General features: G+C 69.4%; 59 protein-coding genes and 1 pseudogene (2 of these 60 cut by a window edge). 31 read left to right on the top strand and 29 right to left on the bottom strand.

Annotated elements, in window-relative coordinates:
* From AC5Y6X_RS07685 to AC5Y6X_RS07710, 6 genes are all read left to right on the top strand, one after another.
* Positions 1-330 carry the 3' end of a class III extradiol ring-cleavage dioxygenase family protein gene (locus AC5Y6X_RS07685; protein ID WP_499985681.1) on the top strand. The gene continues 360 nt to the left of window position 1, outside the view, so only the last 330 of its 690 coding nucleotides appear in the window; its start codon lies beyond the left edge, outside the window; its stop codon occupies positions 328-330.
* Positions 331-336: 6 nt separating this feature from the next.
* Positions 337-1,257 (top strand): tRNA (adenosine(37)-N6)-dimethylallyltransferase MiaA, encoded by a 921-nt coding sequence (miaA, locus tag AC5Y6X_RS07690; RefSeq protein ID WP_499985682.1) that lies wholly within the window; start codon positions 337-339, stop codon positions 1,255-1,257.
* Between the two features lie 60 nt (positions 1,258-1,317).
* Positions 1,318-2,202, top strand: a complete 885-nt coding sequence (gene dapF / locus AC5Y6X_RS07695; protein ID WP_499985684.1) for a diaminopimelate epimerase — start codon at positions 1,318-1,320, stop codon at positions 2,200-2,202.
* 46 nt (positions 2,203-2,248) lie between these two features.
* Entirely contained in the window at positions 2,249-3,703 is a 1,455-nt protein-coding gene (gene hflX, locus AC5Y6X_RS07700) for a GTPase HflX (protein ID WP_499985685.1), read from the top strand.
* A gap of 79 nt (positions 3,704-3,782) precedes the next feature.
* Positions 3,783-4,943 carry an acyl-CoA dehydrogenase family protein gene (locus tag AC5Y6X_RS07705; RefSeq protein WP_324680497.1) on the top strand — a complete coding sequence of 387 codons (1,161 nt, stop codon included), beginning with the start codon at positions 3,783-3,785 and terminating at the stop codon, positions 4,941-4,943.
* Between the two features lie 486 nt (positions 4,944-5,429).
* On the top strand, positions 5,430-7,595 hold the full coding sequence (locus AC5Y6X_RS07710; protein ID WP_499986468.1) for a sunset domain-containing protein: 2,166 nt from the start codon (positions 5,430-5,432) through the stop codon (positions 7,593-7,595).
* 44 nt (positions 7,596-7,639) lie between these two features.
* On the opposite strand, the gene lexA is transcribed toward AC5Y6X_RS07710, so the two are convergent.
* On the bottom strand, positions 7,640-8,344 hold the full coding sequence (lexA, locus tag AC5Y6X_RS07715; RefSeq protein ID WP_324680493.1) for a transcriptional repressor LexA: 705 nt from the start codon (positions 8,342-8,344) through the stop codon (positions 7,640-7,642).
* Between the two features lie 326 nt (positions 8,345-8,670).
* On the opposite strand from lexA, the gene AC5Y6X_RS07720 reads away from it, so the two are divergent.
* The 3 genes from AC5Y6X_RS07720 (at position 8,671) to AC5Y6X_RS07730 (ending at position 10,321) form a co-directional block, all read left to right on the top strand.
* Complete coding sequence (locus tag AC5Y6X_RS07720) at positions 8,671-9,165, top strand: LysM peptidoglycan-binding domain-containing protein (protein ID WP_324680491.1); 495 nt, start codon at positions 8,671-8,673, stop codon at positions 9,163-9,165.
* Positions 9,166-9,322: 157 nt separating this feature from the next.
* Positions 9,323-9,787, top strand: a complete 465-nt coding sequence (nrdR, locus tag AC5Y6X_RS07725) for a transcriptional regulator NrdR (protein WP_324680489.1) — start codon at positions 9,323-9,325, stop codon at positions 9,785-9,787.
* A gap of 48 nt (positions 9,788-9,835) precedes the next feature.
* Complete coding sequence (locus AC5Y6X_RS07730; protein ID WP_324680486.1) at positions 9,836-10,321, top strand: peroxynitrite isomerase; 486 nt, start codon at positions 9,836-9,838, stop codon at positions 10,319-10,321.
* An 11-nt stretch (positions 10,322-10,332) separates the two neighbouring features.
* On the opposite strand, the gene AC5Y6X_RS07735 is transcribed toward AC5Y6X_RS07730, so the two are convergent.
* The 3 genes from AC5Y6X_RS07735 to AC5Y6X_RS07745 are packed head-to-tail and all read right to left on the bottom strand — an operon-like array spanning position 10,333 to position 13,094.
* The gene (locus AC5Y6X_RS07735; protein ID WP_499985689.1) at positions 10,333-11,019 is read right to left on the bottom strand and encodes a PhzF family phenazine biosynthesis protein; all 687 of its coding nucleotides are present in this window, start codon (positions 11,017-11,019) and stop codon (positions 10,333-10,335) included.
* A 33-nt stretch (positions 11,020-11,052) separates the two neighbouring features.
* Positions 11,053-12,084: an alpha/beta fold hydrolase gene (locus tag AC5Y6X_RS07740; protein WP_324680482.1), complete on the bottom strand. Its 1,032-nt coding sequence runs from the start codon at positions 12,082-12,084 to the stop codon at positions 11,053-11,055.
* A gap of 35 nt (positions 12,085-12,119) precedes the next feature.
* On the bottom strand, positions 12,120-13,094 hold the full coding sequence (locus AC5Y6X_RS07745; RefSeq protein ID WP_499985690.1) for a proteasome assembly chaperone family protein: 975 nt from the start codon (positions 13,092-13,094) through the stop codon (positions 12,120-12,122).
* Between the two features lie 209 nt (positions 13,095-13,303).
* Here AC5Y6X_RS07745 and AC5Y6X_RS07750 point away from each other — a divergent pair, with 209 nt between their 5' ends.
* Complete coding sequence (locus tag AC5Y6X_RS07750) at positions 13,304-14,125, top strand: trypsin-like serine peptidase (RefSeq protein WP_499985691.1); 822 nt, start codon at positions 13,304-13,306, stop codon at positions 14,123-14,125.
* On the opposite strand, the gene sthA is transcribed toward AC5Y6X_RS07750, so the two are convergent.
* Entirely contained in the window at positions 14,126-15,532 is a 1,407-nt protein-coding gene (sthA, locus tag AC5Y6X_RS07755) for a Si-specific NAD(P)(+) transhydrogenase (protein WP_324680660.1), read from the bottom strand. It abuts the gene before it with no gap.
* A 112-nt stretch (positions 15,533-15,644) separates the two neighbouring features.
* Between sthA and AC5Y6X_RS07760 the strand changes: the two genes are divergently transcribed.
* Positions 15,645-16,709, top strand: a complete 1,065-nt coding sequence (locus AC5Y6X_RS07760) for a DUF4192 domain-containing protein (protein WP_499985693.1) — start codon at positions 15,645-15,647, stop codon at positions 16,707-16,709.
* A gap of 24 nt (positions 16,710-16,733) precedes the next feature.
* Here the strand turns inward: AC5Y6X_RS07760 and AC5Y6X_RS07765 are convergent, their stop codons facing one another.
* The 3 genes from AC5Y6X_RS07765 to AC5Y6X_RS07775 all read right to left on the bottom strand — a co-directional run bounded on the left by AC5Y6X_RS07765 (position 16,734) and on the right by AC5Y6X_RS07775 (position 19,141).
* Positions 16,734-17,423, bottom strand: coding sequence for an iron-dependent transcriptional repressor DtxR (locus AC5Y6X_RS07765; protein WP_324680474.1), 690 nt, complete (start codon positions 17,421-17,423; stop codon positions 16,734-16,736).
* Between the two features lie 132 nt (positions 17,424-17,555).
* Positions 17,556-18,551, bottom strand: a complete 996-nt coding sequence (gene sigB / locus AC5Y6X_RS07770; RefSeq protein ID WP_324680472.1) for a sigma-70 family RNA polymerase sigma factor SigB — start codon at positions 18,549-18,551, stop codon at positions 17,556-17,558.
* Between the two features lie 119 nt (positions 18,552-18,670).
* Positions 18,671-19,141, bottom strand: coding sequence for a DUF3099 domain-containing protein (locus tag AC5Y6X_RS07775; protein ID WP_499985695.1), 471 nt, complete (start codon positions 19,139-19,141; stop codon positions 18,671-18,673).
* 63 nt (positions 19,142-19,204) lie between these two features.
* Here AC5Y6X_RS07775 and AC5Y6X_RS07780 point away from each other — a divergent pair, with 63 nt between their 5' ends.
* Complete coding sequence (locus tag AC5Y6X_RS07780; protein ID WP_324680468.1) at positions 19,205-19,444, top strand: DUF3039 domain-containing protein; 240 nt, start codon at positions 19,205-19,207, stop codon at positions 19,442-19,444.
* Here the strand turns inward: AC5Y6X_RS07780 and AC5Y6X_RS07785 are convergent, their stop codons facing one another.
* Together AC5Y6X_RS07785 and AC5Y6X_RS07790 are read right to left on the bottom strand one after the other, a co-directional pair.
* Positions 19,445-20,377 carry a YihY/virulence factor BrkB family protein gene (locus AC5Y6X_RS07785; RefSeq protein ID WP_499985697.1) on the bottom strand — a complete coding sequence of 311 codons (933 nt, stop codon included), beginning with the start codon at positions 20,375-20,377 and terminating at the stop codon, positions 19,445-19,447.
* Positions 20,378-20,441: 64 nt separating this feature from the next.
* Positions 20,442-20,627 carry a DUF7455 domain-containing protein gene (locus AC5Y6X_RS07790; RefSeq protein WP_076063742.1) on the bottom strand — a complete coding sequence of 62 codons (186 nt, stop codon included), beginning with the start codon at positions 20,625-20,627 and terminating at the stop codon, positions 20,442-20,444.
* A gap of 93 nt (positions 20,628-20,720) precedes the next feature.
* Here AC5Y6X_RS07790 and AC5Y6X_RS07795 point away from each other — a divergent pair, with 93 nt between their 5' ends.
* Positions 20,721-21,140 carry a DUF952 domain-containing protein gene (locus AC5Y6X_RS07795; protein ID WP_499985699.1) on the top strand — a complete coding sequence of 140 codons (420 nt, stop codon included), beginning with the start codon at positions 20,721-20,723 and terminating at the stop codon, positions 21,138-21,140.
* Here the strand turns inward: AC5Y6X_RS07795 and AC5Y6X_RS07800 are convergent.
* Entirely contained in the window at positions 21,116-21,502 is a 387-nt protein-coding gene (locus AC5Y6X_RS07800; protein WP_499985701.1) for a RidA family protein, read from the bottom strand. The two genes, AC5Y6X_RS07795 and AC5Y6X_RS07800, sit on opposite strands and share 25 nt — an antisense overlap.
* 86 nt (positions 21,503-21,588) lie before the next feature.
* On the opposite strand from AC5Y6X_RS07800, the gene AC5Y6X_RS07805 reads away from it, so the two are divergent.
* Complete coding sequence (locus AC5Y6X_RS07805) at positions 21,589-22,002, top strand: nuclear transport factor 2 family protein (protein WP_499985703.1); 414 nt, start codon at positions 21,589-21,591, stop codon at positions 22,000-22,002.
* An 18-nt stretch (positions 22,003-22,020) separates the two neighbouring features.
* On the opposite strand, the gene AC5Y6X_RS07810 is transcribed toward AC5Y6X_RS07805, so the two are convergent.
* Both AC5Y6X_RS07810 and AC5Y6X_RS07815 read right to left on the bottom strand, forming a co-directional pair.
* Positions 22,021-22,308: a hypothetical protein gene (locus AC5Y6X_RS07810; RefSeq protein ID WP_499985705.1), complete on the bottom strand. Its 288-nt coding sequence runs from the start codon at positions 22,306-22,308 to the stop codon at positions 22,021-22,023.
* 12 nt (positions 22,309-22,320) lie between these two features.
* The gene (locus AC5Y6X_RS07815) at positions 22,321-23,196 is read right to left on the bottom strand and encodes an SAM-dependent methyltransferase (RefSeq protein WP_324680457.1); all 876 of its coding nucleotides are present in this window, start codon (positions 23,194-23,196) and stop codon (positions 22,321-22,323) included.
* Between the two features lie 139 nt (positions 23,197-23,335).
* On the opposite strand from AC5Y6X_RS07815, the gene AC5Y6X_RS07820 reads away from it, so the two are divergent.
* On the top strand, positions 23,336-23,950 hold the full coding sequence (locus AC5Y6X_RS07820; protein ID WP_324680455.1) for a TetR/AcrR family transcriptional regulator: 615 nt from the start codon (positions 23,336-23,338) through the stop codon (positions 23,948-23,950).
* Between the two features lie 52 nt (positions 23,951-24,002).
* On the opposite strand, the gene AC5Y6X_RS07825 is transcribed toward AC5Y6X_RS07820, so the two are convergent.
* Positions 24,003-25,604 (bottom strand): RNA polymerase sigma factor, encoded by a 1,602-nt coding sequence (locus AC5Y6X_RS07825; RefSeq protein WP_499985707.1) that lies wholly within the window; start codon positions 25,602-25,604, stop codon positions 24,003-24,005.
* Positions 25,605-25,781: 177 nt separating this feature from the next.
* A complete protein-coding gene (ppgK, locus tag AC5Y6X_RS07830; RefSeq protein WP_499985708.1) occupies positions 25,782-26,591 on the bottom strand; it encodes a polyphosphate--glucose phosphotransferase in 810 nt (269 codons plus the stop codon).
* Between the two features lie 101 nt (positions 26,592-26,692).
* Here ppgK and AC5Y6X_RS07835 point away from each other — a divergent pair, with 101 nt between their 5' ends.
* Positions 26,693-27,568: an inositol monophosphatase family protein gene (locus AC5Y6X_RS07835; protein WP_499985710.1), complete on the top strand. Its 876-nt coding sequence runs from the start codon at positions 26,693-26,695 to the stop codon at positions 27,566-27,568.
* Positions 27,569-27,577: 9 nt separating this feature from the next.
* On the opposite strand, the gene cei is transcribed toward AC5Y6X_RS07835, so the two are convergent.
* Positions 27,578-28,228 (bottom strand): envelope integrity protein Cei, encoded by a 651-nt coding sequence (gene cei / locus AC5Y6X_RS07840; protein WP_324680447.1) that lies wholly within the window; start codon positions 28,226-28,228, stop codon positions 27,578-27,580.
* A 190-nt stretch (positions 28,229-28,418) separates the two neighbouring features.
* On the opposite strand from cei, the gene AC5Y6X_RS07845 reads away from it, so the two are divergent.
* Entirely contained in the window at positions 28,419-28,721 is a 303-nt protein-coding gene (locus tag AC5Y6X_RS07845) for a DUF4193 domain-containing protein (protein WP_003919098.1), read from the top strand.
* Positions 28,722-28,727: 6 nt separating this feature from the next.
* Here the strand turns inward: AC5Y6X_RS07845 and AC5Y6X_RS07850 are convergent, their stop codons facing one another.
* The gene (locus AC5Y6X_RS07850; protein ID WP_324680439.1) at positions 28,728-29,207 is read right to left on the bottom strand and encodes a DUF3093 domain-containing protein; all 480 of its coding nucleotides are present in this window, start codon (positions 29,205-29,207) and stop codon (positions 28,728-28,730) included.
* 25 nt (positions 29,208-29,232) lie between these two features.
* On the opposite strand from AC5Y6X_RS07850, the gene dut reads away from it, so the two are divergent.
* Both dut and AC5Y6X_RS07860 read left to right on the top strand, forming a co-directional pair.
* Positions 29,233-29,697, top strand: coding sequence for a dUTP diphosphatase (gene dut / locus AC5Y6X_RS07855; protein WP_324680438.1), 465 nt, complete (start codon positions 29,233-29,235; stop codon positions 29,695-29,697).
* Positions 29,697-30,416, top strand: coding sequence for a DUF3710 domain-containing protein (locus AC5Y6X_RS07860; protein ID WP_324680436.1), 720 nt, complete (start codon positions 29,697-29,699; stop codon positions 30,414-30,416). Before dut ends, AC5Y6X_RS07860 begins: the two co-directional genes overlap by 1 nt.
* 13 nt (positions 30,417-30,429) lie before the next feature.
* Here the strand turns inward: AC5Y6X_RS07860 and AC5Y6X_RS07865 are convergent, their stop codons facing one another.
* Positions 30,430-31,128, bottom strand: coding sequence for an alpha/beta hydrolase (locus AC5Y6X_RS07865; protein WP_324680434.1), 699 nt, complete (start codon positions 31,126-31,128; stop codon positions 30,430-30,432).
* Between the two features lie 134 nt (positions 31,129-31,262).
* Between AC5Y6X_RS07865 and AC5Y6X_RS07870 the strand changes: the two genes are divergently transcribed.
* A complete protein-coding gene (locus AC5Y6X_RS07870; RefSeq protein ID WP_324680432.1) occupies positions 31,263-31,631 on the top strand; it encodes an OB-fold nucleic acid binding domain-containing protein in 369 nt (122 codons plus the stop codon).
* Positions 31,628-32,299 (top strand): DUF3159 domain-containing protein, encoded by a 672-nt coding sequence (locus tag AC5Y6X_RS07875; protein WP_324680430.1) that lies wholly within the window; start codon positions 31,628-31,630, stop codon positions 32,297-32,299. Before AC5Y6X_RS07870 ends, AC5Y6X_RS07875 begins: the two co-directional genes overlap by 4 nt.
* Here the strand turns inward: AC5Y6X_RS07875 and AC5Y6X_RS07880 are convergent.
* The gene (locus AC5Y6X_RS07880) at positions 32,296-32,970 is read right to left on the bottom strand and encodes a potassium channel family protein (RefSeq protein ID WP_324680428.1); all 675 of its coding nucleotides are present in this window, start codon (positions 32,968-32,970) and stop codon (positions 32,296-32,298) included. The genes AC5Y6X_RS07875 and AC5Y6X_RS07880 overlap by 4 nt on opposite strands.
* 4 nt (positions 32,971-32,974) lie before the next feature.
* Positions 32,975-33,658, bottom strand: a complete 684-nt coding sequence (locus AC5Y6X_RS07885) for a potassium channel family protein (protein WP_324680427.1) — start codon at positions 33,656-33,658, stop codon at positions 32,975-32,977.
* An 83-nt stretch (positions 33,659-33,741) separates the two neighbouring features.
* On the opposite strand from AC5Y6X_RS07885, the gene AC5Y6X_RS07890 reads away from it, so the two are divergent.
* From AC5Y6X_RS07890 to AC5Y6X_RS07910, 5 genes are all read left to right on the top strand, one after another.
* Positions 33,742-35,736: an APC family permease gene (locus AC5Y6X_RS07890; RefSeq protein ID WP_324680425.1), complete on the top strand. Its 1,995-nt coding sequence runs from the start codon at positions 33,742-33,744 to the stop codon at positions 35,734-35,736.
* Positions 35,733-36,926, top strand: coding sequence for a class I SAM-dependent RNA methyltransferase (locus tag AC5Y6X_RS07895; protein ID WP_324680423.1), 1,194 nt, complete (start codon positions 35,733-35,735; stop codon positions 36,924-36,926). Before AC5Y6X_RS07890 ends, AC5Y6X_RS07895 begins: the two co-directional genes overlap by 4 nt.
* A gap of 116 nt (positions 36,927-37,042) precedes the next feature.
* Positions 37,043-37,948 (top strand): ABC transporter ATP-binding protein, encoded by a 906-nt coding sequence (locus AC5Y6X_RS07900; protein WP_324680421.1) that lies wholly within the window; start codon positions 37,043-37,045, stop codon positions 37,946-37,948.
* Complete coding sequence (locus AC5Y6X_RS07905) at positions 37,945-38,655, top strand: fluoroquinolone export ABC transporter permease subunit (protein WP_324680419.1); 711 nt, start codon at positions 37,945-37,947, stop codon at positions 38,653-38,655. The genes AC5Y6X_RS07900 and AC5Y6X_RS07905 overlap by 4 nt, the downstream gene beginning before the upstream one ends.
* Complete coding sequence (locus AC5Y6X_RS07910) at positions 38,655-39,431, top strand: Rv2686c family ABC transporter permease subunit (protein WP_324680658.1); 777 nt, start codon at positions 38,655-38,657, stop codon at positions 39,429-39,431. Before AC5Y6X_RS07905 ends, AC5Y6X_RS07910 begins: the two co-directional genes overlap by 1 nt.
* On the opposite strand, the gene AC5Y6X_RS07915 is transcribed toward AC5Y6X_RS07910, so the two are convergent.
* From AC5Y6X_RS07915 to AC5Y6X_RS07925, 3 genes are read right to left on the bottom strand one after another with little or no spacing between them, the layout of a single operon-like run.
* The gene (locus tag AC5Y6X_RS07915) at positions 39,398-40,687 is read right to left on the bottom strand and encodes an ArsB/NhaD family transporter (protein ID WP_324680417.1); all 1,290 of its coding nucleotides are present in this window, start codon (positions 40,685-40,687) and stop codon (positions 39,398-39,400) included. The two genes, AC5Y6X_RS07910 and AC5Y6X_RS07915, sit on opposite strands and share 34 nt — an antisense overlap.
* Positions 40,688-40,729: 42 nt before the next feature.
* Positions 40,730-42,019 carry an ArsB/NhaD family transporter gene (locus AC5Y6X_RS07920; protein WP_324680415.1) on the bottom strand — a complete coding sequence of 430 codons (1,290 nt, stop codon included), beginning with the start codon at positions 42,017-42,019 and terminating at the stop codon, positions 40,730-40,732.
* A gap of 33 nt (positions 42,020-42,052) precedes the next feature.
* Positions 42,053-42,496, bottom strand: coding sequence for a CBS domain-containing protein (locus AC5Y6X_RS07925; RefSeq protein WP_324680656.1), 444 nt, complete (start codon positions 42,494-42,496; stop codon positions 42,053-42,055).
* A 156-nt stretch (positions 42,497-42,652) separates the two neighbouring features.
* Between AC5Y6X_RS07925 and dxs the strand changes: the two genes are divergently transcribed.
* The gene (dxs, locus tag AC5Y6X_RS07930; RefSeq protein ID WP_324680413.1) at positions 42,653-44,578 is read left to right on the top strand and encodes a 1-deoxy-D-xylulose-5-phosphate synthase; all 1,926 of its coding nucleotides are present in this window, start codon (positions 42,653-42,655) and stop codon (positions 44,576-44,578) included.
* Positions 44,579-44,582: 4 nt separating this feature from the next.
* On the opposite strand, the gene AC5Y6X_RS07935 is transcribed toward dxs, so the two are convergent.
* From AC5Y6X_RS07935 to AC5Y6X_RS07945, 3 genes and pseudogenes are all read right to left on the bottom strand, one after another.
* Positions 44,583-45,860 (bottom strand): HRDC domain-containing protein, encoded by a 1,278-nt coding sequence (locus tag AC5Y6X_RS07935; RefSeq protein ID WP_324680411.1) that lies wholly within the window; start codon positions 45,858-45,860, stop codon positions 44,583-44,585.
* Between the two features lies 1 nt (position 45,861).
* A pseudogene (locus AC5Y6X_RS07940) lies at positions 45,862-46,497 on the bottom strand (DUF3000 domain-containing protein).
* A gap of 99 nt (positions 46,498-46,596) precedes the next feature.
* The gene (locus tag AC5Y6X_RS07945) at positions 46,597-47,409 is read right to left on the bottom strand and encodes an enoyl-CoA hydratase/isomerase family protein (protein WP_324680407.1); all 813 of its coding nucleotides are present in this window, start codon (positions 47,407-47,409) and stop codon (positions 46,597-46,599) included.
* Between the two features lie 54 nt (positions 47,410-47,463).
* On the opposite strand from AC5Y6X_RS07945, the gene hemE reads away from it, so the two are divergent.
* Genes hemE through AC5Y6X_RS07965 form a run of 4 tightly spaced genes read left to right on the top strand, consistent with a single transcriptional unit; the run spans position 47,464 to position 51,345 of the window.
* Entirely contained in the window at positions 47,464-48,525 is a 1,062-nt protein-coding gene (gene hemE, locus AC5Y6X_RS07950) for a uroporphyrinogen decarboxylase (protein ID WP_324680405.1), read from the top strand.
* Positions 48,522-49,889 carry a protoporphyrinogen oxidase gene (locus AC5Y6X_RS07955; RefSeq protein ID WP_324680403.1) on the top strand — a complete coding sequence of 456 codons (1,368 nt, stop codon included), beginning with the start codon at positions 48,522-48,524 and terminating at the stop codon, positions 49,887-49,889. Before hemE ends, AC5Y6X_RS07955 begins: the two co-directional genes overlap by 4 nt.
* A gap of 5 nt (positions 49,890-49,894) precedes the next feature.
* Positions 49,895-50,599: a hydrogen peroxide-dependent heme synthase gene (hemQ, locus tag AC5Y6X_RS07960; RefSeq protein ID WP_324680401.1), complete on the top strand. Its 705-nt coding sequence runs from the start codon at positions 49,895-49,897 to the stop codon at positions 50,597-50,599.
* Positions 50,596-51,345 carry a class I SAM-dependent methyltransferase gene (locus tag AC5Y6X_RS07965; protein ID WP_324680399.1) on the top strand — a complete coding sequence of 250 codons (750 nt, stop codon included), beginning with the start codon at positions 50,596-50,598 and terminating at the stop codon, positions 51,343-51,345. Before hemQ ends, AC5Y6X_RS07965 begins: the two co-directional genes overlap by 4 nt.
* Positions 51,346-51,419: 74 nt before the next feature.
* Here the strand turns inward: AC5Y6X_RS07965 and msrB are convergent, their stop codons facing one another.
* The 3 genes in view from msrB to AC5Y6X_RS07980 are tightly spaced (at most 20 nt apart) and all read right to left on the bottom strand, a layout consistent with a single transcriptional unit that may run on beyond the window.
* Positions 51,420-51,827 carry a peptide-methionine (R)-S-oxide reductase MsrB gene (msrB, locus tag AC5Y6X_RS07970; protein ID WP_499985717.1) on the bottom strand — a complete coding sequence of 136 codons (408 nt, stop codon included), beginning with the start codon at positions 51,825-51,827 and terminating at the stop codon, positions 51,420-51,422.
* Positions 51,824-53,164: an arabinofuranan 3-O-arabinosyltransferase gene (gene aftC / locus AC5Y6X_RS07975; protein ID WP_499985719.1), complete on the bottom strand. Its 1,341-nt coding sequence runs from the start codon at positions 53,162-53,164 to the stop codon at positions 51,824-51,826. Before aftC ends, msrB begins: the two co-directional genes overlap by 4 nt.
* Before the next feature lie 20 nt (positions 53,165-53,184).
* A protein-coding gene (locus AC5Y6X_RS07980) for an alpha/beta fold hydrolase (protein WP_499985720.1) crosses the window boundary here: on the bottom strand, positions 53,185-53,664 show its 3' end. The gene runs 1,080 nt beyond the window's last position; only the last 480 of its 1,560 coding nucleotides appear in the window; its start codon lies off the right edge, out of view; it ends in the stop codon at positions 53,185-53,187.

Raw genomic sequence — 53,664 nt, forward strand, 5'->3', positions numbered from 1 at the left:
GCGCTGGCCGAGGGCAGGCGACTGCGCGCCGAGATCGACCGCGCGCCCGATCCGGTCGGCGTGCTGATCGTCGCCGACGGCGCCAACACCCTGACGGCGAGCGCGCCCGGCGGGTACCACCCCGGCGACGCCGACGCCCAGCTGGCCCTCGACGACGCGCTGGCCAACGGCGACGCCGCCGCGCTGAGCGCGCTGCCCCCGCAGATCCTGGGGCGGGTCGCGTTCGGTGTGCTGGCCGGCCTGGCCGAGCCCGGGCCGCGGTCGGCCAAGGAGCTCTACCGGGGCGCGCCCTACGGGGTGGGCTACTTCGCCGGCGCCTGGCAGCTCTAGGCAGCGATGAGACCGCTCGCGATCATCGGCCCCACCGGCACCGGCAAGTCGCAGCTGGCGCTGGACCTCGCCGAACGGGTCGAGCGGCTCGGCATCCGGGCCGAGATCGTCAACGCCGACGCGATGCAGCTCTACCGCGGGATGGACATCGGGACCGCCAAGCTGCCCGTCGAGGCGCGCCGCGGCATCCCGCACCACCAGCTCGACGTGCTCGACGTCACCGAGACCGCGACCGTCGCCCGCTATCAGCGCTCCGCCGCCGCCGACATCGAGGCGATCGCGGCCCGCGGCGCGCTGCCGGTGATCGTGGGCGGTTCGATGCTCTACATCCAGTCGCTGCTCGACGACTGGGCGTTTCCCGCCACCGATCCCGCGGTGCGCGCGCGCTGGGAGCGGCGGCTCGCCGAGGTCGGGGCGGGGCCGCTGCACGCCGAGCTGGCCCGGCGCGACCCCGCGGCCGCCGCGGCGATCCTGCCCACCGACGGCCGGCGCACGGTGCGCGCGCTCGAGGTGGTCGAGCTCACCGGCCGGCCCTTCGCCGCGTCCGCGCCGCGCATCGGCGCCCCGCGCTGGGACACGGTCATCGTCGGATTGGACTGCGACACAACGCTTCTCGACGAGAGGCTGGCGCGCCGCACCGACACGATGTTCGACCGGGGCCTGGTCGACGAGGTGCGCGCGCTCCTGCAGCGTGGTCTGCGCGAGGGGGTCACCGCGTCGCGCGCCCTGGGCTACGCCCAGGTGATCGCCGACCTCGACGCGGGCGGAAACGGCGAGGCGCGTGAGCAGACCTTCGTGGGCACCCGTCGCTACGTGCGCCGGCAGCGCTCCTGGTTTCGCCGGGACCACCGGGTGCACTGGCTGGACGCCGCCGATCCGGCCGGCCTCGTCGATGGCGTTACCCGAGCGTGGCGGCCCGTATCCTGAGCAGGTGATCCGCGCCGACGACGAAGATGCCGGTGCAGCCGGGATCGAGGAGTGGCGCACATGATCTTCGCCAAGGGCCACGGCACCCAGAACGATTTCGTACTGCTGTCCGACGTCGGCGCCGAACTGTCCCTCACCCCGGCGCGGGTGGCCGCGCTGTGCGACCGGCGCCGCGGACTGGGCGCCGACGGTGTGTTGCGGATCACCACCGCGGACGCCGCGGTGAGCGCCGGTGTGCTCGCCCGCCTGCCCGACGGCGTCGAACCGAACGACTGGTACATGGACTACCGCAACGCCGACGGGTCGACCGCCCAGATGTGCGGCAACGGCGCGCGGGTGTTCGCGCATTACCTGCGCGCCAGCGGTTTGGAGTCCCGCGGCCAGTTCGTGGTCGGGTCGCTGGCCGGACCCCGGCCGGTAACCCTGCACCGCGCCGATGCCACCGGCGCCGACGTCACCGTCGACATGGGCAAGGCCAACCGGCTGGGCAGCGGCGGGCCGGCCTTCGAGGTCGTGGTCGGCGGGCGGCGGTTCACCGGGCTGGCGGTCGACGTGGGCAACCCGCACCTGGCGTGCGTGGCCGCCGACCTGAGCGTCGACGACCTCGCGGCCCTGGACGTGGGCGCGCCCGTGCAATACGACCGTGCGCAGTTCCCCGACGGGGTCAACGTCGAGATCCTCACGCGGGCGGACGGCGGGCTGGTGCGGATGCGGGTGCACGAGCGCGGCGTGGGCGAAACCCGCTCGTGCGGCACGGGAACGGTCGCGGCCGCGGTCGCCGCGCTGGCCGACGCCGGCGCCGACACCGGCACGCTCACGGTCCGGGTGCCGGGCGGCGACGTCGTCGTCACCGTCACCGACGCCACCAGCTACCTGCGCGGGCCGTCGGTGCTGGTGGCCCGCGGCGAGATCAGCGAGGAATGGTGGTGCGCGCAGGAGCGTTAAATCAAGTGCGCTGCACCGATTTGGCGTGCACCATTGCTAATTGCCTATGACTCATCCCGAAACTCCCTTTCACGATCACCCGGATCCAGAGCCCAGTGCGGGCGAGCTCGCCCTCGAGGACCGATCGGCGCTGCGCCGGGTCGCCGGGCTGTCGACCGAGCTGGCCGACATCTCCGAGGTCGAGTACCGCCAGCTGCGGCTGGAGCGCGTGGTGCTGGTCGGGGTGTGGACCGAGGGCAGCGCGGCGGACAACCAGGCCAGCCTGGCCGAGCTCGCCGCGCTGGCCGAGACCGCCGGCTCCCTGGTGCTCGAGGGACTCATCCAGCGCCGCGACCGCCCCGACCCGTCCACCTACATCGGGTCGGGCAAGGCCGCCGAGTTGCGCGAGGTGGTCCTGGCGACCGGCGCCGACACCGTCATCTGCGACGGCGAGCTGTCCCCGGCGCAGCTGACCGCGCTGGAGAAGGCGGTGAAGGTCAAGGTCATCGACCGCACCGCGCTGATCCTCGACATCTTCGCCCAGCACGCCACCAGCCGGGAGGGCAAGGCGCAGGTCTCGCTGGCCCAGATGGAGTACATGCTGCCGAGGCTGCGCGGCTGGGGCGAGTCCATGTCGCGGCAGGCCGGCGGCCGGGCCGGCGGCAGCGGCGGCGGGGTGGGACTGCGCGGTCCGGGTGAGACGAAGATCGAGACCGACCGGCGGCGCATCCGGGAGCGGATGGCCAAGCTGCGCCGCGACATCAAGGCCATGAAGCAGGCGCGCGACACCCAGCGCAGCCGTCGGCTCGGCAGCGACATCCCGTCGATCGCCATCGTCGGCTACACCAACGCCGGCAAGTCCAGCCTGCTCAACGCGCTGACCGGGGCCGGGGTGCTGGTGGAGGACGCGCTGTTCGCCACGCTGGACCCCACCACCCGGCGCGCCGAGTTCGACGACGGCAGGCCGTATGTTCTCACCGACACCGTCGGCTTCGTGCGGCACCTGCCCACCCAGCTGGTCGAGGCGTTCCGCTCCACGCTGGAGGAGGTGGTCGACGCCGACCTGCTGGTGCACGTCGTCGACGGCTCCGACGTCAACCCGCCGGCCCAGATCGACGCGGTGCGGCAGGTGATCTCCGAGGTCGTCTCCGACTATGGGGCCGAGCACGATGGCGACCCGCCGCCCGAGCTGTTGGTGGTGAACAAGGTGGATGCCGCGAGCGATCTGATGCTGGCCAAGCTTCGGCACGGGCTGCCCGGCGCGGTGTTCGTCTCCGCCCGCACCGGCGAGGGGATCGACGCCCTGCGCCGCCGGATGGCCGAGCTCACGACGCCCGCCGACACCGCCGTCGACGTGGTGATCCCCTACGACCGCGGCGACCTGGTGGCCCGGGTGCACGCCGACGGGCGGGTGCAGCAGACCGAGCACAACCCGGAGGGGACCCGCCTGCGGGCCCGGGTCCCGGTGGCGCTGGCCGCCAGCCTGCGCGAGTTCGCCGCCAACGGCGACCCGGCGCAATAGCCGACGTGCCCAGCCGCCGACCAACCGTCTGGTTGGTATATGTTGGGCGGCAGAGTTCCCGTTCGCCCGGAGGTCAGCCATGAGCAGTGCCGTCAAGTACCAGCGCACTCTTTTCGAGCCCGAGCACGAATTGTTCCGCGAGTCCTACCGGACCTTTCTCGAGCGCCACGTCGCGCCGTATCACGAGGAATGGGAGAAGGCCAAGATCGTCGACCGCGGCGTGTGGCTCGAGGCGGGCAAACAGGGCTTTCTCGGCATGGCGGTGCCCGAGGAGTACGGCGGCGGCGGCAACCCCGACTTCCGGTACAACACGATCGTCACCGAGGAGACCACCGCCGGGCGCTACAGCGGGATCGGGTTCGGGCTGCAGAACGACGTGGTCGCCCCGTACCTGCTGCGGCTGGCCACCGAGGAGCAGAAGCAGCGCTGGTTGCCCAAGTTCTGCAGCGGGGAGCTGATCACCGCCATCGCGATGACCGAGCCGGGCACCGGCAGCGACCTACAGGGCATCAAGACCCGCGCCGTCAAGCAGGGTGATCACTACGTGCTCAACGGCTCAAAGACGTTCATCACCAACGGGATCAACTCGGACTTGGTGATCGTGGTGGCGCAGACCGACCCGGACCAGGGGGCACACGGCTTTTCGCTGCTCGTCGTCGAACGCGGCATGAAGGGCTTCGAACGCGGACGGCACCTGGACAAGATCGGGCTGGACGCCCAGGACACCGCCGAATTGTCGTTCACCGACGTGCACGTTCCCGTCGAAAACCTGCTCGGCGAGGAGGGCAAGGGCTTCATCTACCTGGTGCAGAACCTGCCGCAGGAACGGATCTCGATCGCCATCATGGCGGCCGCCGCGATGGAGGCCGTGCTGGAGGACACGCTGCGATACACCAAGGAGCGCAAGGCCTTTGGCAAACCCATCGGCAGCTTCCAGAACAGCCGCTTCGTGCTGGCCGAGCTGGCCACCGAGGCCACCGTGGTGCGCGTCATGGTCGACGAGTTCATCCGGCTGCACCTCGAGGAGAAGCTGACCGCCGAACAGGCCGCGATGGCCAAGTGGTACTCCACCGAGAAGCAGGTCCACCTGATCGACCGCTGCCTGCAGCTGCACGGCGGGTACGGCTACATGCGCGAATACCCGGTCGCGCGTGCCTATCTCGACGCCCGGGTGCAGACGATCTACGGTGGCACGACCGAGATCATGAAGGAGATCATCGGGCGCAGCCTCGGGGTCTAGCCTCCGCGGCGGCCCCGTCGGCGCGCCGTTGGCGAACGCAATCGTGTTGACAGGCAACGACTCCGTCGTCGCGTCGTTTGGTCCGCGGCACATTCGCGGGCAAATTCAACCGTGCGCCGATCGGTGTTTTGGCCGGGTATATCCCGCTTCGATCGACGGCCTCGCGTACCGTCGGCGCATGCGTTTTGCTGCCCGCACTCCGGTGATGACGCGCGACCTGCGGACCGAATGGTCGCGACATGGCTGTGGCCCCGCATCATTTCGACATCGGAGTGATATCCGTTTTCGTAAAATTCGTGATTTGGCTTCGAATTCTCCGGTCGCTGGAGCAAAGTTATGCGAGCCCGGCGATAACGCGTACCGATGCGGGTTGCCAACTCGCGGTGGGGGTATCACCCGCTCGCAGGGTCTGCAGGGTGCGGGCATGGCCGCAACAAGGGGCATATCCGTCGGCTGGGAGGCTTGGTGAAACCGCAGAGAGGTCCACTGCGCAGGCTGTTCGGGCGCGCGCTGGTGAGCATGGCGGCCGCGGTGGTGGCCGCGGCGTTCCTGGCGCCCACGGCCTCGGCGTCCCCGATCGGCGACGCCGAGGCGGCCATCATGGCGGCGTGGGAGAAGGCCGGCGGCGACAGTTCACCCCTGGGCCCCAGGAAGGGCGACGTCTACCCGGTCGGCGACGGGTTCGCGCTGGACTTCGACGGCGGCAAGATGTTCTACACCACCGACACCGGCGCCAAATTCGTCTACGGGCCGATCCTCGACAAATACGAGGCGCTCGGCGGCCCGGCCAACAGCGACCTGGGATTTCCGACCATCAACGAGGTCCCCGGCCTCGCCGGGCCGGACAGCCGGGTGGCCACGTTCTCCGCCAGCGACAAGCCGGTGATCTTCTGGACGTCCGAGCACGGCGCCTTCGTGGTGCGCGGCGCGATGAACGCCGCGTGGGACAAGCTCGGCAGCTCGGGCGGCGTGCTCGGCGCCCCGGTCGGCGACGAGACCTACGACGGCGAGGTCACCTCGCAGAAGTTCACCGGCGGCCAGATCTCCTGGAACCGGAAGACCAAGGACTTCAGCACCACCCCGCCGGCGCTGGCCGACCAGCTCAAGGGCCTTCAGGTGGCGACCGATCCCACCGCGGCGATCAACATGGCGTGGCGCGCCGCGGGCGGCGCCTCGGGTCCGCTGGGCGCCAAGCAGGGCGGCCAATATCCCATCGGCGGCGACGGGATCGCCCAGAACTTCGCCGGCGGCAAGGTGTTCTTCAGCCAGGCCACCGGCGCGAACGCCATCGAGAGCGACGTGCTGGCCAAGTACGAGTCGCTGGGCGGGCCGGTCGGCAGCGACCTGGGCTTCCCGATCGCCAACGAGTCCGACGGCGGCGTCCCCGGCAGCCGGGTCTCCGCGTTCGCCGCGGCCGACAAGCCGGTGATCTTCTGGACGTCCCAGCACGGCGCGTTCGTCGTGCGCGGCGCCATGAAGGCGGCCTGGGACAAGCTTCGCGGCCCCGGCGGCAAACTGGGCGTGCCGGTCGCCGATCAGGCGGTGGACGGCGACGTGATCTCCCAGAAGTTCGCCGGCGGCAAGATCTCGTGGAACCGCGCGAAGAACACGTTCGCCACCGAGCCGTCCAACCTGGCGCCGCTGCTGTCCGGCCTGCAGGTGTCGGGCCAGAACCAGCCCAGCGGCGCGGCGATGCCTCCCCACGCCAAGAAGTTCGCCTGGAACTGGTGGTACCTGCTGGCGCTAATTCCGATCGCGGCATTGTTCGCGGTGTTGGGGTATGTGGTGGTCGGGGCGCGCCGCCGTCGCACGGCCCGGGAGCTCGCCGCCTACGAGTTCGACCGCGACGTGGACGTCGGTGGCTACGACGCCGACGACAGGTGGGGCCACGAGGAAGCCGATGTCGCCGCCGAGCACTATGGCTTCGGCGAGCCGCGGCCCTCCGAGGAGGAGCCGGTGGGCGCCGGGTCGGCGCGGGTCAGCTGGTCGCGGGGCGACGAGGCCGGGGACGAATACGGCGGCGAATGGCCGTCCGGGTCCAGGGAGGATGAGCAGGAGGACCCCGACGCGGTCGACACCGATTCCATACCCGTTGTCGCGGAAGGTGTTGTGGCGCAGGGTGTTCGGGCCGAGCCCGAGCATCCCGAAGCCGCCCCCGAAGACGTCCTGGAAGCCGCCTACCCCGATGAGGAGTACCCGGAGGCCGCCGACATCGAGGCCGCCTACCCGGACGTGGCCGTTCCGCATGCCCCCGCGGATGCCGCCCATCCGGACGAGGCCTACCCCCCGGCGGCGCCCGAGGCGGTCGATTCGGGCGCCGGGTACCCGGACGTCGCGGTTCCGCACACGGCGCCGGATGTCGCAGCGCCGGGCGCCGTCACGCCCGCCGCCGCCCCGCGGTCCGGGCGGCACGCGGCCGTCGACACCGAGGAGGAACCGGCCGGCGCGGGACTGGGCTCACCCGGGCGCCCGACCATCCACCTGCCCCTGGACGACCCGTATCAGGCGCCCGAGGGATATCCCATCAAGGTCAACGCCAGCTTCGGCCTGTACTACACCCCCGACAGCGGGCTCTACCAGGACACGCTGGCCGAGCTCTGGATGTCCAGCGAGGAAGTCGCCCAGGTCAACGGCTTCACCAGGGCGGACTGACCCGCGAACGTCTCAATCTCGTTGCCGCACAATAAGATTCCGCGTCAGATCTTGCGAATCACCGTGACGACCTTGCCGAGCACGGTCGCGTCGTTGCCCGGGATCGGATCGAACGCCGGGTTGTGCGGCATCAGCCACACCTGACCGCCCGCGCGCTTGAACGTCTTGACGGTGGCCTCGCCGTCGATCATGGCGGCGACGATGTCGCCGTTGTCGGCGACATTCTGCTGCCGCACCACAACCCAGTCGCCGTCACAGATCGCGGCCTCGACCATCGAGTCGCCGACGACCTTGAGCAGGAACAGCGCGCCCTCGCCGACCAGCTCACGGGGCAGCGGGAAGACGTCTTCGACCGCCTCCTCGGCCAGGATCGGCCCACCGGCCGCGATGCGCCCGAGCACGGGCACGAAGGTGGGTTCCGGCAGGGCGTCCGAGCCGGCGACGTCGGTGACGGGCACCGCGACGGCCGGGGTGTCCTCGACACCGCGGACGTCGACGGCCCGGGGACGGTTCGGGTCGCGGCGCAGGTACCCCTTGCGCTCCAGGGTGCGCAGCTGGTGGGCCACCGAGGACGTCGACGTCAGGCCGACGGCGTCACCGATCTCCCGGATGCTGGGCGGATAGCCGCGGCTGGTCACCGACTGCCGGATGACGTTGAGGATGGTGCGCTGCCGCTCGGTAAGCGATGGATCCACGGAATGCAACCGGCCGGCCGCGCCGGCGGCTGAAGTGTCGTTGCTGTCGCTCATGGCACTGAATGTAGCCGCCCGGCGGCCGATAATCAAACATGTGTTCGAGTCGCGTGTCGCCCGGGCCGACACCGGGCCGGAACAAGGCCTAAAGACCCTAGGGATGGTGCGTCAAGACCCTACGGCGGGTGAATTACACGTGTGTAACTTTTGCGGGTATCGGGTATTTGTGCTGCATGTCAGGAGGAGGCACCGACGCGGTTTGTCGGTGGTGTGGTTTAGCGTTTGGCTCGTCCGACACGCTTCGCTCAAATGTTCGGGTTTCGAACGGGTGAGCGAATATAGTCGAACACACGAGCGAGGACCAGTTGACCGGAGGAACGCACATGACAGTCATCCACACACTCTCGCCGCGCACCAGCGGCATCCGGCGCCCGGCCGGGGCGCCGGCCGACGGGCCTCGCCACCAGGGGGAGCGCCCGGTCCGGCCCCGCCGTCCGGGCAGCTCACGGCCCGCCGGGGCGCCGCTGCGCTACCACGGCACCGGCGTCGCGATGTCGGTCGCGCCGCATCGCAGGCGGCCCGTCACGATGCTGACCACGGTCGGGCTGGCGCTGCTCGCCGGCGCGATCACGCTGTGGCTCGGCCTGGTCGCGAACCTCGGCCAGCTGGCCAACGGCGACTCCGGCGGTTCGGCCGCCCCGGTGCCCGACAAGCTGGCCGTCGTGCGCGTCGAGGCCGGGGAGTCCCTGCAGGACGTCGCGCACCGGGTGGCGCCGGACGCGCCCGCTCGCCAGGTTGCCGACCGGATCCGCGAACTCAACGACCTGAACTCGCCGGCGCTGGCCGCCGGGCAGACGCTGATCGCCCCGGTCGGCTGACGGCGCCCCGGTGCACTGCGAAAGCCGCAGCGGGCCAAGGCCGCTCGGTCCTCGCGGCGACGGGCGCGCGCGCACCGCGGTTGCGTTGGCCTCCCGGGGCGGCGCACGGGTACGCTCGGACTGTTCCGCGAGGTGTCAGCACGGCGAAGGAGCGGCCATGCACTGCCCGTTCTGCCGGCATCCCGACTCCAGGGTGATCGACTCGCGGGAAACCGATGAGGGCCAGGCCATTCGGCGCCGCCGGTCCTGCCCCGAATGCGGCCGCCGGTTCACCACCGTGGAAACCGCGGTCCTGGCCGTGGTCAAGCGCAGCGGGGTGACCGAGCCGTTCAGCCGGGAGAAGGTCATCAAGGGGGTCCGCCGCGCCTGCCAGGGCCGCCAGGTGGACGAGGACGCACTCAACCTGCTGGCCCAGCAGGTCGAGGACACCGTGCGGGCCGCCGGTTCGCCGGAGGTCCCCAGCCACGAGGTCGGCCTGGCCATCCTCGGGCCGTTGCGCGACCTGGACGAGGTGGCCTACCTGCGATTCGCGTCGGTGTATCGGTCGTTCTCGTCGGCCGACGATTTCGAGCGCGAGATCGAGGCGCTGCGCGCGCACCGCAAGGTGTCCACGCCGAGCTGACCCACCGGCGTCCCGGGGGCCAGTGCCCGCCGGACTACGCTGTTTTTCATGCCTGCCGACTTGCATCCCGATCTCGAGGCCCTGGCGCCACTGCTCGGCACCTGGGCCGGTCGAGGCGCCGGCGAATACCCCACGATCCAGCCCTTCGAGTACCTCGAGGAGGTCGTGTTCTCCCATGTGGGCAAGCCGTTTCTGGCCTACGCGCAGAAGACCAAGGCGGTGGCCGACGGCAAACCCCTGCACGCCGAGACCGGCTATCTGCGGGTGCCGCAGCCGGGTCAGGTCGAGCTGGTGCTGGCCCACCCCAGCGGCATCACCGAGATCGAGGTGGGCACCTATTCGGTGACCGGCGGCGTCATCGAGGTCGAGTTGTCCACCACCGACGTCGGATTGACCCCGACCGCCAAAGAGGTGTCCGCGCTCGGACGCTCCCTGCGGATCGACGGCGACGAGCTGTCGTACTCGGTGCGGATGGGCGCCGTGGGGCAACCCATGCAGCATCACCTCTCCGCGACGTTGCACCGCAAGGCCTAAACCGCGCGCGCTCAATTCACCTGTGTCACACCGTCGTTGACGACGCGCCCGGCCACCCGCACCCAGCCCTCGGGACTCCAGATGGTCTCGATCCTCGACCCGTTGCCCTGCGTGATGTGCAGGTCGCGGCTGAGGTGGTCGGTGATGCGGATCGCCGCGGAGCCCGTCGCCTCGTCTTCCGGCACACCGAGATTCGCGGCGAACATGCGGGCGCGCAGTGACCCGGCGGATTCGTCGGTCCACGCCCACAGGTAGTGGGCGGTGTCGTCGGGATAATCGGCGGGGTCGGCGGCCAGCAGCTCGTCAACCGAATCGAGTTCGTGGACGAACAATTCGGGGGCCCACTCCGAGCGCGCGCTGATGACCGTGAGGTCGCCCTCGTAGCCGACCTGCACCACGCCGGCCGGCACCCGCAGCGTGTTGATCGGCGTGCCCCGGTCGCGCAGCCACCAGGAAACGCCGACGGTCGGATGTCCCGCGAACGGGATCTCGGTTCGCGGCGTGTAGATCGTGGCGTGCGCGGTGGTGGAGCCGGCGGCGGGCAGATCGACGAATATCGTTTCGCTGTAGCCCAATTGGGTGGCCAGCCGCTGCCGGTCGCGGGGTTCGACCTGGGCCGCGTCCACCACGCCGAGCGGATTGCCGAAGTTGCGGTCCGGATCGGTGAACACGCGCAGCACCGTCACGTCGATACCCATGGACCGACTGTACGACCCAGGGGCAAGCGATGATCAGGTGGCGCTGCGTTCGTCGGAGCCCATGGCGTTGAGGACCGCGACGCGGGTGCCGGCGGGACCGGTGACGGTCCGCTCGCCGCTGCCGGTGCGGAGCAACTCGCGCAGCGCGGCCGGGTCGTATTCGGCGGGCTCGGTGGTGTCGACGAAGCGCTGCACGACGTCGATGAAACGGGCCGGGTCGTCGTGGAAGGGGAAGTGGCCGGAGCGCTGGAAGATCTCCAGCCGGGAGCCGGGCATCGCGGCGTGCGCCATGTGGGCGTGCCGGACGGGGACGACGACGTCGCGGCTGCCCCAGATGATCTGCACCGGGATGGCTTCGGTCAAATAACATCGGTCCAGCATGGTGACGATCTGTCCCCGCCAATCCACCACGGCCCGCAGGGTGCGGCTGAACGCCGCCGAGGCCGTCGGCTCGGGCAGGTCGTCCAGTATCCGCAGCACGTTGGGCAGGTCACGCCCCAGGTCGGTGGATCCGATCGCCAGGCCCGCCAGCCGCCCCGCCAGCTGAACCGCCGGCAGCACCAGGGGCAGCCGCAGCAGGGCCAGGGCCTCGCTGCCCATCGGCAACGAGGCCAGCCGGAAGACGACGTTGACGTCCTTGGTAACCCCGCCGGCGGCGACCAGGATCAGCCGGTCGACCAGATGCGGGAACTGGTAGGCGAATTGCATCGCCACGCCGCCGCCCAGCGAATGACCCACGATGGTCACCCGCTCGATGTCCAGCACGGACAGCAGGTCGCGCATCCCGTTGGCGTAGGCGGCAACCGAGTAGTCGGCGCGGGGCTTGTCGGACTGCCCGTGCCCGAGCAGGTCGGGGGCGATCACCGTGAACCGCTGGGCGAGCTTGGCCTGCACGGTGTTCCAGGTGGTCGAGTTGTCGCCGATGCCGTGGATCAGCAGCAGCGCCGGCCCGGACCCGGCGACCCGGAACGCCCGCTTGTAACCGTGGATGGTGCGGAACTGCAGGGTCGGCGCGGTCACTTCCCGCACCGGGCGAAGATTGCTCTTGCGCTTCCGCTCCGTCATCCCCGCCCACCTAGTCGTCAGCCGGTTGCGAGCGGTCAGCCCGAGTCGTCGTCCTCGGACCTCTTCTCGGCCTGCTGGGCCAGGAACCGCTCGAACTCTGCGCCAATCTCGTCGCCGCTAGGCAGGTCCTCGTCGCGAGTCAGTAACGACCTGTTCGCCTGAGCGTCGATGAAGGCATCGTACTGGCGCTCGAGGGCGGCCACCACTTGGGCCACTTCCGCGCTGGCCTCGACCTGCTCGTCGATCTTGGCCCGGATCTCCGCCGCCGCCTCGGTCAGCGCCGACAGCGGGAGTTCCAGCGACCCGGTCTTGGCCACCTGCTCGAGCAGCGCCTGCGCCGCGGCGGGGTAGTCGGTCTGCGTCAGGTAGTGCGGCACGTGCACGGTGAACCCGACGACCTCGTGACCGTGCTGGGCCATTCGGTATTCGAGCAGGTTCGACGCGCTGCCGGGGACCTGGATCTCGGAGATCCACGGCTGGAAATCGGCGATCAACTCCCTGCGGTTGGAGTGCGCCGTCAGGGTGATCGGCCGGGTGTGGGGGACCGCCATCGGGACGGTGCCCAGGCCGATGGTCTGCCGCACGCCGAGGCGCTCGGCCAGCAGGCGCACCGCGGTGACGAAACGCTCCCACTTGAGGTCGGGCTCCATGCCGGCCAGCAACAGAAACGGGGTGCCGACGCTGTCGCGCAGGGCGTACAGGCTCAGCTCCGGATCGTCGTAGTCGGTGAAGTGATCGGTCTTGAACGTCATCAGCGGCCGCCGCGAGCGGTAGTCCAGCAATTCGTCGATCGCAAACGACGCGACCAGCTCGGTGTCCAGCGCCGCCTTCAAATGGGTGGCGGCCAGCCGTATCGCGTGTCCGGCGTCGGAGAACCCTTCCAGGGCATGGACCAGCACCGGGCCGCGGCCGTCGGACGTCGACAACTGCGGTGCCGGGAACTCGAGCTCGTACATGCCGGGCTGCCCTGGCTGGTACAGCCCGTCGTCCCGGCTTTGATCGTGGGCCATCGGGTTGCCTCCTTTCGGGGGTTTCTCCAGGGTGCCCCTACCAGTGTCCCCCAAATCGATAGGCACCAATAAACGAAACGCAGTGGCGCCGGAACGTAATCTCGGCGGCACGCCCGCGCCCCGCGCGGAGTTTGCCAGCAAATCTACCAACACCCGGCGTCGCGTCGAATTGTGCTTGCCAGTGCGCCGTCAGGCATGATTGCAGTCAAATGCGCGTGCCGATTGTGTTGCTGTGTCCGGTGATCGGGGTGGCGGCGTTGCTGACGTCGTGCAGCCGTCCCGCCGACCCCGCGGCGAAACCGACCGTGTCCGTGCCCGTGGCCACCGGGCCGTTGGTGCAGCGGCTCAGCCAGCCCCAACAGAAGTCCGTCGCGGGCCAGGTGGACCCGGACCGCCGGGTGGGGGCCATCTTCATCGACAAGGGGCCGCTGCACGTGTGCACCGGGTCGGTCGTGCACTCGGCGACCGGGAACCTGATGATCACCGCGGCGCACTGCCTGGCCGGGGCCGCCCAGCTGTCCTTCGCGCCCGGCCTGATGGGCGATCCCGCGCCCGCGAACGTGTGGAAGGCCGACGCCGTCTACCTGGATCCGCGCTGGCTGGCCAGCAAGGACCCGCACGCGGACTACGCGATCGCGCGGGTCAGCAACGACGCCGGTGTCTCGGTCGAGTCCCACGTGGGCCTGGCGCTGACGCTGGGCACCGCGCCGCCGCCCGGCAGCCACGTCACGGTGATGGGCTATCCGGCCGGCGTGGGCGGCTCGCCCATCGGCTGCCAGGCCACCACGTCGATCAACGACGCCGGGTTCCCCTCGCTGGTGTGCGAGGGGATGGTCGACGGCACCAGCGGCGCGCCGTGGGTCAGCGGCACCACGCTCACCGGGCTGATCGGTGGTTTCGAGCGCGGTGGCTGCGCGGCGAACGTGTCATACTCGGCGCCGTTCGACGCGCAGACCGCGCAACTGCTGGCCCGCGCCGAGGCGGGCGGGCCCGGTGACCCGGTGCCCAACGACCTCGACGACAGCTGCTGATCAGCGGCGGAACTGGGACAGCTCCCGCATCTTGTTGGTCACGTCGAGCGCGGCGACCTTGTAGGCCTCCGAGAACGTCGGATAGTTGAACACCGCGTCGACGAGGTAGTCGACCGTCCCGCCGCAGCCCATCACGGCCTGCCCGATGTGCACCATCTCGGTGGCGCTGGTGCCGAAGATGTGCACCCCCAACAGTTTTCGGTCGTCGGTGGACACCAGCAGCTTGAGCATGCCGTAGGAGTCCCCGGCGATCTGGCCGCGGGCCAGCTCCCGGTACCGGGCCACCCCGACCTCGTAGGGGATCGCGTCCTTGGTCAGCTCCACCTCGGTGGCCCCGACGTAGGAGATCTCGGGAATCGAGTAGATGCCGATCGGCTGCAGCTCGGTGATGCCGTCGCACGCCTCGCCGAACGCGTGGTAGGCGGCCAGCCGCCCCTGTTCCATCGACGTCGCGGCCAGCGCCGGGAAGCCGATCACGTCGCCGACGGCGTAGATGTGCTCCACCTTGGTCTTGAACCTGTCGTCGACCCAGATCCGGCCGCGCCCTTCGACTTCCAGGCCGGCGTTGTGCAGGTCGAGGTGGTCGGTCTGGCCCTGGCGCCCCGCGGAGTACATGACCGTCTCGGCGGGAATCTGCTTGCCGCTGGCCAGGGTGGTGACGGTGCCGGCGGAGCCGACGTCGACCGCGGTCACCTCCTCGCCGAACCGGAACGTCACCGCCAGGTCGCGCAGGTGGAACTTCAGCGCCTCCACCACCTCGGGGTCACAGAAGTCGAGCATGTTGTCCCGCTTTTCCACGACGGTGACCTTGGTGCCCAGCGCGGCGAACATCGATGCGTACTCGATGCCGATCACACCCGCGCCGACGACCACCATCGAGGCCGGCAGCGACTTGAGGTCGAGGATCCCGTCGGAGTCCAGCACCCGCTCCTCGTCGAACTCGACCCCGGACGGCCGGGCCGGCCGGGTGCCGGTGGCGATGACGATGAATTCGCCTGTGACGGTGGTCATTTCGCGGCGGCCCGGGTCTTCGATGACGATGGTGTGCGGGTCGACGAATCGGCCGTGCCCGAGCAGCAGGTCGATTCGGTTGCGCATCAACTGGTTGCGCACCACGTCGACCTCCTTGCCGATCACGTGCTGGGTGCGGGCCAGCAGGTCGGCCGGGGTGATCCGGTCCTTCACCCGGTAGCTCGCCCCGTAGAGCTCGCGCTGGTTCATCCCGGTGAGGTAAAGCACCGCCTCGCGCAACGTCTTCGACGGGATCGTGCCGGTGTTGACGCAGACGCCGCCGAGCATGCGGCCGCGTTCGATGATCGCCACGGATTTGCCCAGCTTGGCCGAGGCGATGGCGGCCTTCTGGCCGCCGGGTCCCGACCCGATGACGACGATGTCGTACTCCTGCATCGAACCCATGGATAGACGATAAGGCTCACAGTCGAGACTTTCTCCACAGACGGCCGGCTCGGTCACCTCCGGCGCGCACGGCCCGACGGTGGTGGCCGCCAGCGTTGGGCCCATGACGACGCATGGACGAGATTTCGACCTGAACCTGAACCACCCCGGCGCGCTGATCGCCGCGCTGCCGGCCGTTCTCGGCTTCGTCCCGGAGAATTCGTTGGTCCTGGTGTCGGTGAGCGACGGCGAGCTGGGGTCGGTGCTGCGGGTCGACCTGTCCGAGAAGCTCGCCGACCGGATCGCGCACCTCGCCGAGGTCGCCGCCGCGGCCGCGCCCGAGGCCGCGATCGCGGTCATCGTCGACGCCGAAGGCGCGCACTGCCCGCAGTGCAACGAGGACTATCGGCAGCTGAGCACGGTGCTCACCGAGGAGCTGTCGCGGCACGACATCGTCGTGTGGGCGGTGCACGTGGTGGACCGGGTGGCCGCGGGCGGGCGCTGGCACTGCGTGGACGGCTGCGGTTCGGCCGGCGCGGTGGACGACCCGACGGCCTCCCCGCTGGCGGCCGCGGCGGTGCTCGACGGCCGGCGGCTGTATCCGCGCCGCGCCGACCTGCAGGCCGTCGTCGCGGCCGACGAGCGGGCGCAGCGCCCCGAGCTGGCGGCCTCGGTCGCCGAACGGGCGACCGCGCGCCGGGCCGCTCACGACGCCGATCCCGCGGGGCGCACCCGTTGCGACGTGGAGAACGCAATGGCCGCGGCCGCCCGGGTGGCCGGTGGTCAGCCGCTCCCCGACGCCGACCTGGCCGAGCTGGGCTGCGCGCTGAGCGACCCGGAGGTGCGCGACATCCTGTACGCCCTCGCGGTCGGCGAGAACGCCGGGGCGGCCGAGTCGCTGTGGGCGGCGCTGGCGCGCGCCCTGCCGCTGCCGTGGCGCGTCGAGGCGCTGGTGTTGCTGGCGTTCAGCGCCTACGCGCGTGGCGACGGGCCGCTGGCCGGGGTGTCGCTGGACGCCGCGCTGCGCTGCGCGCCGGACCACCGGATGGCGGGCATGCTGGACATGGCGTTGCAGTCCGGGTTGCGGCCCGAGCAGATCCGTGAGCTCGCGGTCACCGGGTACCGGCTGGCGAAGCGGCTCGGCGTGCGGCTGCCGCCGCGGCGGGGCTTCGGCCGGCGCGCGGGATAGCCGCTGTGCGTGAACCGGTGCGCGTCAGACCTTCTCGACCTTGACCGCGTGCGCCATCTCGTGCGGCAGGGTGACGTTTTCGTGGCCCGGGATCAGGATGGTCACGCCGGCGGGGCCGGTCTCGACGGTCACCCGGGCGTTGGGCACCACGCCGGCGTCCTTGAGCCGGGTGATCAGGTCGATGTCGCCCTGGACGTGCTCGGTGAGCTGGCGCACGACCACCGCGACCGGCGACCCGGCGGGCAACTCGGTCAACCGGACCAGGTCGGCGTCCTCGGCGCCCGAGTCCGGGCCCACGCCCAGGTCCAGCAGCCCGGGGATCGGGTTGCCGAACGGGGAGGTGGTGGGGTGGTTGAGCACCTTCACCAGCCGGCGCTCGACGTCCTCGCTCATGACGTGTTCCCACCGGCACGCCTCGGCGTGCACCTCTTCCCACGGCAACCCGATGACGTCGACGAGCAGTCGCTCGGCGAGGCGGTGCTTGCGCATCACGGCGACGGCCAGGGCCCTGCCCTTGTCGGTGAGCTCCAGGTGGCGGTCGCCGGCGACGTGGAGCAATCCGTCCCGCTCCATGCGGGACACGGTCTGGCTGACGGTCGGCCCGCTCTGGTCGAGCCGTTCGGCGATCCGGGCGCGCAGCGGCGTGACGCCCTCTTCCTCGAGGTCGTAGATCGTCCGCAGATACATCTCGGTGGTATCAACCAGCTCGTTCATCCAGCACCCTCCGTTGACGCTGAGTCTACTTGGCCAGCTGCGCGAATGGGTCCAACGCGTCCCAGGCAAGCAGTATGCCCGCCGCTGCTGCGACGGGCATACTGTCTGCTACCTGGCTCTGGGTTGGCGGGGTCAGCTCGCGTACGACCGTAGCCGATCGGCGCGTTCCCCGTTGCGCAGTTTGGCCATCACGTCCCGCTCGATCTGACGCACCCGCTCGCGCGACAGACCGAACAGCTTGCCGATCTGGTCCAGGGTGCGCGGCTGGCCGTCGTCCAGACCGAAACGCAACCGGATCACCTGATGCTCACGCTCGTCGAGGGTGGCCAGCACGCTGCGGATGTCGGTGTGCAGCAGCTCGGCGATCACCGCGTTCTCGGCGGACATCGCCTCGGCGTCCTCGATGAAGTCGCCCAGCGGGGCCTCCTCCTCGGAGCCGACCGGCATGTCCAGGCTCACCGGGTCGCGGCTGTGCTCGAGCAGATCGTTGATCTTCTCGACCGGAATGCCGGATTCGGCGGCCAGTTCCTCGTCGGTGGCCTCGCGCCCGAGGTTCTGGTGCATCTCCCGCTTGATCCGCGCCAGCTTGTTGACCTGCTCGACGAGGTGGACCGGCAGCCGGATGGTGCGGCTCTGGTCGGCCATGCCGCGGGTGATGGCCTGACGGATCCACCACGTGGCGTACGTCGAGAACTTGAATCCCTTTGTGTAGTCGAACTTTTCCATCGCGCGGATCAGGCCCAGGTTGCCCTCCTGAATGAGGTCCAGCAGCGGCATGCCCCGGCCCGTGTAACGCTTGGCCAGCGAAACCACCAGGCGCAGATTCGCTTCCAGCAGGTGACGGCGCGCGGCCTCGCCGTCGCGCACGACGGCCGCGAGATCGCGTTTGCGGTTCTCGCCGAGGCGCTTACGGGTTTGCAGCAGGTGCTCGGCGTAGAGCCCGGCCTCGATGCGCTTGGCGAGTTCTACCTCGCCCGCGGCGTTGAGCAACGCGGTCTTACCGATGCCGTTCAGGTAAACGCGCACGAGGTCCGCCGCGGGGCTTTGAGCATCCAGATCGCCGTCAATCCTGCTAGTGGTGGCCCGTGTTTCGGCCATAGCGACCTCCCGATTGGCTTGTACTGTCATGTCCTTTAACGACAGGTCCGCCCTTGGAGTTCCCGCGGATTCGGCATCTCACACGACTTGACGTGCACAAATGTGCCGCCGACCTGAGAATGTCCTGAGAAGTCCGGTCCGGCGCCCGGTCAGCCGGAACCCATGCCGGAACCCGCGTCGTAGTCCGCGTCGCCGTCCGGGCCCGCGTGCGGCAGCGGATGCCGGCGAGCCTCGAGCGCGGGCCGCTCGGCGGTGGGGAACAGCGGGGTGCGGCGGCGCGCGCTGTCGAACCGCCGGGGCTCGTCGGCGCGGCGCGGCGGCCGGTCGTTGGCGATCAGCACGGCCATCCACGGCAGCGGCACCGACGCCGCCACGATCAGCAGTGAGATCAGGCCGTTGTGCCAGGCGCCGTAGGCCAGCGCGGCGAAGACGAGCGCCGGAACCCGGAACGCCATCAGGGTGAGGTATTTGCGGACCCGCGCGCGGTGCTGCTCTTCGTACGACGGTGCGGCGGCGGTGATCAGCACCGGCCGGGCCTTGTTGCGGTCGAAGTCGTCGAACCTGTCGAAGTTTCCGGACCCCGAACCGGAGCCGCGCGTCATTCCTCCACTGTCCCACACGCGCTCGACTCCGGCTCGGCCGGTTTGGCGACCGGCGGCGCGCGGTGTTGCACAATGTGAGGTATGCAGACCCAGACGATCGAACGCACCGAGACCGACGAACGCGTCGACGACGGGACCGGCAGCGATACCCCCAAATACTTCCACTACGTCAAGAAGGACAAGATCGCCGAGAGCGCGGTCATGGGCAGCCACGTGGTGGCGTTGTGCGGCGAGGTGTTTCCCGTCACGCGGGCGGCCAAGCCGGGCTCACCGGTGTGCCCGGAGTGCAAGCAGATCTACGACCGGCTCAAGAAGGGCTGATCAGCCCGGCGGCTGCGCCGCGCCCGCGCGGGCCAGCAACCAGTTGCGCAGCCGGTGCGCGTGCGTGGCCGGCGCCGGGAACTCCTCCTGGATGGCGGCGTTGAGCTCGGCGCCCAGCATGATGGCGAAGCCGCCGAAGAACGCGAACAGCAGGAACGCGATCGGGGTGGACAGCGCGCCGTAGGTGTAGCCGGTGCTGGTGATCCACCTCAGGTAGACCCGCAGGCCCAGCGTCGCGGTCACGAAGAACGCCGTCGCCAGCACGGCGCCGAACGCCAGCCGGTGGGTGGGCAGCGGCACCGGCAGCGACACCCGGTACAGCAGCACGATCCCGAGCATCAGGCCGAGGATCAGCGCGGGGTAATAGCCGTAGCGCAGGATGTTGGCCAGGCTGTACGGGATGTGCTCGCTCACCTTGCGCGGGCCCACCACCATCACCGGCGCGGCACACACCACGAACACCAGCATCACCACGTAGAGAAACAGCGCGAAGAACCGCTGCCGCACCGGGTGCCGCAGGGGAGTCTGGTCGTGGGCCGCCACCACGGCGTCGACGTATGCCGAGATCGCCGACGACCCCGCCCACAGCGAGATCACGAAACCCAGCGACACCACCTCGCCCCGGGCGTTGGCGGTGACGTCGCGGATGGTGGGCTCGATGATCTCGTTGACCACGCTCGGCGAGAAGAAGCTGTGCGCGGTGGACAGGATGCTTTTCTCGATCGACGGCAGCGTGTCCCGGCCGAACAGCGGCGCCACATAGGCCAGGCTGCCCAGCATCCCCAGCAGCAGCGGCGGCAGCGACAGCGCCGACCAGAAGCCGGCCTGCGCCGACTCGGAAAAGATCGAGTCGTCCCAGCTCTTGGAGAGGGTCCTGCGGCTGATTCGCCAGATGTGATGGCGGGACGGCCTCGCGGCGACCTGATCGCTCATAGGGGTCCAGCATTACCGATGACGGCGCCGGCGCCCCACATTGCAGATGGGTGAGTTCGCGGACCTAGTTGCCGCTGACCTCCAGCACCGCGGAAAGCTCGGTCAGCTTCGCCTCGTGCTCGTTGGCGTGGTGCTGGCAGAAGAGAAGCTCGGCCCCCGAAGGCAGCTTGGCACGGACGCGAGCCGCGGCACCGCAGCGGTCGCAGCGGTCCGCTCTGGTCAGCTCGGGACTGGTCAAAGTTGCGTTCATGGCTTCTCCCATTTTTTCGTACATTCACTGTCTCAGACGTATCCGGTTTTCGCGTTGTTCCCCGACCGTTATCGGGTGTGTCGTTTCTCACGGATGCGTCATCTGCTGCAGGCACCCGCCTTAAGCTGGCCCGACGTGACGTCCGCTCCCGGCATCCTGGTGCACCTGTGCGGCGCCGAAGAGTGGGCCGCCGCGCGCGCCCGCGGCGAGATCCGGCCGTGCGCCGGGGACCGGTTCATCCATCTGTCGACGCCCGAGCAGGTGCATCTGCCGGCCAACCGGCTCTACCGCGGCCGCGACGACCTGGTCCTGCTGCGCGTCGATCCGGCCCTGCTGGACTCGCCCGTGCGCTGGGAGCCGGGCGTGGCAACCGATCCCGAGCCGATGGTGTTCCCGCATCTGTACGGCCCGCTCCCGGTGCGCGCTGTGACGAGGGTCACGGACTATCCGCCGGGGGCGGACGGTGCCTTCCCGCCCATCGCGGGACCTCAGGAGGCGGGGGAGTCGACGTAGGCGTCGGCCTCGACCTCGACCAGCAGGCCGGGAGCGATCAGCGCGGCGACCTCCACCATGGTGGCGACGGGACGCACGTCGCCGAAGACTTCCGCGTGCACCGCGGCGACCTCGCGCCAGCGGGCGATGTCGGTGACGTAGATGCGGGTCCGGATCACGTCGGTGAGCGCGGCGCCGGCCTGCCGGAGCGCAATCTCGATGCGGCGCAAGGCATCTCGGGTCTGCGCGGCGATGTCGCCCGCCGGTCCGGCGCCGGTCGTCCCCGCCACCGCCACGTGCGGGCCGGCGCGTACCGCGCGCGAGTAGCCGACCACCGATTCGAATTCGGATTCGGACGAGACAAGTTTGCGGTCGGCCGGCATGCGGTCACAGTAGCCGACCAAACACGTTGGACGACACCGAATTAAGCTCGGCGGCAACCGGGACCGCCCGGCGGAGGGAGCGAGCGATGGCCAATCCCGGCATCTCCGAGGACGCGCTGCTCGCGCAGGAGGCGCGCTTCGCGCGGGCGTTCGCCGCCGGCGACCCCGAGACCGCGCGAGAGCTCTATTCGCCCGACGTGGTGTACGTCAGCCCGACGGTGCGGCTCTTCGACTGGCCCGACCGGATCGACGGCGTCGACCGCACGCTCGAGTTCATCGCGCTCACCATCCGCGGCTGCGCCGACATCCGCTACGAGGTGACCGAGCACGCCATCGCGCCGGGCGGGGACGTCGCGTTCGTGCGCGTGCAGTTCGACTGGACGTCGGGTGCGCACCGCCTGCGCTCGACGTACGTGGTGGTCTACCGCTACCGCGACGGGCTGATAGCCCGCCAGGAGCTCTATTACGACCCGAGCGGGGCGCTGCAGCGAGTCGGTTGAGCGCCAACGCACTGCCGGTCATTGGATTTGATGCGGCCCGAACCATACGCCCTCCGGGGAGCCGATCGCGCCGGCCCGCTCGCGCGCGGTCGCCAATTCTTTGGAAGCGGCGAATCTACGGGCCTTGGCAAGGTCGTGCATATCCATCACGACGATGACGGTGTTCGCGTCCTCGGCGTCGACGTAGGTCCCGGTCACCACCAAACCGTGCTCACGGCGCACCGCATCCAATTCAGGGTCGCGGAAAACGGCGTTCCACTGCTCGGTACTGCCGACTTTTTGTTTGACGAGCATGACTCCTGCCACGATGAATCCTCCTTAGCGCGTTCGGTTTTCAGGCCGGCGTCTGGTGGCGGCGACCAGCCAGCCGCGGCCGGCCGCATCGTTGTGGGGGTCGAAGGCGGGCGGGGCAGGACGGCCGTATTCGGCGGCAAGCTGTGCAATGTCGCGCACCTCGGCGTGCCAGCCGCGCCGTTGCAGCCAGGTCCCCAGATCGTCGCCCGGACCGCCCCGCCACAATGCGACGAGTTCGGGTGAGATCGCGGTGAGCGCGGCGCGAAGCAGTGGCGAATCCTCGTTGTGGTCGAAGGCCAGGGTGCTTCCCGGCGCCGAGCACGCGCTGATGCGATCGAGAAACACGTCGGCGGCATCGGGTTCGAGAGCGTATAGGATCCCTTCGGCCAGCCAGGCCGTGCGCTTGTGCGGATCGAACCCGGCCTCGAACAGCCTTGCGGGCCAGTCGGTTCCCAAATCCACTTGCACTGCGACCCGATGACACCGCGGCTGCGCGTGCAGCTCGTCCAACACGGCCGACTTGAACCGTAAGACCTCGGGCTGGTCGGCTTCATAGATCGCGGTGCCGGCCGGCCAGGCGAGGCGAAACGCGCGGCTGTCCATGCCGCAGGCCAGCAGGACGACCTGGGTGATGCCCGTGCCGGCGGCATCGGCCAGTGCTTGGTCGAGAAAGCGGGTACGCACCGCGACCTGCCCGGCCATCAGCTCAAGGAATTTCGGGCCGGCACCGGTGCCGGCCCACGGCGAGCCGTCGGGATGGGCGCGGTCGACAAACGCTTGCGCGTACGGATCGTCGAACAGCCGGTCGGTGCGGCGGCTTTCCCGCGCGCGCAGCAGTGCGACACCGAGGGAGGTGGCGCCGATGCCGGTCGGCGCCGGCGTGTGTGGCTGATCAGCCATGTGGGTCACCCACTTTCGAGCCCGTGCGTGAACCGAACGGTATGTCTACAGCTGTAGACATACAAAATGTTAGTCCCGTATGGGAATGATGTCTACAGTTGTAGATAAACTCGCGTGGATAAGACTCGATGGAGGCGGCATGTCGCGCACGGTCAATCGGGCAGGCCCGGAAGCGAGCGCCCCGCCGCGTCGCAGCGCCGCCGCCACCCGGGCACGCCTTCTGCAGGCCGCTCGCGAGCAGTTCTTGCGCCAGGGTTATCGGGCTACCTCACTGCGCGCCATCGCCGCACAAGCCGGCGTCGACGTGATGCTGATCAGGCGCTACTTCGGGTCCAAGCGAGAGCTCTTCACCGAGGCCACCGATATCTCGGGCAATGTTCCCGCCGCCCGGGCCGCCGCGGATCACGCGGTGGGGCAGCTGCTGATCGACCGAGTCCTGCAAGCCCGTCGCGATATCGACGCCCCGCTGTTCGCGCTGCTGCGCTCGAGCGGGGATCCCGAGGTCGTCGCACGGCTCAACCAGCAGATCGAAATCGGTATCACCCGCAACCTGTCCGACCGCATCATCGCCGACCAACCGCGACTTCGCGCCGACATGGTCACCGCACTGCTCCTGGGCATCGGCGTGCTGCGCGTGCTGCTCAACAAGGAGCCCATCGCCACCGCCGACGATCGCGACATCGCCGCCATCTTCAGCGCGGCATTCCACAGCCTCACCAAACTGCCCGGCGCCGACGAGTCGGCAGCGTCGTAGGTTTCGCGGTCGTTCGGCGCCGCGATCGCTCGCGTACGCCTACGCCCAAATCTCAGTCCAGGTAGTCGCGCAGCACCTGAGAACGGCTGGGGTGGCGCAACTTTGACATCGTCTTGGACTCGATCTGGCGGATGCGCTCGCGGGTGACGCCGTACACCTGCCCGATCTCGTCCAGGGTGCGGGGCTGGCCGTCGGTGAGGCCGAAACGCAGCCGTACTACACCGGCTTCGCGCTCGGACAGCGTCTCGAGCACCGATTGCAGCTGGTCTTGCAGCAGCGTGAACGACACCGCGTCGACGGCCACCACCGCCTCGCTGTCCTCGATGAAGTCGCCCAGCTGGCTGTCGCCCTCGTCGCCGATGGTCTGGTCCAGCGAGATCGGCTCGCGCGCGTATTGCTGGATCTCGAGCACCTTTTCGGGCGTGATGTCCATTTCCTTGGCCAGCTCCTCGGGCGTGGGCTCGCGGCCCAGGTCCTGCAGCAGCTCGCGCTGGATGCGGCCCAGCTTGTTGATCACCTCGACCATGTGCACCGGGATGCGGATGGTGCGGGCCTGGTCGGCCATGGCGCGGGTGATGGCCTGGCGGATCCACCACGTCGCGTAGGTGGAGAACTTGTAACCCTTGGTGTAGTCGAACTTCTCGACCGCGCGGATCAGGCCCAGGTTCCCCTCCTGGATCAGGTCGAGGAACGCCATGCCGCGGCCCGTGTAGCGCTTGGCCAGCGACACCACCAGCCGCAGGTTGGCTTCCAGCAGATGGTTTTTCGCGCGGTCGCCGTCGCGGCAGATCCACATCATGTCCCGGCGCTGGGCGGCGGGCAGCTTGTCGCCGCGCTCGGCGTGCTCGGTCATCAGCTGGGTGGCGTACAGGCCGGCCTCGATCCGCTTGGCCAGCTCGACCTCTTCCTCCGCGTTGAGCAGCGCCACCTTGCCGATCTGTTTCAGGTAAGCGCGAACCGAGTCCGCCGACGCGGTGAGCTCGGCGTCCTTGCGGGCCTGACGCAACGCCTCGGATTCGTCCTCGTCCCAGACGAAATCGCCTGAGGCCTTGTCCTTTTCGCTGGGCTCGGCGAGCTCCTCCTCGTCATCGGCCGCCGCCTCGACCGCCGCGACCGGGACCGCCTCGGCGTCGCCCGGCACGATGTCGGTGTCGTCGGCCGCGACTTCTTCCTCCAGGTCGTCGAGGTTGAGGTCGGCGGCGTCGATTTCGATGTCTGGCTCGCTGAGGTCGGGTTCGGCGTCGAAGTCTTCGGCCGCGTCGACGTCGACGGCCTCGACTTCGGGATCCGCCGGGGCGGCCTTCTTGGTGGACTTGGCGGACTTGGCCGACGCTTTCGTCCCGCGGCCCGACGGCGCCTTCGCCGGCGCGCCCTTCGCCGGTGCGCTCTTGGCCGGTGCGCTCTTGGCCGATGCGCGGGTCTTCTTCGCGGCGCCGGCGGCCTCGCCCGTGGTGGGCTTGGCCCGCGTCGCCGGCTTCGTGGCCGTCGTCGGCTTGGTGGCGGTCGCGGACTTGGCGGCGCGCGGCGCCGACTTGGTGGCCCGCTTCGCCGGCGCGGAGCCGTTGGCCTTTGCCGCCGGCCGCTTAGCGGGGGACTTCGTGGCGGTGCGTTTCGCCGGCGCTTCGGTTGCCGTGCTGGCCTTGCTCGCTGCCACTTACACCCCTTCGGTTGGACTCACTTCCGGTGGGTCTGGGCATGGTGAACCGAAAGTGTCTGCTATGTCGAATGTCGGCGTTGATCTCAGCGCGAGTACTCGCACGCTATCGGTCGGGCGTTCGCCGAGGACCATTGTAACGACAGTGCGTGCTCATACCGTCCCACCGGGCAAAATTCAGTGCGTCACGTCCGAGGTGGAGGCCATCGCCGCGCCGACGATGCCGGCCGTGTTGAGCAGGGCCGCGGCCACCACCGGCGTGCGGTTACCGAGCAGCGGCAGCCATTTGTCGGCCTTGCGGCTGATGCCGCCGCCCGCGATGAACAGGTCGGGCCACGTCGCGTTCTCGATGGCGACCAGCACCCTGGTCACCTGCTTGGCCCACTTCTCGTAGCTCCAGCCCTTGCGCTCCTTGACCGACGACGCCGCGCGTTGCTCGGCCTCCTTGCCGCCGACCTCGAGGTGCCCGAACTCGGTGTTGGGTATCAGCGTGCCGTTGTGGATCACCGCCGACCCGATCCCGGTCCCGAACGTCAGCAGCACCACCAGGCCGGAGTGGCCTTTGCCCGCCCCGTACCGTTCCTCGGCCAGGCCGGCCGCGTCGGCGTCGTTGAGAACCGTAACCTCCTGGCCGTTCAGCTCGGCGCCGATGATGTCGCGCGCGTTGGTCCCGATCCACGACTTGTCCACGTTGGCCGCCGTGTGGACGATGCCGTGGGTGACGACGCCGGGGTAGGTCACCCCGAGCGGGCCGGTCCAGCCGAACTCGTTGACGACCGCCGCGATGGTCTTGGCGACGGCCTGGGGGGTGGCCGGTTGCGGGGTCAACAGCTTGACGCGGTCGCCGATCAACTGCCCGGTGTCCATGTCGACGATCCCGCCCTTGATTCCGCTGCCGCCGACGTCGATGCCGAAGCCACGACGTTGCGGCGCGCCGGCGGCCGGGCCGGTGCCGGGCGTGTCCGTGCTCGAGTCGGTGCTGGTCATCGGATCTCCTCGGCGAGACTTGGGCTGTGACTCACCATAGCCCGGGGGCCGCGCAGGTTGGCGCGTCCGCGCGGCCGTGGCGGCTGTGATGCGATAGACGCGTGACGGCCTATGACGACGACCCCGCGCCGCTGCGTTCGGTCGCCGAGACCCTGGCCGTCGAGGCCGCCGGTTTCGTGCGTGCGCGCCGCGCCGAGGTGTTCGGCGCCGCGGCGGGCGACACCGGCAACGGAGCGGTGCGGTCGAAGAGCACCCCGACCGATCCGGTGACGGTGGTCGACACGGAGACCGAACGGCTGCTGCGCGACCGATTGGCCCAATTGCGGCCCGGGGAGCCGATTCTCGGCGAGGAGGGCGGCGGGCGCCCCGACCCCGCGGCCACCCCCGACGGCACCATCACCTGGGTGCTCGACCCCATCGACGGGACGGTGAATTTCGTCTACGGCATCCCGGCCTACGCGGTGTCGGTCGCGGCGCAGGTGGACGGCGTGTCGGTGGCGGGCGCGGTCGCCGACGTCGTCGCCGGCCACGTGTATTCGGCGGCGAGCGGCCTGGGCGCCCATGTCACCGACGAGGCCGGGACGCGCGCACTGCGCTGCAGCGCCGTCGACGATCTGTCGATGGCGTTGCTGGGCACCGGATTCGGGTATTCGAGGCGGCGCCGCACCGTCCAGGCGGCGCTGCTGGCGCGGCTGCTGCCGGTGGTCCGCGACGTGCGCCGGATCGGTTCCGCGGCACTGGATTTGTGCATGGTCGCCGCGGGCCGGCTGGACGCGTTCTACGAGCACGGGCTGCAGGTTTGGGACTCCGCCGCGGCGGCGCTGATCGCGGCCGAGGCGGGCGCCCGGGTGCTGCTGCCGCCGCCGAGCGGGCCGGTCGGCGGCGCGGGACTGGTGGTGGCCGCCGCCCCCGGAATCGCCGACGAGCTGCTGGCGACCCTCGAGCGATTCGACGGCCTGCAGCCCATCCCCGGCTGACCCGGCGGGTCAGCAGCTGCTGGCGTGGATCTTTTGCAGCAGCGCGGGATCCGACGGCTCCGAGGCGCCGGGGCGCAGGCCGGCGAGCACGGCGTCGATGTCGTCGTTGTGGGCCAGGCCGGAGAAGTCGGTGCCGACGGCGAGGTCGACGCTGTCGTCGGCGCGGTTGTCGTTGAACAGTTCGGTGCACGGCGCCACCAGCCACACCGCCGCGGCGGCGGCCTGCCCGGCCGTCCCGAACCGGATCTGGCCCGGGCAGTTCAGCCGGGCGCCCGCGTACAACGGGTCGTTGGCGGCGGTCGGCGCGGCGAAGCCCAGGTCCTTCATCGCCCCGGCCACGTCGGCGGCCTGGCCGCCCCGGCCGCTGGCGTTGAGCACGCGCACCTTGGTGTCGGCGAGCTTGGCGGGCGCGACGTCGGCCATCGCGGATCGCGACATCTGCTCACCGAGCTGCGGCGCCGCCGCCCCCTCCTTCTGGGGAGGCGGATTGCACACCGCGACCTCATGGACCCTGGCCGGCCGGGTCAGCGCGATGGTCCACGCCACGCCCGTCACCAAAACCAGGAGGACCAGCACCACGATCGCGGGCCGGGGATTGCGTCGCCGAAAGGGCCGGCCGTGCTTGTCAAACGCGGTACCCTCGGTGATTTGTGCGACCACAGGTGGCACTCTAGCGGCACGCAAACGCACTGTTTGAAGCCGAACATAAGGGTCAATCCGGGGGTGTGACGTAAATCACAACTTAATGGACTACGATCCGGGCACGAATCATTTGGTGGATGCGTTCGACGCTGGTACAAAGCGTTCCTTGAAGTAACGCGGGGAACGCGGGCATAGAGGGGATAGGACGATGCCTACCGACTATGACGCTCCACGGCGCACCGAGACGGACGACGTCTCGGAGGACTCGCTGGAGGAGCTCAAGGCGCGACGGAACGAAGCGGCTTCGGCCGTCGTCGACGTGGACGAATCCGAATCCGCCGAGTCCTTCGAACTGCCCGGCGCGGACCTGTCCGGTGAAGAGCTGTCGGTCCGCGTCATCCCGAAGCAGGCCGACGAGTTCACCTGCTCGAGCTGTTTTCTGGTGCAACACCGCAGCCGGCTCGCCAGCGAGAAGAACGGCGTGATGATCTGTACCGACTGCGCGGCCTGAGCCGGGTCAACTGCGCAATGCCGACAGCACCCGCTCCGGGTGACGGCAGCTCACCAGCCAGTACGGCGTGGGGTCGTCTGGATCGTCGAGGACCAGGAGAATCATCGGGCCGACCCACGCCCGGTGCAGCACATAGGCCGCCGGGTCGAGCTGCCTGCCCAGCGCCGCCGATTTTGCCGAGCGCGCCACCTCCGCGGAGCGGGCGATCACGGTGACCGGTAGGTGCGCCTGGCCCGCCCACAGCTCGACCCCGGCCTCCGGGCCGGCGGTGACCTTGATCTCGATGCGGCCCAACCACAACAGCGCCGCGGCCGCCACCGCGAACAGCGCGACGAACGGCAGCCACGGGGGTAAGGAGCGAACGCCGAGGTTGACTTCGTATGCGACGAGGCCGGCCAGCCCCAGGCCCAGCGGCCACCACCACCACGGAACCCACAGTCGTTCGCGATATCGCACACTGTGCGGCGCGACGCGCGTACCGGACACGCGGTCAAGGGTAATCTGTGGCCCCGTGTCGACCAGTCTGGCTGTTGTCCGTCTCGATCCCGAACTCCCGCTGCCCAGTCGCGCGCACGACGGCGACGCGGGGGTCGACCTGTACAGCGCGGAAGACGTGAAGCTGGAACCCGGGCAGCGCGCCCTGGTGCGCACGGGCGTGGCGGTCGCCGTCCCGCACGGGATGGTCGGCCTGGTGCACCCGCGCTCGGGATTGGCTGCGCGCGTGGGCCTTTCGATCGTCAACAGCCCGGGCACCATCGACGCGGGCTATCGCGGCGAGATCAAGGTCGCGCTGATCAACCTCGACCCGGGTGAGCCCATCGTGGTGCATCGCGGCGACCGCATCGCCCAGCTGCTGGTGCAGCGGGTCGAGCTGGTGGAGTTGGTGGAGGTCTCGTCGTTCGATGAGGCCGGGCTGGCCGAGACGACCCGTGGCCACGGCGGCCACGGTTCCTCCGGCGGACATGCGAGTTTGTGATGGCAGCGTTGGGTAAAGGTTCAGGCAAGGACGACGAGGCCCCGGTCGAGCGCAACGACGACGAGCTGGAGGAGCTCGAGGGGCCGTTCGACATCGACGACTTCGACGACCCGTCCGTGGCGGAGCTGGCCCGGCTCGACCTGGGCTCGGTGCTCATCCCGATGCCCGAAGGCGGGCAGCTGCAGGTCGAGTTGACCGAGACCGGTGTCCCCAGCGCGGTGTGGGTCGTCACGCCCAACGGCCGTTTCACCATCGCCGCCTACGCGGCGCCCAAGACGGGCGGGCTGTGGCGCGAGGTGGCCGGCGAGCTCGCCGACTCGCTGCGCAAGGACTCGGCCAAGGTCAGCATCAAGGACGGCCCGTGGGGCCGGGAAGTGGTCGGCGTCGCCTCCGGCGTGGTGCGCTTCATCGGGGTCGACGGCTACCGCTGGATGATCCGCTGCGTCGTCAACGGGCCGCACGAGACCATCGAGGCGCTGGAGCAGGAGGCGCGGGAGGCGTTGGCGGACACCGTGGTTCGCCGCGGCGACACCCCGCTGCCGGTGCGGACGCCGCTGCCGGTGCAGCTGCCCGAGCCGATGGTCGAGCAGCTGCGGGCCGCGGCCGCGCAGCAGGCCCAGCAACAGGAGGGGGCCCAACCGCCGCCCGGCGAGCCCGCCGCGCGGCGCAGCGCCGAGGGCTCGGCGATGCAGCAGCTGCGCACCACGACCGGGGGATAGGTCCCGCAACGGGCTACGCGTCGGCGAGCGCGGCCAGGCAGGCCGCCCCCAGCGCGGCGGCGTCGTCGCCGATCTGGTCGAGCGTCACCGTCCGCAGGGCCGCGCGCGGCGCGGCGCCCACCCAGTCGATGCCGACCTGCAGCGGGTGGATCGGGTCGTCGACGGCGGCGACCACCCCCAGCGGCACGGCCAGGCGGGCCAGCTCGGCGCGGCTGGGCGCGACGTAGGCCGCGGCCTCTTCCATCGCGTCGGGCAGTCGCGGCCACTGGGCCTGCCACGAGCGGGCCAACTCCTCGGCCAGCCAGCGTGGGCTGGAGGCCCGCATCTGTGCGGTCGTCGCCGCCAAACCGTGCGTTCGCAGCTGGCATGCGGAATGCCGCGCGGCCAGCGCCGCCGGGGCCGTACCCGGGGCGCCGGCCCAGGCCGGCAGGGCGGCCAGGACGGCGACCACGCGGTCGGGATGCGCGAGCGCCCACGCCGTCGCCACCGCGGCACCGATCGACACGCCGCCCACGGCGATCGGGCCGTCGCGCCCGGCGTCGTCCAGCGCGGAGAGGTAGCCGTCGATCAGCCGGTCCGGCCGCGGCGCCGGGGCCACCAGCGACGCGCCGGCCTCCCGCAACGGTCCGGAAAACGCCCGGTAGACGTAGTCGTCGTCGGATCCGGTGCCGGGCAACAGCGCGGTGGTGACACCGCGCAGATCGACAACCACCCCTCGATAGTGCCCGCCGCCGGAGGGTCGCCAAAATCACGGTTTGTTGGGGTTGGCGCCGGGGAACCAACAGGTCTACGGTGTCCGTTGGCATAAGACGGAAGCGCCGTAGCTTTAGCAGTCAGGAGCGGCCAATGGGGGCCCAAGGATATCTGCGTCGGCTCACCCGTCGATTGACGGAGGACCCGGAACAACTCGACTCCGAGGAGCTGTCCGACGAGGTCGCAAGCACCGGCGCGCAGCGCGTGATCGATTGCGAGCGCGGCCAGGAAGTCACCATGGTGGGCACGCTGCGCAGCGTGGAATGTAACGGCAAGGCCTGCGCGGGCGGGGTCCGCGCCGAACTGTTCGACGGCACCGACACCGTCACCCTGGTGTGGCTGGGGCAACGCCGCATCCCCGGCATCGACTCGGGCCGCACCCTGCGGGTGCGCGGCCGGCTGGGAAAGCTGGAGAACGGGGCCAAGGCCATCTACAACCCGCACTACGAAATTCAGCGGTGAGCGTTCCCGGCCAAACCAGCAATCGCACCACGCTGGAACGCCTGCTGGAGCAGGCGGGCGGGGTGAGCGGGGTCGTCTACTCGTCGCTGCCGGTGGTGACCTTCGTCACGGCTTCCTCCCTCTTCGGCCTGCTGCCCGCGGTCGGGTCGGCGCTGGCCGTGGCCACGCTGGTCCTGCTGTGGCGGCTGATCCGGCGCGATTCCCCGAAGCCGGCGTTTTCCGGGTTCTTCGGCGTCGCCTTCTGCGCGGCCATCGCCTACGCGATGGGGGAGTCGAAAGGCTACTTCCTGCTTGGCATTTGGGGGTCGTTGTTCTGGGCGGTGGTGTTCGCGCTGTCGATCCTGGCCCGCCGCCCCGCGGTCGGCTACGTGTGGACCTGGGCCAGCGGGCGCGATCACGGTTGGCGCGCCGTGCCCCGGGCGGTGTACGCGTTCGATTTCGCCACGCTCGGCTGGATGTTGGTGTTCGGCGCCCGGTACGTGGTTCAGCAGCAGCTCTACGACGCCGGCCGGACCGGTTGGCTGGGCGTGGCGCGGATCGGGATGGGCTGGCCGCTGACCCTGCTGGCCGCCGCCGCGACCTACGCGGCGATCAAGGCCGCCCAGCGCGCCATGTCCACGGCCGCCGGTGCCACTGTCGCGGTCGAGGCCGACCACCCGGTCGACTAGGGCGCGGGCGGGGCGGCCGGCAGCAGCAGCTTGCGCAGGTCCTCCTCCACCTCGGTGACGGCGACGAACAGCAGCTCGTCGCCGCCCTCCAGCGGCTCGTCGGCCTCCGGCACGATCACCCGCGTCCCGCGCAGGATCGTCACCAGCGCCGCGTCGCGGGGCAGCTGCAACCTGCGCACCGGCTTGCCGCCCCACGGCGTGTCGTCGGGCAGGGTGATCTCGACCAGGTTGGCCTGACCCTTGCGGAACTCCATCAGCCGCACCAGGTCGCCGACGGCGACGGCCTCCTCGATCAGCGAGGCCAGCATCCGCGGGGTGGACACCGCCACGTCGACGCCCCAGGCGTCGGTGAACAGCCATTCGTTGCGGGGGTCGTTGACCCGCGCCACCACCCGGGGCACCGCGAACTCGGTCTTGGCCAGCAGGCTGAGCACCACGTTGACCTTGTCGTCGCCGGTCGCGGCCACCACCACGTCGAAATCCTCCAGATGCGCCGACTCCAGCAGGCTCAGCTCGCAGGCATCGCCCAGCCGCCAGTGCGCGGCCGGGATCGCGTCGACGTCGACGTGTTCGGGGTTGCGCTCGATCAGCGTCACGTCGTGCCCGTTGCCGATCAGCTCGCGGGTGACCGAGCGGCCCACCGCGCCGGCCCCGGCGACAACTACCTTCATGGCTTCACCGGCCCCCTCCCGACTCGAGGTCCTCGCCGGGCGGCAGTGCGGCGATGGCCACCGCCTCGGCGGCGCGGCCGGATATCGCGGCGATGTAGACCTGGTCGCCGGCCTGGATGATGGTCTTGGGCTCCGGCAGCACACCGGTCCCGAACCGGATCAGGAACGCCACCCGAGCGCCCGTGGCCTGCTCCAGGTCGGTGGCCCGGTGCCCCACCCAGTCCTCGTGCAACACCACCTCGGAGACGGTGACGGTGCCGGTCGGATCGCGCCACTTGGCGGTCTCGCTCTCCCGGGTCAGCGCGTTGAGCAGCCGGTCGGTGGTCCAGGGCACGGTGGCGATCGTGGGGATGCCGAGGCGCTCGTAGACCTCGGCACGCTTGGCGTCGTAGATCCGGGCGACCACGCGCTTGACGCCGAACGTCTCCCGGGCCAGTCGGGCCGAGATGATGTTGGAGTTGTCCCCGGACGACACGGCGGCGAAGGCGTCGGCCTCCTCGATGCCCGCGCTCAGCAGCACATCCCGGTCGAATCCCTGGCCCAGCACGCGCTCACCGGCGAACTCCGGGCTCAGCCGGTTGAACGCGGCGCTGTCGCGGTCGATGACGGCGACGTCATGCCCGATCCGGGACAGCCCGTCGGCCAGGGAGGAGCCCACCCGGCCGCACCCCATCACAACCACCCGCACTTGAGGCCTCCCGGCTGGGTTCTGCGTGTTCCTGCAATCGGCAACGCTACCGGCAAACCGGGGTGGGCTTACCCTTGGCTCTCGTGTCCAAACTTTCGACCGCCGCGCGCCGGTTGCTCATCGGCCGGCCGTTTCGCAGCGACCGGCTGAGTCACACGCTACTGCCCAAGCGGATCGCCCTGCCGGTGTTCGCCTCCGATGCCCTGTCCTCGGTGGCGTACGCACCGGAGGAGGTCTTCCTGATGCTCTCGGTGGCCGGCGTGACCGCGTACGCGCTGACGCCGTGGATCGGCCTCGCGGTGGCCGCGGTCATGTTGGTCGTGGTGGCCAGCTACCGGCAGAACGTGCACGCCTACCCGTCGGGCGGGGGTGACTTCGAGGTGGTCACCACCAACCTCGGCGATACCGCCGGCCTCGTCGTCGCCAGCGCCCTGATGGTGGATTACGTTCTGACCGTTGCCGTTTCGACGGCGTCGGCGATGTCGAACATCGGCTCGGCGATCCCGGTCGTGGCTCAGCACAAGGTGTTCTTCTGCGTGGCCGCCATCCTGCTGGTGATGTCGTTGAACCTGCGCGGGGTTCGCGAGTCGGGGGTGGCGTTCGCGATCCCGACATACGCGTTCATCGTCGGGGTGCTCGTCATGATCGGCTGGGGCCTGTTCCGGATCTTCGTGCTCGGCGACCCGCTGCGGGCCGAGTCCGCGAGTTTCCAGATGCACGCCGAGCACGGCCAGATCGTCGGTTTCGCGCTGGCGTTTCTGGTGGCGCGGTCGTTCTCCTCGGGATGCGCGGCGCTGACCGGTGTCGAGGCGATCAGCAACGGGGTGCCGGCGTTTCAGAAACCCAAGTCGCGCAACGCCGCGACGACGCTGCTGATGCTGGGCGGCATCGCGGTGACCCTGCTGATGGGCATCATCGTGCTGGCCGAGAAGATCGGGGTGCAGCTCGTCGAGGATCCGGCACGCCAACTGAGCGGTGCCCCGCCGAACTACTACCAGAAGACGCTGGTCGCGCAGCTGGCCGAGACCGTGTTCGGCAGCTTTCACCTCGGCTTTCTGCTCATCGCCACGGTGACCGCGCTCATCCTGGTGCTGGCCGCCAACACCGCGTTCAACGGGTTCCCGGTGCTGGGATCGGTGCTGGCGCAACACAGTTACCTGCCCCGCCAGCTGCACACCCGCGGGGACCGGTTGGCGTTCTCCAACGGGATCCTGTTCCTGTCGGGGGCGGCGCTGCTGGCGATCATCGCGTTCCGCGCCGAGGTGACCGCGCTTATCCAGCTGTACATCGTCGGCGTGTTCATCTCGTTCACGCTGAGCCAGATCGGCATGGTCCGGCACTGGACACGGTTGCTGCGCACCGAGACCGATCCGCGGACGCGGCGCAAGATGATGCGCTCGCGGATCGTCAACACGATCGGGTTGCTGTCCACCGGCGCGGTGCTGCTGGTCGTGCTGATCACCAAGTTCGTCGCCGGCGCGTGGATCGCGTTGTTCGCGATGGGCCTGCTGTTCGGGCTCATGAAGCTGATCCACCGCCATTACCACACCGTCAGCAGGGAATTGGAGGAACAGGCGGCCGCCCAGCACGACGTCGTGCTGCCCAGCCGCAACCACGCCCTGGTGCTGGTGTCGAAGTTGCACCTGCCGACGCTGCGCGCGCTGGCGTATGCGCGCGCCACCCGGCCCGACGTGCTCGAGGCCCTCACCGTCAGCGTCGACGACGCCGAAACGCACGAACTGAAGCACAAGTGGGAGGAGAGCGACATCAGCGTGCCGCTGAAGGTCATCGCCTCGCCGTACCGTGAAATCACCCGTCCGGTGCTCGATTACGTCAAGCGGGTCAGCAAGGAGTCGCCGCGGACCGTGGTGACGGTGTTCATCCCCGAGTACGTGGTGGGGCATTGGTGGGAGCAGGTGCTGCACAACCAGAGCGCGCTGCGGCTCAAGGGCCGGTTGCTGTTCATGCCCAACGTGATGGTCACTTCCGTGCCCTGGCAACTGAGTTCGTCGGAGCGGCTCGAGGCGTTCCACCCGCACGCGGCGCCCGGCGACGCCCGTCGGGGAATCTTCGATTGAACACCGACCTCACGCTCGTCACCGGCGCCCCCGCCAACGGCGGCAGCTGCGTGGCCCACCACGAGGGCCGGGTGGTGTTCGTCCGCTACGCGCTGCCCGGCGAACGGGTTCGGGTGCGCGTCACCGCGGATCGCGGCTCTTATTGGCACGCAGAGGTTTTCGAGGTGATCGAGCCGTCGGCCGACCGGATCCCGCCGCTGTGCCCGATCGCCGGGGTGGACGGCGCCGGCTGTTGCGATCTGGCGTTCGCCGCCCCGGAGGCGGTGCGGGCGCTCAAGGCGCACGTGGTGGCCAACCAGCTGGAGCGGCTGGGCGGACACCGCTGGAGCGGGGAGGCCGAGCCGCTCTCCGACGGCGGTCCCACCGGTTGGCGCACCCGGGTCCGGCTCGACGTGGGCCCCGACCGTCGCCCCGGTTTTCACCGCTACCACAGCGATGAGCTGGTGACCGACCTGCGGTGCGCGCAGTTGCCGGACGGGATGCTGGACGGGCTGACGCGGGCGTGCTCGGAGGCGGACCTGACGCCGGCCGCGCAGCTGCACGTGGCCGTCGACGACGACGGCGAGCGCCATGTGGTGCGGACCCTGCGGCAGGGCGGACGGACCGCGACCAAGGTGGTCGAGGGCGGCTACGAGGCGATGCAGCGGGTGGGCTCGCGCAGCTGGCGGGTGCCGGTCACGGCGTTCTGGCAGGCGCACCGGGGCGCGGCGGACGTCTACAGCCGCCTGGTCGCCGACTGGGCACAGCCCGGCACCGGCGCGACGGTGTGGGATCTCTACGGCGGTGCGGGCGTGTTCGCCGCGGCGCTGGCCGACGCGGTGGGGGAGTCCGGGCGGGTGCTGACCGTGGACACCTCGCGCGCGGCGACCCGGGCCGCGCGCGCCGCGCTGGCCGATCTGCCGCAGGTCGACGTCGTCACCGACTCGGTGCGCCGGGCGCTGAAGGGGCAACGGGCCGGCGCCTCAGTGGCGGTGCTGGACCCACCGCGCTCGGGCGCCGGGCGTGACGTCATCGACCTGCTGGCCGCAGCCGATGTCCCCCGGGTGGTGCACATCGGCTGTGAGGCAGCGTCTTTCGCGCGCGATATCGGGCTGTACCTGGGCCACGGTTACCGGGTCGAGAAGATCACCGTGTTCGATGCGTTTCCCCTGACCCATCACACCGAATGCGTTGCGCTGCTGACACGCTAGGGCTTCGAGCCCGCGTCGCGATCCCGCCCGGCCGTTAACTATGCTGGCGACGGCGCTCCGGGAAGTCTGGTCGGAATCGGAATCTGTACCGCTTACCGGGAGGCATTGCGCGCATCATGCGGAACCTCGAGCCAGCAACACAAACCGCCGATGCCGGGACCGAGGTGATCGCGGTCCGGGGGCTCACCTTCACCTATCCGAAGGCGTCGACGCCGGCCGTGCGGGGCATGGACTTCAACGTCGGCCGCGGCGAGATCTTCGGGTTCCTGGGGCCCAGCGGCGCAGGAAAGTCGACCACACAGAAGCTGCTGATCGGCCTGCTCCGTGGATCTGGCGGCCAGGCGGCGGTATGGGGCCGCAGCCCGTGGGACTGGGGACCCGATTACTACGAGCGCATCGGCGTGTCCTTCGAGCTGCCCAACCATTACCAAAAACTCACGGGTATGGAGAACCTGCGCTTCTTCGCATCGCTCTATCGGGGCGCGACGGCCGACCCGATGCAGCTGCTGACTGCCCTCGGCCTGGCTGACGACGCTCACATCCGAGTCGGGAAGTACTCCAAGGGCATGCAGATGCGGCTGACGTTCGCCCGCGCCCTCATCAACAACCCCGAGCTGCTGTTCCTCGACGAGCCCACGTCGGGACTGGACCCCGTAAATGCCCGCACGGTCAAGAACATGATCCTGGATCTGAAGGCGTGCGGGCGCACAGTGTTTCTCACCACACACGACATGGCGACCGCAGACGAGCTGTGCGATCGAGTCGCTTTTGTCGTCGACGGAACGATCGTCGCACTCGACACCCCGGCCGAACTTAAGATCGCTCGGAGCAAGCGGGTTGTCCGCGTCGAATATCGCGGCGAGCGCGGTGGTCTCGAGGCGGCCGATTTCGCCATGGACTGCCTGGCCGACGACCCGGCTTTCCACGTGTTATTGAGGAACCGGCACGTTGAGACGATCCATAGCAGGGAAGCCAGCCTCGACGACGTCTTCGTCGAGGTCACAGGCAGGCGCTTGACATGACTCGGCTGACCAGTGCCGTGCGGCTAGAGCTGATCCTTCAAGTCCGGCAACGCTTCTTGCACGCGGCGTTTTTCTCCGGCCTGATCTGGCTGGCGGTGCTGCTGCCAATGCCAGCTGGTCTGCGCCGGGCCGCCGAGCCTTACATCTTGTCGGGCGACACCGCCATCATCGGGTTCTTCTTCATCGCCGGGACAGTGTTCTTCGAAAAGCAAGAACGCACGCTGGGCGCCGTCATTTCCACTCCGCTGCGGTTCACCGAATACTTGATAGCCAAACTGGCTATACTGCTTGGTGTTTCGCTGTCGGTAGCGGTGGTGGTCGTATCGATCGCGCACCGATCCGCCTACCAAGTCGCACCCATGCTTTTCGGTGTTGCGCTGGGAACGCTGCTGATGCTGCTGGTGGGATTCACCACCTCGCTGCCGTTCGCCTCGATCAGTGATTGGTTTCTGGCCGCCACGATTCCACTGGCCGTGATGAATCTGCCGATCCTGGATCTGTCGGGCGTGTGGCCGAATCCGGTGCTGTACCTTATCCCCACCCAGGGACCGCTGTTACTGCTCGGCAACGCCTTCGACCAGATCCATCTCGCGGCGTGGCAAGCAGCGTATGCCGTCGCTTATCCGGTGCTATGCATGGCCGGATTGTGCTGGGTGGCGAAGGTGTCGTTTTTCCGTTATGTCGTCGCAAAGTCCGGCGGCGTGTGATGGTAACGGCACGGGCGTTGGCCGCGTTCGGGCGCAACGACATTCGCGGCACCTATCGGGATCCCCTACTGGTCATGGTCGTCGTCGCCCCCGTCATCTGGACCATCGGCGTCGCCGTGCTGACTCCGCGCGTGACCGCGCTGCTCGCGCGCCGCAACGGGTTTGACCTGGTGCCGTACTACCCGTTGGTCCTGACCGCGTTTCTGTTGCTAACCAGCATTATCATCGTCGGGGCGCTGGCCGCCTTCCTGGTGCTGGACGAGGTCGATGCCGGCACCTTGACCGCGCTGCGGGTCACCCCGGTCCCGGTGTCGACATTCTTCGCCTATCGGGCTGCCACGGTCCTCGTGTTGACCACCGTTTATGTTGTCGCGACAATGTCGTTCAGTGGGCTGCTGAAACCCGGCCTGCTCCCGGCGCTGATCCCGATCGGCCTGCTTGCCGGGCTGTCGTCGGTGGTGAGCCTGCTGCTGATCATCGCCGTGGCGAACAACAAGATTCAAGGTTTGGCGATGGTCCGCGCCCTCGGCATGCTGATCGCCGGTCTACCCTGCCTGCCTTGGTTCATTCATTCTGGGTGGAACCTCGCATTCGGCGTTCTCCCGCCCTACTGGGCCGCCAAGGCGTTCTGGGTGGCCAGCGATCGCGGCACGTGGTGGCCGTATCTCGTTGTGGGACTGGTGTATAACTTGGCCATTGCGTGGGCGCTGTTCGGCCGGTTCCGCGCCAAACAGACCGGCGCTCAGCCCAGCACGAAATACCGCAGCCACAGGTAGATCGCCGCAAGACCGAGCGAGATGACGGTGACCACAATGCCTTTGCGCGTGAATTCCCAGAAGGAAATGGGTTCGCCGACACGCCGGGCGATTCCCAGCATCACGACATTGGCACTGGCTCCGACGGCTGTCAGGTTTCCGCCGAAGTCGGCGCCCAGCGCCAGCGCCCACCACAGGGAGTCGGGGTTGACGTGACCTGGCATGGCCGCGGTGAGTTCGGTGACGATCGGCGCCATCGTCGCAACGTAGGGAATGTTGTCGATAATGCCCGACACCGGTGCGGAGATGCCCAGTATCAGGAACACGGCGAGTGTTTCATTGCCGCCGGTGAATTCCGTGGCCGCGTGTGCCACCTTATCGATCACGCCGGTCTTCACCAGGGCGCCGACCATGATGAACAGACCGGCGAAGAACAGCAGGGTCTCCCACTCCACGCTGGACAGGTAATCGGACCGTTCCAGCCCAGAGATCACGATGAGGACGCCGGCGCCGAGCAGCGCCACGATCGACGGCTGCAAATGCAGTACGGGATGGGCGATGAAGGACGCGAATACCAGCAGCAGGACAACCCCACACTTGGCGAGCAGGCGGCGATTGCGAAGGGCCTCGCCCTCGTCCAGCGACATGACCTCGGCGACGCGTTCGGAATCGACCGCGAACGAGCCCCGGAATAGCAGGGGCAACAGGGCGACGAAGACGGCCATCACAAGCAGCACGATCGGGGCGAGATGCACCAGAAAATCGTTGAACGTCAACCCCGCCCGGCTGGCGATGATGATGTTCGGGGGATCACCCACTAGCGTGGCCGCGCCGCCGATGTTGGCAGCGAACACCTCGGCCATCAGAAACGGCGCCGCCTTGAGCGCCAACCTCTCGCACACCAGCAGCGTGACTGGCGCAATGAGCAACACTGTGGTGACGTTGTCCAGCAGCGCCGAACCGAGCGCCATCACTAATACCAACAGGATCATCACGCGCAACGGGGAGCCGCGGGCGCGTTTGGCAGACCAGATCGCCACATATTCGAAGACGCCGGTTTGGCGTAGCACGCTGACGATGATCATCATGCCGAGAAGCAAAAAGATGACGTCCCAATCGATTCCGGTCTTGTGGGAATAGAAGACGTCGTCGGAATTGATTGCCGGCAGGGCGACCATGATCGCCGCGCCGGCCAGCGCAGCCAGGGTCTTGCTGATGCGATCGCTGGCGATAAGCGCATAGATGACAACAAACACCGTGATCGCGATGGCGCTCATCGATTACCCTCCATTGATCCAGACACGGGACTACCCATCGCGTCAGCTGAAAAGGAGGTAGCGGAGCCACAGGTAGATGGCCGAGAGCGCAAGGGAGATCGCGGTGACCACGGCACCCTTGCGGGTGAAGTCCCAGAAAGAAATCGGACTCTCGGAACGAGCGGCGATTCCCAAGACAACCACGTTGGCGCTGGCGCCGACCGCGGTGAGATTGCCGCCGAAATCGGTGCCGAGCGCAAGGGCCCACCACAGGACATCCGGGTTGGCCTGGCCTACCAGGGCCGGGGCCAAATCCCCGACGATAGGTGCCATTGTCGCGGCGTAAGGAACATTGTTGACGAACCCGCTGATCACCAGCGACGCCGCCAGGATCACCATGGTCGCTACCAAAGCGTTGCCGCCGGTGACGGTGATCGCCAGGCGCGCGAGCTGTTTGACAATGCCCGTCTTGACCAGAGCGCCCACCATGATGAACAGCCCGGCGAAGAACAGCAGCGTTTCCCACTCGACATTGGACAAGTAGTCGGAATGCTCCAGCTTGGACACCAGGATCAGGACGCCGGCGCCTAACATCGCCACGATGGACGGCTCCATGTGCAGCGCCGAATGCGCGATGAACCCCGCGAAGACCGCGACCAACACGACACCGCAGGCGATGAGCAGCCTGTGGTCGCGAATCGCCTCCTTCTCTTCCAGTGACATGACGTCGGCAACGCGCTCGGGTTCGACGGTGAAGGCACCCCGAAAAAGCCGCGGCAACAACGCGATCAGGACGGCCGTCACGATAATCACGATCGGCGCCAGGTGGATCAGGAAGTCGTTGAAGGTCAGGCCGGCCTTGCTGGCGATGATGATGTTGGGCGGGTCGCCAACCAACGTCGCCGTGCCTCCGATATTCGATGCGAAAGCCTCGGCGATCAGAAACGGCGCAGGGTTGATTGCCAGACGTTCGCACACCAGCAGGGTGACCGGAGCGATCAACAACACTGTGGTGACGTTGTCCAGCAGAGCCGATGCGATCGCGGTGACCAGTACCAACAGAATCATGACGCGCAGCGGGGACCCGTGGGCGCGTTTGGCGGACCAGATCGCGACGTACTCAAAGACGCCGGTTTGGCGTAGCACGCTGACGATGATCATCATGCCGAGAAGCAAAAAGATTACGTCCCAGTCGATTCCGGTCTCGTGGGAATAGAAGACGTCGCCGGAATTTATGATCGGCAAGAGCACCACGATCGCGGCGCCCGTCAGCGCTACCAGCGTTTTGCTGACACGGTCACTGGCGATCAGCGCATACGCGACCACGAACACGACGACCGCGACAACGCTCATCGATTGTCCTGTGTGCTCAATGCTTTGGGGGTATCAGTGTTTCAGCGCCGCAGCCAAGAGACGTGAAGCCGTAATGACGCCGACCAGTGTCTTGTCCTTGACCACCGCGATCAGCGGGCTTCTCAGCCGCGCCATGAGCGCCGCCACCTCGATGATGGTGTCGTCGGCATCGGCCGGAGGTATGTCGACCAAATGGTCCGGCAACACGTCGCGCACTTTCTTACCGCTCAGTTTTTCCCCGCAGCGGTCGGCCATCGATTCGTTGAGCACTCCGGCCAGCGAGGGATCGTCTTGCACGTAACGGGGCACGATGAACCTAACAACCTGAGAGGCAGGTAGTACCGCGTAGGGGCTACCCGAGGTGTCGGTGACCAGGAGCCCGGGCAGGCTGTGCTCCGCGAGCATCCGGGCAGCGTCCAACGCGTTCGCTTCGATGTTGACGGCCGGAAATTCCTCGGCGATGTCCTCGGCGCGCATAAGGCGACGATACGTCTGCAAGGTCACGGCGGTGTGCTCGATGCCAATGCTCACGGCGTACTCCGGGCTCGCTGGACAATCCCGCCGACCAGGCTTCCCGGCACACCGTGCACTGACGCTACCAAAGGTGCCGCGGCCGCTGCGTAGACTGACGGGATGCTGGAACAGATCCGCGGGCCCGCTGATCTGCAGCACCTTTCCCAACAGCAGCTCCGCGATCTGGCCGTTGAGATTCGCGAGTTTCTGATCCACAAGGTCGCTGCCACCGGGGGGCATTTGGGACCCAATCTGGGCGTCGTCGAGTTGACCCTGGCGCTGCACCGGGTGTTCGACTCACCTCACGACCCGATCATCTTCGACACCGGGCACCAGGCCTACGTGCACAAGATGCTGACGGGACGCTGCCACGACTTCGAGTCCCTGCGCAAGAAGGGCGGGCTGTCGGGGTATCCGTCGCGCGCCGAGAGCGAACACGACTGGGTGGAGTCCAGCCACGCCAGCGCCGCGCTGTCCTATGCCGACGGCCTGGCCAAGGCGTTCGAGCTGACCGGGCACCGCAACCGGCACGTGGTCGCGGTGGTCGGCGACGGCGCCCTGACCGGCGGCATGTGCTGGGAGGCGCTGAACAACATCGCCGCCTCGCGCCGCCCGGTGATCATCGTCGTCAACGACAACGGCCGCAGCTACGCGCCCACCATCGGCGGCGTGGCCGACCACCTGGCCACGCTGCGCCTGCAGCCCGCCTACGAGCAGGCGCTGGAGAAGGGCCGCGACGTGGTGCGCTCGATGCCGCTCATCGGTGAGATCGCCTACCACTTCATGCACAGCGTCAAGGCGGGCATCAAGGACTCCCTGTCGCCGCAGCTGCTGTTCACCGACCTCGGCCTGAAGTACGTCGGCCCGGTCGACGGCCACGACGAGCGCGCGGTGGAGGTCGCGCTGCGCCGGGCCCGCGGCTTCGGCCGCCCGGTGATCGTGCACGTCGTCACCCGCAAGGGCATGGGGTACGCCCCGGCCGAGGACGACGAGGCCGAACAGATGCATTCCTGCGGCGTGATCGACCCGGCCACCGGCAAGGCCACCAAGATCGCCGGCCCGGGCTGGACGAAGGTCTTCGCCGAAACGCTGATCGAGTACGCCAAGGTGCGGCGCGACATCGTGGCGATCACCGCGGCGATGCCCGGCCCCACCGGGCTGGCGGCATTCGGGCAACGGTTCCCGGATCGGCTGTTCGACGTCGGCATCGCCGAGCAGCACGCGATGACGTCGGCGGCCGGGCTGGCGATGGGCGGCATGCACCCGGTGGTGGCCATCTACTCGACGTTCCTCAACCGGGCGTTCGACCAGATGATGATGGACGTGGCGCTGCACCGGCTGCCCGTCACCATGGTGCTCGACCGGGCGGGGGTCACCGGTTCGGACGGGCCCAGCCACAACGGCATGTGGGACCTGTCGATCCTGGGCATCGTCCCGGGGATGCGGGTGGCCGCGCCCCGCGACGCCACCCGCTTGCGGGAGGAGCTGGGTGAGGCGCTCGACGTCGAGGATGGCCCGACGGCTCTCAGATTTCCCAAAGGCGATGTGGGCGAGGACATTCCGGCCCTGGAGCGGCGCGGGTCGGGCGTCTCGGGCGTCGACGTGCTCGCGGCGCCGGCCCCCGGGTTGAACCACGACGTGCTGCTGGTCGGTGTCGGCGCGTTCGCGTCGATGGCGTTGGGGGTGGCCAAGCGGCTGCACAACCAGGGGATCGGTGTGACGGTGATCGACCCGCGTTGGGTGCTGCCGGTGTCCGACGCCGTCCTGGAGCTGGCGGCGGCGCACAAGTTGGTCGTCACGCTCGAGGACAACGGCGTCAACGGCGGGGTGGGCTCGGCGGTGTCGGCCGCGCTGCGGCGTGCCGAGATCGACGTGCCGTGCCGCGACGTCGGGCTGCCGCAGGAGTTCTACGAGCACGCCTCGCGCGGCGAGCTGCTGGCCGACCTGGGCCTGACCGACCAGGACGTGGCCCGCCGCATCACCGGCTGGGTCGCGGCGCTGGGCGCCAGCGTTGCCGAGGCGGAGATCCGCGAGCCCCTCGACTGACGGATTAATCCTCGTCCGGCGGCTGCAACGCCCGCGCCAATGCGGGGTCGACGAGTTCCCGCTGCCACGCCCGCGCCTGCCCGGCGCGCAGGAACTCGTCGACGGCCGTCGGGGCGTCGGGCGCCGGCTCCCACTCCCAGCACAGCCGTCGCACCAGCTCGGGCGAGACCAGGTTCTCCGTCGGGACCCCCACCCGCTCCGACACCTCCCACAGCGCGGCCCGGGCTGCCTCCAGCCGGGCGGCGGCCTCCGGCTTGCGCCTGCTCCAGCGCGCCGGCGGGGGCGGCCCGTTGGGCGCCTCCACCTCGTCCGGCCGATCCCGGCTTTCCCGGGCCGCTTCCAGCGCCGCCAGCCACATTGCGGCGCTGCGACGCTGGTTGCGCCCGCCGAACACGGGCAGCGCCACGAGGTCGTCGACCGTCTTCGGATCCGCGAGGGCGGCGTCGATGATGGCCGAGTCGGGCAGAATGCGCCGGGGCGCGATGTCGCGGCGCGCCGCGATTCGGTCCCGCGCGGTCCACAACTCGCGGACCGCGGCCAGGCCGCGCGAATCGCGCACCCGGTGGATCCCCGACGTTCGCCGCCAGCGCTCGCGCCGCGTCGCGGGCCCCGCCTCCCTGGGCTCCGCCGCCCGCAGGTAGTCGAATTCCTGTGCGGCCCAATCGGTTTTACCCTGCTCGGCCAGGATTCCCGAGATCGCCTCGCGCAGTTCGATGAGCAGCTCCACGTCGAGGGCGGCGTAGTTGAGCCATTCGGCGGGCAGCGGGCGCTTGGACCAGTCGGCGGCGCCGTGGCCCTTGGCCAGGCCGAGACCCAGCAGCCGCTGCACCATGGTCGCCAGGTTCACCCGTTCGAACCCGGCCAGCCGTCCCGCCAGCTCGGTGTCGTACAGCGCCGGCGGCCGCATGCCGACCTCGGCCAGGCAGGGCAGGTCCTGATCGGCGGCGTGCAGGATCCATTCGTCGGAGCCGAGCACCTCGGCGACGGGCCGCAGCGCGGTCAGCGGGTCGGCGCCGTGGCTGACCGGGTCGATGAGCACGGTGCCGGCCCCGGTCCGGCGAATCTGGATCAGGTAGGCCCGGTTGGAGTAGCGGAAACCCGATGCGCGCTCGGCGTCGACGGCAAACGGCCCGCGCCCGGAGTCCAGCAGTCGCGCGGCCGCCTCGATCTCGCCGACGGTGACGGAGAGGCGCGGTATGCCCTCGGCGGGGTGCAGCAGCGGCGTGGGGCTGGGCTCGGTGCCGTCGGGCCCGTCGGGCCTGTCGGCCGCCGGTTCGCCCATGTCAGGCGCGTGACCGCGAGCCCAAATCGGTGACCCCGGCCGGTGGTAGGCCCGCGGCGTGCTCCAGCACGTCGCAGAACGCCTTGACATGGACTCCGACCTCGGGGTTCGTCGCCGTCCACGATGCCCGCAGCTCGAGCTGGTGGGCGCGGGGCGGTCCGGAGATGTCGCCGTAGCGCACCGAGGTGGTGGCGGTGACGGTGCCGCCGAGAGCGGTGACGTTGTTGGTGTGCGACTCCAGCGCATCGACCAGCCAGCTCCACGCCACCTCCGGCAGCAGGGGGTCGACGGCCTCGCTGGGGTCCAGGTCGGCCTGGATGTAGGCGACCAGGCGGATGTTGCCGTCCCAGGCGTCGGCGCCGTCCGGGTCGTACAGCAGGATCAGCCGGCCGAAGGCGTCGCCCTCGGAGCGCTCGGGGACGACCTCGAGGTCGGGGTGCTTGACCTCGGCCCCGAGCGCGTAGCTGTAGGGCGCCAGGCGCTGCGGCGGCCGGATGGGGCCCAGCTCGATCTCCGGCCGTGCGGTGACGGCGTTCATCGCCGCGACCGCCTCGCGGAATGGGGCCGGTTCAGTCGAGGTCAACGGCGCCGCTCCTCCTCGTCGCTCCCGCTCTGCATCGTCGCAGGCGCGGGTCACAGCGTTTGACGGTAGACCCATGGGTCGACACGCCGAAACAGGCGCGCCGATTCCCGCGCCCGTCGCGACCAACCCGTTACCCACGCTCATCGAGCCTGCTCAGCCGCCACTTCCGTCGGAAAATCGGGCCGGGCGCTTCTCGCGATGCGCGGCCAGGCCTTCCTGCACGTCGGGCCCGCTGAAGCTGAGGAACTCCAGGCCGAGCGACGTCTCGAAGGTGGGGCCGAACATGCGGTACCAGTGGTTCAGGCTGTGCTTGGTCCAGCGGATCGCGTTCTGGGCGCCCTGCGCCAGGTTCTCGGCGAGCCGGGTCGCGGTGGGCAGGACGTCGTCGTCGTCGACGCAGGTGGAGACCAGGCCGATGCGCTCGGCCTCCTCGCCCAGCAGCGTCTCGCAGGTGAGCAGGTAGTACTTGGCCTTGGCCATGCCGACCAGCAGCGGCCAGCAGATCGCGGCGTGGTCGCCCGCCGCCACCCCGAGCTTGGTGTGCCCGTCGATGAGCTTCGCGGTCCGGCCCGCCACCGAGATGTCGGCGAGCAGCGCGACCACCAGGCCGGCGCCGACGGCCGGGCCGCGGATCGCCGAGACCACCGGCTTGTCGAAGTTGACCATGTTGAGCACCAGATCGCGGGCCTCGCGCATGATGCGGATCCGGCCGTCATAGTCGCCGATGGTCTCCGCGATCAGGTCGAAGCTGCCGCCGGAGGAGAACGACTTGCCCTCGCCGCGCACCAGCACCACCCGCACGGCGGGGTCGCGATCGAGCACCGGCCAGACGTCGGCGAGGTCGCGGTGCATCTGCGGCCCGACCGAATTCAGCCCGGGCGCGTCGAGAACCAGCGTCAGCACGCCGTTGTCGCCGGGTTCGAAGCGGAGGCTGGGGAATCCGTCGTAACTGATCGGCTGGGTCATTTTCGAGTCGTTCCTAAGCGGTCGTTGCTAAGCGTCATGGCAGCATTGAGCTCGATGAGTTCTCGCCGTGACCTTACCGAGTCGCCGTACCTGGCCGCCGTCACCGGCCGCAAGCCCAGCCGGGTGCCGGTGTGGTTCATGCGGCAGGCCGGCCGCTCGCTGCCCGAGTACCGGGCGCTGCGCGAACGGCACAGCATGCTGGCGGCGTGCTTCGAGCCCGAGGTGGCCTGCGAGATCACCCTGCAGCCGATCCGCCGCCACGGCGTGGACGCGGCGATCCTGTTCTCCGACATCGTGGTGCCGCTGCGCGCCGCGGGCGTCGAGCTGGACATCGTCGCCGACGTGGGCCCGGTGATCGCGCACCCGGTGCGCGCCGGCGCCGACATCGACGCCATGAAACCCCTTGACCCGCAGGCGATTCAACCGATCTGCGAGGCGGTTTCGCTGCTGGTCGGCGCGCTTGGCGAGGTGCCGCTGATCGGTTTCGCCGGCGCCCCCTTCACGCTGGCGTCCTACCTGGTCGAGGGCGGCCCCAGCCGCAACCACGCCCGCACCAAGGCGATGATGCTGGCCGAACCGGCGAGCTGGCACGCGCTGATGTCGAAGCTGACCGATCTCACGATCGCGTTCCTGCGCGGCCAGATCGGCGCCGGGGTGGACGCCATCCAGGTGTTCGACTCGTGGGCCGGGACGCTGTCGCTGGCCGACTACCGCCAATACGTGCTGCCGCACAGCTCGCGGGTGTTCGCCGCGCTGGCCGAGCACGGCGTGCCGATGACGCACTTCGGGGTCGGCACCGCCGAGCTGCTGGGCGCGATGTCGGCGGCCCTCAAGCCGGCCACGGCGACGGTGGTCGGGGTGGACTGGCGAACCTCGTTGAGCGACGCCGCCGCCCGCGTCGAGCCCGGGACCGCGTTGCAGGGCAACCTCGACCCGGTGGTGCTGCTGGCCGGGTGGCCGGTGACGGAACGCGCCGCGCGGGCCGTCGTCGACGACGGGCGCCGTGCCGTCGACGCCGGCGCCGCGGGTCACGTCTTCAACCTCGGCCACGGGGTGTTGCCGGAGACCGATCCCGGCGTGCTGACCGACCTGGTAGCACTGGTCCACTCGCTATGAGCCCACGCTCGTATTGCGTTGTGGGCGGCGGAATCTCGGGCTTGACGGCGGCCTACCGGCTGCGCGCGGCGGCCGGTGACGACGCGGCCATCACGCTGTTCGATCCCGCCGACCGGCTCGGCGGGGTGCTGCGCACCGAGCCGGTCGCCGGGCGGCCGATGGACCTGGGCGCCGAGGCGTTCGTGCGGCGCCGGCCCGAGGTGCCGGCGCTGCTGGCCGAGCTGGGCCTGTCGGGGCGCCAACTGGCCACCACCGGCGCCCGGCCGCTGATCTACAGCCGGCGGGAGTTGCATCCGCTGCCGGCGGACACCGTCGCCGGGATTCCGTCGTCGGCGTCGTCGCTGGCCGGATTGGTCGACGACGCGACGCTCGCGCGGATCGACACCGAACCCTCCCGCACGTTCGCTTGGCGCCCGGGCGGCGACCCCGCGGTGGCCGACCTGGTGGGCGACCGGTTCGGCGAGCAGACCGTGGCCCGGTCGGTGGACCCGCTGCTGGGCGGGGTGTACGCGGGCTCGGCGGCGACCATCGGGCTGCGCGCGGCCGCGCCCAGCGTGGCGGCGGCGCTGGACCGCGGCGCCCCCAGCCTGACCGACGCGGTCCGGCGGGGGTTGCCCCCGGCGACCGGCGCGCCCGTGTTCGGGGCGATCGACGGCGGCTACCGGGTGCTGGTCGACGAGCTCGTCGGGCGCGGCCGGCCGCGTTGGATCCGGGCCGCGGCGGAGCGGATCGAGCGGGCCGGCCGCGGCTGGGCCCTGCTCGACGACAGCGGCGCCTCTTGGGACGCCGACGCGGTGATCCTCGCGGTTCCCGCGCCGCGGGCGGCGCGCCTGGTGGCCGAGGTCGCCCCGCGCAGCTCCGCCGCCGCCGGCCGGATCGGCAGCGCGTCGTCGGTGGTGGTGGCGCTGGCCGTGCCCGCCGACACCCCGTTCCCGGAGTGCTCCGGCGTGCTGGTGGCCAGCCGAGAGCCGTTGCACGCCAAGGCGATCACGCTGTCATCCAAAAAATGGGGGCGCAAGTGGGGTATAGCCGGGGACGTCCAATTCCTGCGGCTCTCCTTCGGGCGGTTCGGCGACGACGTGGCGGCCAGCGCTTCCGATGAGGAGCTGCTGGCCTGGGCGGTGAGCGACCTGGCCGACGTGTTCGGCCTGACCGTCGACCCCGTCGACGCCCGCGTCCGGCGCTGGATCGACGCCATGCCCCAGTACGGGCCCGGCCACGCCGAGCTGGTCGCCGAGGTCCGCGCCGGCCTGCCGCCGGGGCTCGCCGTGGCCGGCAGCTACCTGGACGGCATCGGTGTGCCGGCTTGTATCGGCGCGGCCGGGCGCGCGGTCGAGGCGCTCGATGCGGAAGTGGCACGATAGGTTTCATGGCCAAACTCGCGAAACTCGACTACGACGCCCTGAACTCGCAACTTCGCTATCTCATGTTCTCGGTGTTCGCGGTGCGGCCCGGCGTCCTCGGTGAACAACGCGACCCCGTGACCGACGAGGCAGCCCGGTTTTTGAAGCAACAGGAGGAGCGCGGGGTCGTGGTGCGCGGCCTCTACGACGTGGCGGGCCTGCGGGCCGACGCCGACTTCATGATCTGGACGCACGCCGAGCGGGTCGAGGCGCTGCAGGCCACCTACGCCGACTTCCGGCGCACCACCACGCTGGGCCGCGCCTGCTCGCCGGTGTGGAGCGCCGTGGCGCTGCACCGGCCGGCCGAGTTCAACAAGAGCCACATCCCGGCGTTCCTGGCCGGCGAGGAGCCCGGCGCCTACATCTGCGTGTATCCGTTCGTGCGGTCCTACGAGTGGTACCTGCTGCCCGACGAGGAGCGCCGCCGCATGCTGGCCGAGCACGGCATGGCCGCCCGCGGGTACAAGGACGTCCGGGCCAACACGGTGCCGGCGTTCGCGCTCGGCGACTACGAATGGATCCTGGCCTTCGAGGCGCCCGAGCTGGACCGCATCGTCGACCTGATGCGCGAGCTGCGGGCCACCGACGCCCGGCGCCACACCCGCGCGGAGACACCGTTTTTCACCGGTCCGCGGATGCCGGTCGAGCAACTGGTGAACGCGCTGCCATGACGGCCCAATTCGACCCGACCGATCCCGAGCGGTTCGAGCAGATGTACCGCGACGACCGGCGCTCGCACGGCCTGCCCACCGCCACGCCGTGGGACATCGGCGGCCCGCAGCCGGTGGTCCAGCAGCTGGTCGCCGTGGGCGCGGTCAAGGGCGAGGTGCTCGACCCGGGCACCGGTCCGGGTCACCACGCGATCTACTACGCGTCCAAGGGCTACTCGGCAACCGGGATCGACGGGTCGGCGGCCGCGCTGGAGCGGGCCCGGGAGAACGCGCGGAAGGCCGGGGTGTCGGTGAACTTCCAGCAGGCCGACGCGACCAAGCTGGACGGGCTGGACAACCGGTTCGACACCGTCATCGACTGCGCCTTCTACCACACCTTCAGCACGGACCAGGAACTGCAGAAGTCGTATGTGCAGGCGCTGCGCCGGGCCACCAGGCCGGGAGCGCGGCTCTACATGTTCGAGTTCGGCGAGCACGACGTCAACGGCTTCAAGATGATGCGGTCGTTGTCCGAGGACGATTTCCGCGACGTGCTGCCGGTCGGCGGCTGGGAGATCACCTACCTGGGCACCACCACCTACCAGGTCAACATGAGCGTCGAGACCATCGAGCTGATGGCGCAGCGCAATCCCGACATGGCCGAGCAGGCGCAGAACCTGCTGGACCGGTTCCGGGCGATGGAGCCGTGGCTGGAGGGCGGCCGGGTGCACGCCCCGTTCTGGGAAGTGCACGCCACGCGGGTCTGACCCCATTCGCCGCGAGACTGTAACTGGCGACGCGTTTCGCGAGTAGCGCCGTCGTGGAATACAGTTTCGCGGCGCTATTGGGCCGGGACTAACCTCAGCGAGATCGAGTTGATGCAATACCGCTGATCGGTCGGCGTCGGATAACCCTCGCCGGTGAACACGTGACCCAGGTGGCTGTGGCAGTTGGCGCACAGCACCTCGGTGCGCGTCGTCCCCATCGAATGGTCGGGACGCAGGACCACCGCGTCGGAGTTCGCCGGGTCGAAGAACGACGGCCAGCCGCAGTGCGACTCGAATTTCTCTGTGCTGCGGAACAATTCGGCACCGCAGGCCCGGCACTGGTAGACGCCTTCGGTTTTCGTGTCGGTGTACTCACCGGTGAACGGCCGCTCGGTTCCCGCGCGACGGAGCACCTGAAACTCCTCGGGCGTGAGCTTCTGACGCCACTCGTCGTCGCTCAGTTGCAGCTTCGGCCCTGTCAATTTGCGCCACTCCTCCTCATCGCTTCGCTCTGCATCGTCGCTGGCGCCGATACGTCCACGCTAGCGCGCTGCCGCTCGGCCGTCAGCCACGCCGGATCGATGCCGCCGTCCAGCCGGTCCTCGGCCTTGGCGTCGGAATAGCGGAAGTACAGGACGGTGAACACCACGATCAGCAGCAGCGACCAGCCGTAGGTGATCTTCAGGTATTCCAGGGCGCGGCCGTATCTCATCCAGTTGAACAGCAGCCAGCGGTCCAGCGTCATGAAGCCGTAGATCCCCAGCCACGCCGGCCAGCTGCGGATCAGCGAATTCGGCAGCACCACCGTCATCAGGAACGGGAACAGCATCATCGAGTAGTAGCCCTGCGCCAGCGGCAGCGCCAGCCAGGACCACAGCAGTAGCACCCCCGCCGAGTTGGTGAACCAGAACCGCGGGTCGCGGGTGCGGTAGTAGCGATACAGCAGCCACAGGGCGCCGATCGCGATCAGCGTGAACAGGATTCGCATGAACACGATCAGCCACGTGGGCAGGCCGAAATAGACCCCGTTGCCGCCGATGGAGCTGTTGAAGTAGTCGCGGGTGCTGCGGATGTACGGCACGGTGCGGGTGACGAAGTCCATCGGGTCGCTGACCAACGGCCACGCGGCCACGTTGAACACCACCGGAACGACGACGGCGGCCACCACCGCCCGCCACTGCCGGTTGAGCAGCGGCAGCAACAGCAGCGGCAACAGCAGGGGTTTGACCACCAGCGTCAGCCCGATCGCCGCGCCGGCCCACCATTGATGACCGGTCCGCCCGTCTAGCAGCCACCGCAGGAACAGCATCTCGGCCAGCAGCACGCAGCCGTTGACGTTGGTGAACACCAGCGAATTGGTCACGGTCTCGGTGCAGAACATGGCCAGCAGCAGGGCGGGGGCGGCCACCGAGGACAGCGTGTAGTTGAACAGCCGCAGCAACAGGTACCAGGCGATCAGGATGGCCACGGTGTTGATCAGGATGAACAGGTAGCGCGACGGCGCGAACGGCAGGTATCCGAACGGCGCCATCAGCAGCGTGCCGCCCGGCGGATACAGGTAGTGCGGGTCGACGTAGTCGAAGTGCTCGTTGTAGATATCCCAGCCGTGCCGGAAGTTCAGCACCGCGCGGTAGACCGGCTTGAAGTCGTCGGTGATGTTGCCGTTGGTGGTGACCACGATGCTGCGGTGCAGCACCGACAGGATGGCCACCGGCCACAGCGCCGACCGCAATATCGTCGCGGTGCTCGGTGCGCCGGTGCGGGGGCGGAAAGCGTCGCGGAATGCGTCCAGGAGCGCGGTCACCAGCGCACCGTACACCGGCCGGACGGGCCCAACTATCAGGCGGGGCAGTAGGTGTCGGTTCCGGGCAGCTTGCCGCTGTTGAGATAGCCGATCAGCGGCGGGACCGCACACGGCGAGTAGATGCTGGCGCCGTGGCCGATGCCCTGCCACATCACCCGCTTGCTGGCGGCGTTGGCGTTGATGATGGTGGCCGCGGTCGCGGCGATCCCCTCGCTGCCCACGATCGGGTCGTTCTGCACGCCCGCCAGCAGGACGTCGAGCTTGAGCTTCTTCGGCGGTGCCGGCGGCGAACCTGTCGGCCAGTGCACGCATTTGACCAAGTTGAGCGCGGCGACCGTGCCGAACTGCGGGTAGAGCTTCCCCCACGCCACGACCAGTTCGCGAACCCGGTCCGGGGTGGGGCGGTTGATCGCGTCGCTGCAGGAGTTGACGAACTGGCCGTCGGAGTCCTGGGTGGCGTCGGCGTGGTTGATCAGGCTGTTCAGCTGGTTGGCGTCGCCCGAGCGGGCCGCCGC

The sequence above is a fragment of the Mycobacterium sp. NGS26 genome, from assembly GCF_059813025.1.

Bases quoted from the DNA above. Each gene is read 5' to 3' on its own strand.
- miaA (WP_499985682.1), top strand. From the start codon at position 337: ATGAGACCGCTCGCGATCATCGGCCCCACCGGCACCGGCAAGTCGCAG.
- dapF (WP_499985684.1), top strand. From the start codon at position 1,318: ATGATCTTCGCCAAGGGCCACGGCACCCAGAACGATTTCGTACTGCTG.
- hflX (WP_499985685.1), top strand. From the start codon at position 2,249: ATGACTCATCCCGAAACTCCCTTTCACGATCACCCGGATCCAGAGCCC.
- AC5Y6X_RS07705 (WP_324680497.1), top strand. From the start codon at position 3,783: ATGAGCAGTGCCGTCAAGTACCAGCGCACTCTTTTCGAGCCCGAGCAC.
- lexA (WP_324680493.1), bottom strand. From the start codon at position 8,344: ATGAGCGACAGCAACGACACTTCAGCCGCCGGCGCGGCCGGCCGGTTG.
- AC5Y6X_RS07720 (WP_324680491.1), top strand. From the start codon at position 8,671: ATGACAGTCATCCACACACTCTCGCCGCGCACCAGCGGCATCCGGCGC.
- nrdR (WP_324680489.1), top strand. From the start codon at position 9,323: ATGCACTGCCCGTTCTGCCGGCATCCCGACTCCAGGGTGATCGACTCG.
- AC5Y6X_RS07730 (WP_324680486.1), top strand. From the start codon at position 9,836: ATGCCTGCCGACTTGCATCCCGATCTCGAGGCCCTGGCGCCACTGCTC.
- AC5Y6X_RS07735 (WP_499985689.1), bottom strand. From the start codon at position 11,019: ATGGGTATCGACGTGACGGTGCTGCGCGTGTTCACCGATCCGGACCGC.
- AC5Y6X_RS07740 (WP_324680482.1), bottom strand. From the start codon at position 12,084: ATGACGGAGCGGAAGCGCAAGAGCAATCTTCGCCCGGTGCGGGAAGTG.
- AC5Y6X_RS07745 (WP_499985690.1), bottom strand. From the start codon at position 13,094: ATGGCCCACGATCAAAGCCGGGACGACGGGCTGTACCAGCCAGGGCAG.
- AC5Y6X_RS07750 (WP_499985691.1), top strand. From the start codon at position 13,304: ATGCGCGTGCCGATTGTGTTGCTGTGTCCGGTGATCGGGGTGGCGGCG.
- sthA (WP_324680660.1), bottom strand. From the start codon at position 15,532: ATGCAGGAGTACGACATCGTCGTCATCGGGTCGGGACCCGGCGGCCAG.
- AC5Y6X_RS07760 (WP_499985693.1), top strand. From the start codon at position 15,645: ATGACGACGCATGGACGAGATTTCGACCTGAACCTGAACCACCCCGGC.
- AC5Y6X_RS07765 (WP_324680474.1), bottom strand. From the start codon at position 17,423: ATGAACGAGCTGGTTGATACCACCGAGATGTATCTGCGGACGATCTAC.
- sigB (WP_324680472.1), bottom strand. From the start codon at position 18,551: ATGACAGTACAAGCCAATCGGGAGGTCGCTATGGCCGAAACACGGGCC.
- AC5Y6X_RS07780 (WP_324680468.1), top strand. From the start codon at position 19,205: ATGCAGACCCAGACGATCGAACGCACCGAGACCGACGAACGCGTCGAC.
- AC5Y6X_RS07785 (WP_499985697.1), bottom strand. From the start codon at position 20,377: ATGAGCGATCAGGTCGCCGCGAGGCCGTCCCGCCATCACATCTGGCGA.
- AC5Y6X_RS07790 (WP_076063742.1), bottom strand. From the start codon at position 20,627: ATGAACGCAACTTTGACCAGTCCCGAGCTGACCAGAGCGGACCGCTGC.
- AC5Y6X_RS07795 (WP_499985699.1), top strand. From the start codon at position 20,721: ATGCGTCATCTGCTGCAGGCACCCGCCTTAAGCTGGCCCGACGTGACG.
- AC5Y6X_RS07800 (WP_499985701.1), bottom strand. From the start codon at position 21,502: ATGCCGGCCGACCGCAAACTTGTCTCGTCCGAATCCGAATTCGAATCG.
- AC5Y6X_RS07805 (WP_499985703.1), top strand. From the start codon at position 21,589: ATGGCCAATCCCGGCATCTCCGAGGACGCGCTGCTCGCGCAGGAGGCG.
- AC5Y6X_RS07815 (WP_324680457.1), bottom strand. From the start codon at position 23,196: ATGGCTGATCAGCCACACACGCCGGCGCCGACCGGCATCGGCGCCACC.
- AC5Y6X_RS07820 (WP_324680455.1), top strand. From the start codon at position 23,336: ATGTCGCGCACGGTCAATCGGGCAGGCCCGGAAGCGAGCGCCCCGCCG.
- ppgK (WP_499985708.1), bottom strand. From the start codon at position 26,591: ATGACCAGCACCGACTCGAGCACGGACACGCCCGGCACCGGCCCGGCC.
- AC5Y6X_RS07845 (WP_003919098.1), top strand. From the start codon at position 28,419: ATGCCTACCGACTATGACGCTCCACGGCGCACCGAGACGGACGACGTC.
- AC5Y6X_RS07860 (WP_324680436.1), top strand. From the start codon at position 29,697: ATGGCAGCGTTGGGTAAAGGTTCAGGCAAGGACGACGAGGCCCCGGTC.
- AC5Y6X_RS07870 (WP_324680432.1), top strand. From the start codon at position 31,263: ATGGGGGCCCAAGGATATCTGCGTCGGCTCACCCGTCGATTGACGGAG.
- AC5Y6X_RS07880 (WP_324680428.1), bottom strand. From the start codon at position 32,970: ATGAAGGTAGTTGTCGCCGGGGCCGGCGCGGTGGGCCGCTCGGTCACC.
- AC5Y6X_RS07900 (WP_324680421.1), top strand. From the start codon at position 37,043: ATGCGGAACCTCGAGCCAGCAACACAAACCGCCGATGCCGGGACCGAG.
- AC5Y6X_RS07905 (WP_324680419.1), top strand. From the start codon at position 37,945: ATGACTCGGCTGACCAGTGCCGTGCGGCTAGAGCTGATCCTTCAAGTC.
- AC5Y6X_RS07910 (WP_324680658.1), top strand. From the start codon at position 38,655: ATGGTAACGGCACGGGCGTTGGCCGCGTTCGGGCGCAACGACATTCGC.
- AC5Y6X_RS07915 (WP_324680417.1), bottom strand. From the start codon at position 40,687: ATGAGCGCCATCGCGATCACGGTGTTTGTTGTCATCTATGCGCTTATC.
- AC5Y6X_RS07920 (WP_324680415.1), bottom strand. From the start codon at position 42,019: ATGAGCGTTGTCGCGGTCGTCGTGTTCGTGGTCGCGTATGCGCTGATC.
- AC5Y6X_RS07925 (WP_324680656.1), bottom strand. From the start codon at position 42,496: ATGCGCGCCGAGGACATCGCCGAGGAATTTCCGGCCGTCAACATCGAA.
- dxs (WP_324680413.1), top strand. From the start codon at position 42,653: ATGCTGGAACAGATCCGCGGGCCCGCTGATCTGCAGCACCTTTCCCAA.
- AC5Y6X_RS07935 (WP_324680411.1), bottom strand. From the start codon at position 45,860: ATGGGCGAACCGGCGGCCGACAGGCCCGACGGGCCCGACGGCACCGAG.
- AC5Y6X_RS07945 (WP_324680407.1), bottom strand. From the start codon at position 47,409: ATGACCCAGCCGATCAGTTACGACGGATTCCCCAGCCTCCGCTTCGAA.
- hemE (WP_324680405.1), top strand. From the start codon at position 47,464: ATGAGTTCTCGCCGTGACCTTACCGAGTCGCCGTACCTGGCCGCCGTC.
- AC5Y6X_RS07955 (WP_324680403.1), top strand. From the start codon at position 48,522: ATGAGCCCACGCTCGTATTGCGTTGTGGGCGGCGGAATCTCGGGCTTG.
- hemQ (WP_324680401.1), top strand. From the start codon at position 49,895: ATGGCCAAACTCGCGAAACTCGACTACGACGCCCTGAACTCGCAACTT.
- AC5Y6X_RS07965 (WP_324680399.1), top strand. From the start codon at position 50,596: ATGACGGCCCAATTCGACCCGACCGATCCCGAGCGGTTCGAGCAGATG.